General features: G+C 71.7%; 52 protein-coding genes (2 of these 52 cut by a window edge). 13 read left to right on the top strand and 39 right to left on the bottom strand.

The annotated features are described in order from the left end of the window. A protein-coding gene (locus HAV40_RS30630) for a hypothetical protein (protein WP_166387409.1) crosses the window boundary here: on the bottom strand, window positions 1-93 show its beginning. 381 nt of this gene lie to the left of the window's left edge; only the first 93 of its 474 coding nucleotides appear in the window; it begins with the start codon at window positions 91-93; the stop codon falls past the left edge of the window. Between the two features lie 103 nt (window positions 94-196). Between HAV40_RS30630 and HAV40_RS30635 the strand changes: the two genes are divergently transcribed. Together HAV40_RS30635 and HAV40_RS30640 are read left to right on the top strand one after the other, a co-directional pair. After that, the gene (locus HAV40_RS30635; protein WP_239086854.1) at window positions 197-1,351 is read left to right on the top strand and encodes a branched-chain amino acid ABC transporter substrate-binding protein; all 1,155 of its coding nucleotides are present in this window, start codon (window positions 197-199) and stop codon (window positions 1,349-1,351) included. Between the two features lie 22 nt (window positions 1,352-1,373). Beyond that, window positions 1,374-2,009, top strand: coding sequence for a hypothetical protein (locus HAV40_RS30640; protein ID WP_166387413.1), 636 nt, complete (start codon window positions 1,374-1,376; stop codon window positions 2,007-2,009). A gap of 22 nt (window positions 2,010-2,031) precedes the next feature. On the opposite strand, the gene aroQ is transcribed toward HAV40_RS30640, so the two are convergent. From aroQ to HAV40_RS30720, 16 genes are all read right to left on the bottom strand, one after another. Beyond that, window positions 2,032-2,466 carry a type II 3-dehydroquinate dehydratase gene (gene aroQ, locus HAV40_RS30645; RefSeq protein ID WP_166387415.1) on the bottom strand — a complete coding sequence of 145 codons (435 nt, stop codon included), beginning with the start codon at window positions 2,464-2,466 and terminating at the stop codon, window positions 2,032-2,034. Window positions 2,467-2,477: 11 nt separating this feature from the next. Next, window positions 2,478-3,554 carry a 3-dehydroquinate synthase gene (aroB, locus tag HAV40_RS30650; protein WP_166387417.1) on the bottom strand — a complete coding sequence of 359 codons (1,077 nt, stop codon included), beginning with the start codon at window positions 3,552-3,554 and terminating at the stop codon, window positions 2,478-2,480. A 1-nt stretch (window position 3,555) separates the two neighbouring features. After that, window positions 3,556-4,062 carry a shikimate kinase gene (locus HAV40_RS30655; protein ID WP_239086855.1) on the bottom strand — a complete coding sequence of 169 codons (507 nt, stop codon included), beginning with the start codon at window positions 4,060-4,062 and terminating at the stop codon, window positions 3,556-3,558. 43 nt (window positions 4,063-4,105) lie between these two features. Beyond that, window positions 4,106-5,284, bottom strand: a complete 1,179-nt coding sequence (aroC, locus tag HAV40_RS30660) for a chorismate synthase (protein ID WP_166387419.1) — start codon at window positions 5,282-5,284, stop codon at window positions 4,106-4,108. A gap of 109 nt (window positions 5,285-5,393) precedes the next feature. Then, complete coding sequence (locus HAV40_RS30665; RefSeq protein ID WP_166387421.1) at window positions 5,394-7,475, bottom strand: PQQ-dependent sugar dehydrogenase; 2,082 nt, start codon at window positions 7,473-7,475, stop codon at window positions 5,394-5,396. 213 nt (window positions 7,476-7,688) lie between these two features. Further along, entirely contained in the window at window positions 7,689-8,807 is a 1,119-nt protein-coding gene (locus HAV40_RS30670) for a glycerophosphodiester phosphodiesterase (protein WP_166387423.1), read from the bottom strand. 115 nt (window positions 8,808-8,922) lie between these two features. Continuing rightward, complete coding sequence (gene mltG, locus HAV40_RS30675) at window positions 8,923-10,137, bottom strand: endolytic transglycosylase MltG (protein WP_239086856.1); 1,215 nt, start codon at window positions 10,135-10,137, stop codon at window positions 8,923-8,925. Between the two features lie 37 nt (window positions 10,138-10,174). Further along, window positions 10,175-10,981 carry a shikimate dehydrogenase gene (locus tag HAV40_RS30680; protein WP_166387425.1) on the bottom strand — a complete coding sequence of 269 codons (807 nt, stop codon included), beginning with the start codon at window positions 10,979-10,981 and terminating at the stop codon, window positions 10,175-10,177. Then, complete coding sequence (gene mltG / locus HAV40_RS30685; RefSeq protein WP_166387426.1) at window positions 10,981-12,228, bottom strand: endolytic transglycosylase MltG; 1,248 nt, start codon at window positions 12,226-12,228, stop codon at window positions 10,981-10,983. The genes HAV40_RS30680 and mltG (HAV40_RS30685) overlap by 1 nt, the downstream gene beginning before the upstream one ends. Window positions 12,229-12,361: 133 nt before the next feature. Beyond that, the gene (gene mltG / locus HAV40_RS30690) at window positions 12,362-13,585 is read right to left on the bottom strand and encodes an endolytic transglycosylase MltG (protein WP_166387428.1); all 1,224 of its coding nucleotides are present in this window, start codon (window positions 13,583-13,585) and stop codon (window positions 12,362-12,364) included. Further along, on the bottom strand, window positions 13,582-14,040 hold the full coding sequence (ruvX, locus tag HAV40_RS30695) for a Holliday junction resolvase RuvX (RefSeq protein ID WP_155389945.1): 459 nt from the start codon (window positions 14,038-14,040) through the stop codon (window positions 13,582-13,584). Before ruvX ends, mltG (HAV40_RS30690) begins: the two co-directional genes overlap by 4 nt. 81 nt (window positions 14,041-14,121) lie before the next feature. Continuing rightward, window positions 14,122-16,800, bottom strand: coding sequence for an alanine--tRNA ligase (alaS, locus tag HAV40_RS30700; protein WP_166387430.1), 2,679 nt, complete (start codon window positions 16,798-16,800; stop codon window positions 14,122-14,124). Beyond that, complete coding sequence (locus HAV40_RS30705) at window positions 16,797-17,114, bottom strand: hypothetical protein (protein ID WP_203671762.1); 318 nt, start codon at window positions 17,112-17,114, stop codon at window positions 16,797-16,799. Before HAV40_RS30705 ends, alaS begins: the two co-directional genes overlap by 4 nt. Window positions 17,115-17,117: 3 nt before the next feature. Then, window positions 17,118-17,570: a DUF948 domain-containing protein gene (locus tag HAV40_RS30710; RefSeq protein WP_166387432.1), complete on the bottom strand. Its 453-nt coding sequence runs from the start codon at window positions 17,568-17,570 to the stop codon at window positions 17,118-17,120. Window positions 17,571-17,650: 80 nt separating this feature from the next. Next, window positions 17,651-19,834 carry a hypothetical protein gene (locus HAV40_RS30715; RefSeq protein WP_166387434.1) on the bottom strand — a complete coding sequence of 728 codons (2,184 nt, stop codon included), beginning with the start codon at window positions 19,832-19,834 and terminating at the stop codon, window positions 17,651-17,653. Next, window positions 19,831-21,261, bottom strand: coding sequence for a replication-associated recombination protein A (locus HAV40_RS30720; RefSeq protein ID WP_166387436.1), 1,431 nt, complete (start codon window positions 21,259-21,261; stop codon window positions 19,831-19,833). The genes HAV40_RS30715 and HAV40_RS30720 overlap by 4 nt, the downstream gene beginning before the upstream one ends. Before the next feature lie 74 nt (window positions 21,262-21,335). Between HAV40_RS30720 and HAV40_RS30725 the strand changes: the two genes are divergently transcribed. Then, the gene (locus tag HAV40_RS30725; RefSeq protein ID WP_166387438.1) at window positions 21,336-22,070 is read left to right on the top strand and encodes a GNAT family N-acetyltransferase; all 735 of its coding nucleotides are present in this window, start codon (window positions 21,336-21,338) and stop codon (window positions 22,068-22,070) included. A gap of 134 nt (window positions 22,071-22,204) precedes the next feature. Here the strand turns inward: HAV40_RS30725 and HAV40_RS30730 are convergent, their stop codons facing one another. From HAV40_RS30730 to HAV40_RS30745, 4 genes are all read right to left on the bottom strand, one after another. Further along, complete coding sequence (locus HAV40_RS30730; protein WP_166387440.1) at window positions 22,205-22,924, bottom strand: M50 family metallopeptidase; 720 nt, start codon at window positions 22,922-22,924, stop codon at window positions 22,205-22,207. A gap of 48 nt (window positions 22,925-22,972) precedes the next feature. Further along, window positions 22,973-23,779, bottom strand: a complete 807-nt coding sequence (locus HAV40_RS30735; protein ID WP_166387442.1) for a sugar nucleotide-binding protein — start codon at window positions 23,777-23,779, stop codon at window positions 22,973-22,975. Further along, entirely contained in the window at window positions 23,779-25,566 is a 1,788-nt protein-coding gene (gene aspS / locus HAV40_RS30740) for an aspartate--tRNA ligase (protein ID WP_166387444.1), read from the bottom strand. Before aspS ends, HAV40_RS30735 begins: the two co-directional genes overlap by 1 nt. 262 nt (window positions 25,567-25,828) lie before the next feature. Further along, a complete protein-coding gene (locus HAV40_RS30745) occupies window positions 25,829-26,419 on the bottom strand; it encodes a hypothetical protein (protein WP_166387446.1) in 591 nt (196 codons plus the stop codon). Between the two features lie 35 nt (window positions 26,420-26,454). Here HAV40_RS30745 and HAV40_RS30750 point away from each other — a divergent pair, with 35 nt between their 5' ends. Both HAV40_RS30750 and HAV40_RS30755 read left to right on the top strand, forming a co-directional pair. After that, window positions 26,455-27,150, top strand: a complete 696-nt coding sequence (locus HAV40_RS30750; protein WP_166387448.1) for a response regulator transcription factor — start codon at window positions 26,455-26,457, stop codon at window positions 27,148-27,150. Then, entirely contained in the window at window positions 27,147-28,472 is a 1,326-nt protein-coding gene (locus HAV40_RS30755; RefSeq protein ID WP_166387450.1) for a sensor histidine kinase, read from the top strand. The genes HAV40_RS30750 and HAV40_RS30755 overlap by 4 nt, the downstream gene beginning before the upstream one ends. A 265-nt stretch (window positions 28,473-28,737) precedes the next feature. Here HAV40_RS30755 and HAV40_RS30760 read toward each other — a convergent pair whose 3' ends face one another. Genes HAV40_RS30760 through HAV40_RS30770 form a run of 3 tightly spaced genes read right to left on the bottom strand, consistent with a single transcriptional unit; the run spans window position 28,738 to window position 32,415 of the window. Continuing rightward, entirely contained in the window at window positions 28,738-30,300 is a 1,563-nt protein-coding gene (locus HAV40_RS30760) for a glycoside hydrolase family 3 protein (RefSeq protein WP_166387452.1), read from the bottom strand. A 54-nt stretch (window positions 30,301-30,354) separates the two neighbouring features. Next, on the bottom strand, window positions 30,355-31,689 hold the full coding sequence (hisS, locus tag HAV40_RS30765) for a histidine--tRNA ligase (protein WP_166387454.1): 1,335 nt from the start codon (window positions 31,687-31,689) through the stop codon (window positions 30,355-30,357). 30 nt (window positions 31,690-31,719) lie between these two features. Then, window positions 31,720-32,415, bottom strand: a complete 696-nt coding sequence (locus HAV40_RS30770; RefSeq protein ID WP_166387456.1) for an MBL fold metallo-hydrolase — start codon at window positions 32,413-32,415, stop codon at window positions 31,720-31,722. A gap of 280 nt (window positions 32,416-32,695) precedes the next feature. On the opposite strand from HAV40_RS30770, the gene HAV40_RS30775 reads away from it, so the two are divergent. The 3 genes from HAV40_RS30775 to HAV40_RS30785 all read left to right on the top strand — a co-directional run bounded on the left by HAV40_RS30775 (window position 32,696) and on the right by HAV40_RS30785 (window position 35,443). After that, complete coding sequence (locus HAV40_RS30775) at window positions 32,696-33,640, top strand: peptidylprolyl isomerase (protein WP_166387458.1); 945 nt, start codon at window positions 32,696-32,698, stop codon at window positions 33,638-33,640. Window positions 33,641-33,666: 26 nt separating this feature from the next. After that, window positions 33,667-34,464: a peptidylprolyl isomerase gene (locus HAV40_RS30780; protein WP_166387460.1), complete on the top strand. Its 798-nt coding sequence runs from the start codon at window positions 33,667-33,669 to the stop codon at window positions 34,462-34,464. A gap of 154 nt (window positions 34,465-34,618) precedes the next feature. Further along, window positions 34,619-35,443 carry a peptidylprolyl isomerase gene (locus tag HAV40_RS30785; protein ID WP_239086857.1) on the top strand — a complete coding sequence of 275 codons (825 nt, stop codon included), beginning with the start codon at window positions 34,619-34,621 and terminating at the stop codon, window positions 35,441-35,443. 73 nt (window positions 35,444-35,516) lie between these two features. Here HAV40_RS30785 and HAV40_RS30790 read toward each other — a convergent pair whose 3' ends face one another. The 8 genes from HAV40_RS30790 to ruvC form a co-directional block, all read right to left on the bottom strand. Beyond that, window positions 35,517-37,787 (bottom strand): RelA/SpoT family protein, encoded by a 2,271-nt coding sequence (locus HAV40_RS30790; RefSeq protein WP_239086864.1) that lies wholly within the window; start codon window positions 37,785-37,787, stop codon window positions 35,517-35,519. 433 nt (window positions 37,788-38,220) lie between these two features. Continuing rightward, window positions 38,221-38,775, bottom strand: coding sequence for an adenine phosphoribosyltransferase (locus HAV40_RS30795; RefSeq protein WP_409364995.1), 555 nt, complete (start codon window positions 38,773-38,775; stop codon window positions 38,221-38,223). A 200-nt stretch (window positions 38,776-38,975) separates the two neighbouring features. Next, the gene (gene secF, locus HAV40_RS30800; protein ID WP_166387462.1) at window positions 38,976-40,094 is read right to left on the bottom strand and encodes a protein translocase subunit SecF; all 1,119 of its coding nucleotides are present in this window, start codon (window positions 40,092-40,094) and stop codon (window positions 38,976-38,978) included. Next, on the bottom strand, window positions 40,094-41,956 hold the full coding sequence (secD, locus tag HAV40_RS30805; protein WP_203671769.1) for a protein translocase subunit SecD: 1,863 nt from the start codon (window positions 41,954-41,956) through the stop codon (window positions 40,094-40,096). The genes secF and secD overlap by 1 nt, the downstream gene beginning before the upstream one ends. Before the next feature lie 91 nt (window positions 41,957-42,047). Next, the gene (gene yajC, locus HAV40_RS30810; RefSeq protein WP_275413514.1) at window positions 42,048-42,386 is read right to left on the bottom strand and encodes a preprotein translocase subunit YajC; all 339 of its coding nucleotides are present in this window, start codon (window positions 42,384-42,386) and stop codon (window positions 42,048-42,050) included. Between the two features lie 132 nt (window positions 42,387-42,518). Further along, window positions 42,519-43,583, bottom strand: a complete 1,065-nt coding sequence (gene ruvB, locus HAV40_RS30815; protein WP_166387466.1) for a Holliday junction branch migration DNA helicase RuvB — start codon at window positions 43,581-43,583, stop codon at window positions 42,519-42,521. A gap of 94 nt (window positions 43,584-43,677) precedes the next feature. Then, on the bottom strand, window positions 43,678-44,274 hold the full coding sequence (gene ruvA, locus HAV40_RS30820; protein ID WP_166387469.1) for a Holliday junction branch migration protein RuvA: 597 nt from the start codon (window positions 44,272-44,274) through the stop codon (window positions 43,678-43,680). After that, window positions 44,274-44,804 (bottom strand): crossover junction endodeoxyribonuclease RuvC, encoded by a 531-nt coding sequence (gene ruvC / locus HAV40_RS30825; RefSeq protein ID WP_239086865.1) that lies wholly within the window; start codon window positions 44,802-44,804, stop codon window positions 44,274-44,276. Before ruvC ends, ruvA begins: the two co-directional genes overlap by 1 nt. 180 nt (window positions 44,805-44,984) lie before the next feature. Here ruvC and HAV40_RS30830 point away from each other — a divergent pair, with 180 nt between their 5' ends. The 3 genes from HAV40_RS30830 to HAV40_RS30840 all read left to right on the top strand — a co-directional run bounded on the left by HAV40_RS30830 (window position 44,985) and on the right by HAV40_RS30840 (window position 48,578). Further along, the gene (locus HAV40_RS30830) at window positions 44,985-45,758 is read left to right on the top strand and encodes a 3-hydroxybutyrate dehydrogenase (RefSeq protein WP_166387473.1); all 774 of its coding nucleotides are present in this window, start codon (window positions 44,985-44,987) and stop codon (window positions 45,756-45,758) included. A 23-nt stretch (window positions 45,759-45,781) separates the two neighbouring features. Further along, the gene (locus tag HAV40_RS30835) at window positions 45,782-47,752 is read left to right on the top strand and encodes a helix-turn-helix domain-containing protein (RefSeq protein WP_409364996.1); all 1,971 of its coding nucleotides are present in this window, start codon (window positions 45,782-45,784) and stop codon (window positions 47,750-47,752) included. A 67-nt stretch (window positions 47,753-47,819) separates the two neighbouring features. After that, a complete protein-coding gene (locus tag HAV40_RS30840) occupies window positions 47,820-48,578 on the top strand; it encodes an alpha/beta hydrolase (RefSeq protein WP_166387477.1) in 759 nt (252 codons plus the stop codon). A 291-nt stretch (window positions 48,579-48,869) separates the two neighbouring features. On the opposite strand, the gene HAV40_RS30845 is transcribed toward HAV40_RS30840, so the two are convergent. Together HAV40_RS30845 and HAV40_RS30850 are read right to left on the bottom strand one after the other, a co-directional pair. Then, window positions 48,870-49,487 carry a TetR/AcrR family transcriptional regulator gene (locus HAV40_RS30845; RefSeq protein ID WP_166387479.1) on the bottom strand — a complete coding sequence of 206 codons (618 nt, stop codon included), beginning with the start codon at window positions 49,485-49,487 and terminating at the stop codon, window positions 48,870-48,872. 13 nt (window positions 49,488-49,500) lie between these two features. Next, window positions 49,501-51,147 (bottom strand): MFS transporter, encoded by a 1,647-nt coding sequence (locus HAV40_RS30850; RefSeq protein WP_166387481.1) that lies wholly within the window; start codon window positions 51,145-51,147, stop codon window positions 49,501-49,503. 438 nt (window positions 51,148-51,585) lie between these two features. Between HAV40_RS30850 and HAV40_RS30855 the strand changes: the two genes are divergently transcribed. Beyond that, window positions 51,586-52,359: a VOC family protein gene (locus tag HAV40_RS30855; protein ID WP_166387483.1), complete on the top strand. Its 774-nt coding sequence runs from the start codon at window positions 51,586-51,588 to the stop codon at window positions 52,357-52,359. Window positions 52,360-52,563: 204 nt separating this feature from the next. On the opposite strand, the gene HAV40_RS30860 is transcribed toward HAV40_RS30855, so the two are convergent. The 4 genes from HAV40_RS30860 to HAV40_RS30875 form a co-directional block, all read right to left on the bottom strand. Continuing rightward, a complete protein-coding gene (locus tag HAV40_RS30860) occupies window positions 52,564-52,878 on the bottom strand; it encodes a 4a-hydroxytetrahydrobiopterin dehydratase (RefSeq protein WP_166387485.1) in 315 nt (104 codons plus the stop codon). Between the two features lie 148 nt (window positions 52,879-53,026). Next, entirely contained in the window at window positions 53,027-53,779 is a 753-nt protein-coding gene (locus HAV40_RS30865; RefSeq protein WP_166387487.1) for a YebC/PmpR family DNA-binding transcriptional regulator, read from the bottom strand. Window positions 53,780-53,818: 39 nt separating this feature from the next. Beyond that, a complete protein-coding gene (gene pdxT, locus HAV40_RS30870; RefSeq protein WP_166387489.1) occupies window positions 53,819-54,427 on the bottom strand; it encodes a pyridoxal 5'-phosphate synthase glutaminase subunit PdxT in 609 nt (202 codons plus the stop codon). Between the two features lie 36 nt (window positions 54,428-54,463). Continuing rightward, window positions 54,464-55,855, bottom strand: a complete 1,392-nt coding sequence (locus HAV40_RS30875; protein ID WP_239086858.1) for a trans-sulfuration enzyme family protein — start codon at window positions 55,853-55,855, stop codon at window positions 54,464-54,466. A 60-nt stretch (window positions 55,856-55,915) separates the two neighbouring features. On the opposite strand from HAV40_RS30875, the gene HAV40_RS30880 reads away from it, so the two are divergent. After that, window positions 55,916-56,386 (top strand): Lrp/AsnC family transcriptional regulator, encoded by a 471-nt coding sequence (locus tag HAV40_RS30880; protein WP_166387493.1) that lies wholly within the window; start codon window positions 55,916-55,918, stop codon window positions 56,384-56,386. Between the two features lie 100 nt (window positions 56,387-56,486). Here the strand turns inward: HAV40_RS30880 and pdxS are convergent, their stop codons facing one another. Further along, window positions 56,487-57,008: the 3' portion of a pyridoxal 5'-phosphate synthase lyase subunit PdxS gene (gene pdxS / locus HAV40_RS30885; protein WP_166387495.1), read on the bottom strand. Its footprint extends 387 nt past the window's final position; the window shows 522 of its 909 coding nt (coding positions 388-909); its start codon lies off the right edge, out of view — the gene reads right to left on this strand; the stop codon is at window positions 56,487-56,489.

The raw sequence follows: 57,008 nt of genomic DNA on the forward strand, positions 1-57,008 counted from the left end.
GCCCGGGGCGGGCGGCAGGGAGGGCCGCACGGTCGCCTGGCCGTCGCCGCAGCCACCCAGTAGGGTCGCGACCAGCACAAACACGGCCGCCATCCGCCTACGGGCGGCCGACCGCGCCGTTTCCACCGGGTTACTCATGCAATCCTCACGCTCATCCGGGCAGGATAGGCGCACCCTACGTCGAGGAGGTCGGCTGTTGCGAGGGCCGCACGCACGGCTTACGGCGGCGCTGGTGCTGCTCGCACTGGCCGCGCCCGTGTCCGGCTGCGACGCGACACCCGAATCCGCCTCCCCCGCGACGCCGGTCTGCGGCCTGAAGATCGCCGTCATCGGCCCGCTCAGCGGGGCGTCGGCCGACCTGGGCACCAACATCAGGTCCGGCGCGGCGCTGGCCGTCGAGCAGTACAACGTGCGGCATCCCGGCTGCCCGGTGGCGCTGCAGGACTTCGACTCGCAGAGCGATCCCAAGCAGGCCACCGCGCTGGCCCAGCAGATCGTGGCCGACCCCGCGATCCTGGGCGTGGTCGGCCCCGCCTTCTCCGGCGAGTCCGCCGCCGCGCTGCCGCTGTTCGACCAGGGCCGGGTCACCATCATCAGCCCGTCGGCGACCCGCACCAACCTCAGCCAGCGGGGCTGGTCCACGTTCCACCGGCTGCTCGGCAACGACGCGGCGCAGGGACCGGCTGCCGCCCGCTACATCAACACGGTGCTGCGCGCCAGCAAGGCGTTCGTCATCGACGACACCGGGGCGTACGGCCGCGGCCTGGCCGACGAGGTCGCCGAGACCCTGTCGGGCAAGGTGGTGCAGCGCGCCGCCGTGCCGCCGCGGCAGGTCGACTTCTCCTCGGTGGTCAGCCAGATCCGTTCCGCCGGGGCCGACGTCGTCTTCTACGGTGGCTACTACTCCAGCGCCGGGGCCCTGCTCAAGGCGATGCGCGACGCGGGGCTGCGGGCCACGTTCGTGGGTGGCGACGGGGTCAAGGACCCCGGCTTCGTCCGCGCCGCCGGGGTGCGGGCCGCCGAGGGAGCCGTCATCACCTGCGCGTGCCTGCCCCCGGAGCGGGCCTCACGAGACTTCCCGGTGCACTACCGCGCCGGGTTCGGCAAGGACGCCGGAACATACAGCGCCGAGGCGTACGACGCCGCGTCGATCTTCCTGGCCGGTTTCGAAGCCGGTCGCACCACCCGCCGCGACATGGAGGCCTTCGTCGACGCGTACGCCCACGACGGCGTCACGGGCCGGCTGCAGTTCACCCCACAGGGTGAGCTCGTGGACTCCGCCATCGTGGTGTGGGCCTACCGCGTGACCGACGGCGCCGTCGTCGCCGCCGGCGAGATCCCCCGCACCTGACCGCCTGAGAGGAGCCCGTCCCATGTCAGCGACCCTGCTCACGGACCTCCCCCCGCTCGCCGCCGCCGCGACCACGCTCGCGGACGCGTCCCGGGCCGAGATGGCCCCGCTTGACCGCGCCCTGTCACAAGCCCCGCTGGGCGCGTTCCCCCTGCTGGAGGCGGCTTTCGGCTGGCAGGAGCTGCGGCCGTCCGGCTGGCACCGCCCCGCGGCGGCCACCGCCATCGCGCAGACCTCCTCCCCCGCCGCCGCTGCCCGGCTGGCCAGCCTGCTATCCACCCTGACCTGGGCGAACGTCGTCCGTACCGAGCGCGAGGGACTGCGGGTGGAGGTGTCGGCGGGCGCGTACAACCGGATCACCCGCGCGCTGACCGGAGCCTGGCGCAGCCGCACCCAGCTGCTGTCCGCGCCGGAGTCGCGCCAGGCCGCCCTGGGCGTGTGGCGTATGGCGATGCTGACCGGCGGCGTCGACGCCCACGCCGGCCAGCTCACGGTGCGGGCCAGCTCGCCCGCCGCCGCCCAGACCCTGGTCGCCGCGGCGGCCCGCCTGAACATGCCCGCGATCGCCGACCGCCCCCGCGAGGGCGGCCACCCGGTCCGCCTGACCGGCCGCGCCCAGGTCTACCAACTCCTCACCGAAGCCACCGGCCAGCGCTGAGCACAGCCGCGAGGCTGCCCGGTCAGTCGGTGACGCGGTGGAAGAGGTGTTCCAGGGCCAGGCGGTAGCCGTCCACACCCAGCCCGGCGATCACGCCGGTGGCCACGGCGGAGATCACCGAGTGGTGGCGGAACTCCTCGCGGGTGTGGATGTTGGAGATGTGGACCTCGATCAGGGGCCCGTCGAGCATCGCGCACGCGTCGCGTACGGCGTAGGAGTAGTGGCTCCACGCGCCAGGGTTGAGGACCACGGCGGCATGCTCGTCGGCGGCCTGGTGCAGCCAGCCGACCAGCTCGCCTTCGAGGTCGGTCTGGCGGCACTCGACGTCGAGGCCGAGCAGCGCGCCGGTCTTCTCGCACAGCTCGACGAGCGTGGCGTAGCTGGTGACGCCGTACACGTCGACCTGGCGGGTGCCGAGCCGGCCGAGGTTGACGCCGTTGAGCACGTACACCTTCATGACGGTCTCCTTCAGGAGGCGATGTCCCGGTAGGCCTGCGCGAGCAGCGCCTCGTCGTCGATCGGCACCGTGACGGGCCGGGCGATGCCGTCCAGCAGCACGAACCGCAGGGCGCGGCCGCGGGCCTTCTTGTCCACCGACATGGTGGCGCGCAGGTCGTCCCAGGCGTCGGCGGGATAGGACACCGGCAGGTCCAGCGAGCGCAGGATCGCGGCGTGGCGGTCGGCGGCGGCGGCGTCGAGGCGGCCGGTGAGCACGCCCAGGCGGGCCGCGTACACCAGTCCGACGCTGACGGCGTGCCCGTGCGACCAGCGGTAGGCCTCCCGGCGCTCGATCGCGTGGCCGAGCGTGTGGCCGTAGTTGAGGATCTCGCGCAGCCCGGACTCGCGCAGGTCCTCGCCGACGACGTGCGCCTTCACAGCGATCTTGCGTTCGATCAGCTCGCGCAGCACCGGCCCGGCCGGGTCGACGGCCGCCCGGGGGTCGGCCTCGATCAGGTCGAGGATCACCGGGTCGGCGATGAAGCCGCCCTTGACCACCTCGGCCATCCCGGCCAGCAGCTGCGCGGCCGGCAGGGTGGCCAGCGCCTCGGTGGCGCAGAGCACCCCGGCGGGCGGGTAGAACGCGCCGACCAGGTTCTTGCCCGCGGCGGTGTTCACCCCGGTCTTGCCGCCGACGGCCGCGTCGACCATGCCGTTGATGCTGGTCGACACCGGCACCCAGCGCACGCCGCGCAGCCAGCACGCGGCGACGAAACCGGCCAGGTCGGTGACCGCGCCGCCGCCGACGCCGACCACGACGTCGTTGCGCGTGAACGAGGCCTTGCCGAGGGCGTCCCAGCAGCGCTCGGCGACGCCGATCGTCTTACCGGCCTCGGCGTCGGGCACCTCGATCATCACGGGCTGCACACCGCCGTCGACCAGAAACGCGGCGGCCTGCTCGGCGTACGCGCGCACCGGCGGCGCGTACAGCACGGCGGCCCGATCCGCGCCCTTGACCAGGGCGGGCAGCTCGGCGAGCACGCCGGGGCCGACGAACACGTCGTACGGCTGCTCGCCGCCGACCGGGATGCGCGTCAGCTCCGGCATGTCAGTCCTTCAGCAGCTCGGCGAGTTCGGCGGTGATCTCCTCCGGGGTGCGCCCGTCGGTGACCACGGTGTGCACGGCGACCTCCTGGTACAGCGGCCGCCGCTGGTCGAGCAGGAAGCGCAGGGTGGCGCGGGGGTTGAAGTTCAGCAGCGGCCGTCCCTGGCCCAGCCCGACCCGCGACGCCGCGTCGGACAGCTCGACGCTGAGGTAGACCACGGTGTGCCCGGCCAGCAGCGCCCGGTTGGCCTCGGCCAGCACCGCGCCGCCGCCCAGCGCCAGCACACCGGAGTGCTCGGCGAGCGCCGCCGCGACGGCCGCGGTCTCCATGGCCCGGAAGCGTTCCTCGCCCTCGTCGATGAAGATCTCCGAGATGGGTTTGCCCGCGGTCGCCTCCACGTCGGCGTCGGTGTCGCGGAACGACACCCCGTACGCCTGGGCCAGCAACCGCCCGACGGTGGACTTGCCCGCCCCGGGCGCCCCGACCAGGACGCACAACGGCTTGCTCACGGTGTTCCCCTCCCCCGGTCCACGGTGCGGACCCGGCGGTCTCTCAGCGGATCAGCAGGTTGTCCAGGTAACCGGCGACGTTGCGGCGGATCTCGGCGACCGAGTCCCCGCCGAACTTCTCCGTGGCGGCCTCGGCCAGCACCAGGGCCATCATCGCCTCGGCGACGACCGCGGCGGCGGGCACGGCGCACACGTCGGAGCGCTGGTTGATGGCGGTGGCGACCTCGCCGGTGAGCACGTCCACGGTGGACAGCGCCCGGTTGAGCGACGAGATCGGCTTCATCGCGGCACGCACCCGCAGCGGCTCGCCCGAGGTGATGCCGCCCTCCAGGCCACCGGCCCGGTCGGTGATCCGCTTCACGCCGTCGGGCGTCGGCACGATCTCGTCGTGGGCCACCGAGCCGCGTGAGCGGGCCTGGGTGAACGCGTCGCCGATCTCCACGCCCTTGATGGCCTGGATGGACATGAGCGCGGTCGCGATGCGGGCGTCGAGCTTGCGGTCCCACTGGGTGTGCGTGCCCAGGCCCGGCGGCACGCCGTAGACCAGCACCTCGACGATGCCGCCGAGGGTGTCGGCGTCGCGTTTGGCCGCGTCGACCTCGGCGACCATGCGCTCGCTGGCCTGCGGGTCCAGGCAGCGCAGCGGGTCGGCGTCGATGCGCTCGGTGTCGCCGGGCACCGGCACCAGGCCGGACTTGGCGACCACGGAGCCGAGTTCCACCACGTGGGACAACACGTCCATGCCGAGCGCCTGCTTGATCAGGGCCTTGGCGACGGTGCCGACGGCGACGCGGGCCGCGGTCTCGCGGGCGCTGGCGCGCTCCAGGATCGGGCGGGCGTCGTCGTGGCCGTACTTCTGCATGCCTGCCAGGTCGGCGTGGCCGGGGCGGGGGCGGGTCAGCGGGGCGTTGCGGGCCTGGGCGGCCAGCAGGTCGGGGTCGACCGGGTCGGCCGACATCACGGTCTGCCACTTGGGCCACTCGGAGTTGCCGACCTGGATCGCGACCGGGCTGCCCAGGGTGCGCCCGTGGCGTACGCCGCCGAGGATCGTCACCACGTCGCGCTCGAAGGCCATCCGCGCGCCGCGGCCGTAGCCGAGCCGACGCCGGGCCAGCTCGTGGCCGATCTCGTCACTGGTGATCTCGATACCGGCGGGCACGCCGTCGAGCACGGCGACCAGCGCCTGCCCGTGCGACTCCCCTGCGGTCAGCCAACGCAACACGATCACCAGTCTGTCACGGCGCACCGGGCGGACGCCCGGCACGCCCCGCCGGTGTCACCAGACGGGACGCAGCTCACGTGAGCTGCGTCCCGGCCGTCCCACGCTCCGGTCACTTGAGTTTGATCGTGACCGGTTCGCTGCGGTCGCTGCCGACGCGGGCCACGATCTCGTACGGCCCGACCGCGGGCGAGGGCCCGGCGGGCACCCGGCGGCCCTTTTTCACACACGTGTTGCTGGTCTTGCCGTTCCAGGTCACCTGGTACGTGCGCGACTGCCCCGGCCCGAACTTGACCACCTGGTTGCCGTGCAGCGGGCCGCAGTCGTCCGACGACCACACCTTCTCGCCGTCGCGCAGCAGCTGAAGTTCCTGCAGGTCGGCCCCGACGTCACGGGTACACGAGCGCTTGGAGGTGTTCTGCACCTTCAGCGTGATGGTCAGCGGGCTCTTGCGGGCCACGGTCGTCTTGGCGGGCGCGGCGGTGACCTTCAGCTCGCCGTCGGTGCACAGCTTCTTGTCCACGCCGCTGGTCTTGGGCGCGGCCCCGGCCTGCTCGGCGTAGCGCACCCGGTAGATCTTCGACTTGGCCGCGTACGGGCCGTCCTTGACGTCGTCGGGGTACAGCGCGCTGAAGTAGAGCCCGTCCGCGCCCGCGGCCAGCCCGGCGACCGTGGACTTGCCGTTGCCGTTGTACTCGATCAGCGTCTTGGGCCCGGTGGCCTTGCCCTTGTCGTCGAAGGCGAACATGACGATGCGCTTGCCGCGCACCTGCGGGCCGGAGGCGTAGGTGGGGCCGCTCTCGGAGATGTAGGCGTTGCCGTACACCTCCTTCGGGAAGCCCGCGCCCTGCCCGCCCTCCTCCTGCACGAAGGTGATGCCGACCGGGGCGTGCGCGACGGTCCAGTTGTAGAGCGCCTTGTTCTTCATCGCGCTGTCGCCGACGTACCAGCCGAAGTCGGTGCCCCGGGTGACGCGGGCGAACCGGTCCATCGACGGGCCGTTCTCCACCGAGTAGTGCTGCCCGTCGGCGGCCCGCCACGCGCCGCCGAACGGGTTGCGGAAGCCCAGGGCGTAGATGTAGTCCTTGGCCTTGATCCCGTCCTTGGCGTCGTAGAACGGGTTGTCCTCCGGCGCGCTGCCGTCCAGGTTGACCCGCAGCACCTTGCCCCGGAAGGAGTTCTTGTCCTTGGCCGTCTTCGGCTCGAACGCGTCGGCGACGTGCACGTACAGCTTGCCGTCCGGGCCGATGGTGAGGTTGGAGATCTGGTGCGAGGCGACCATGTCCTCGCCCTTCATGTCCAGGACGGTCTTGACCCCGGTGGCGGTCATGCCGTCGTCCGAGCTGGTCAGCCGGACCACCTTCGGGTAGAGCTTGCTGCCCGCCTTGTAGACCATCGAGGCGAACAGGTCGCCGGAGGACGGTTCCACCACGATGCCGCCCAGCCCCAGCTCCCCGTCGCCGGGGAACTTGTCGGTCGGGTCGAAGTTCAGTAGATCCTTGGCGTACGTCGCGACGCTGAAGTCACCGCGGACCACCTTGATCTGACCGTAGAGCTCGTTGACGTAGAAGCGCGGCGCGTCCGGGGCATTGGGGTGCGCGGCCGCCATCGCGATGCCTACGGGCAGCGCGAACCCGGACGCGACCTCCTCCACCACGTACCCGTTCTGCAGGGCGCGCCACTGCGGCGCACCGGGCAGCGGCTCTAACTGCACGTCGGTCTGGAAGGTACGCACGGAGTACGGACTCCACTGGGTGTCCGGGTCCGCCGACGACGAGCGGAAGCGGGACCGCACCTCGAAGGTGCGCCCGGGCGGCAGCTCCGCCTTGCCGTCCAGCGCGCCGGTGAACTTGCCGTTGCCGAGGTGGGTGTGCAGGCGGGCGGCCCCGTGTACGCACGGCGCGGTCCACACCCGCTCGACGGGCTCCGGGGCGGTCGACCAGATCTCCCAGTCGCTGCAGAAGTGCTCGTCGCGTACGTCCGGGTCGGCGAACGGCTGCGCCTCCATGTGCACGTCGGCCCCGTTGAGCAGCTGTCCGTCGACCGAGGGCTCGCTGATCTGCGGGGGCAGCGGCGGGATCGACGCCATCGCGGCCGGACTGGCCGGGCTCACGAACGACACCAGTCCCGCGACCACGGTCACCACGATGGCGAGCGCCACCTCGCCGACCATGGCGACCCTGCGCGCGCTCATCTCGTACTCCCGGCTGCTCGACTACGGAACCGCGCCAGAGTACCGAGCAGATTCGGATATTACGGACGAAACACGCTGATATCGCTAGAATGCGCACGGCGGTGGGGACGGTCTGTGGTCCGGTCGCGGCGGAAGATCGCCGTTTCGGGTCAGAACCTCGGGTGGGAGCCCCGTTCTTGACACGAAACGGCGATCTTCGCAGAGCCGCGCCGCTCAGGACCGGTGCAGCGCGCGGGCGAGCACGCCCAGGTCGGGGTTGTCGGTGAAGAAGCCGTCGACGCCCGCGGACAGGTAGGCGGCGAGCTCGTCGAGGATGCGGCCGTACTCGGTGGGCACCGTGCCGTTGCGCAGGTCGGCGGGCAGGAACTGGTTCTCGGCGCGGAACGTGTACGGGTGCACCTTCAGGCCCTCGCGGTGCGCGTCGGCGATCAATGGCGTCGGCGAGCCCAGCGCGCCCTCGGCCGTACGCGCGATGACCAGGGTCTTCTCCGGACCGATGCCGTTGACCACGTCGGCCAGGCCGGACAGGCCCGCCGGGCTGAGGTAGTCGGCGTAGGAGCGCGGGTCACCGAACGGGTTGCCCGCCCCGGCCAGGAACACCAGCGGAGCCTTGACCCGGTGCGCCGTACGCAGCTCGCGCAGATTGGCCGCCTCGAAGGACTGCACGAACACCGGGGCGTCCCGGCGGTCCAGGCCGAACCGGCGCAGCGCCGCCACCAGCGGGCGCTCCAGCGGCAGGCCCGCGTTCTGGAAGTACGTCGGGTGCTTGGTCTCCGGGTAGACGCCGATCTCGCGGCGCAACTCCTTCGACAGCCGCTCGCGCAGTCGCAGCACCTCGGTGAAGGTCGGCACCTCGAACAGGCCGTTGTAGATCGTGCTGCGCTGGCGGACGGCGGGCAGCCGCTCCACCGCGCGCAGGGTCTTCAGCTCGGCCAGGGTGAAGTCCTCGGTGAACCAGCCGGTGACCGATACGCCGTCGATGGTCTTGGCGACCCGGCGGTCCGCGAACTCGGGCCGCATCGCGACGTCGGTGGTGCCCGAGATCTCGTTCTCGTGCCGGGCCACCAGCACCCCGTCGCGGGTGCTCACCAGGTCGGGCTCGATGAAGTCGGCGCCCATCCGGGCGGCCAGCTCGTACGACGCCAGGGTGTGCTCGGGCCGGTAGCCGCTGGCGCCCCGGTGCCCGACCACCAGCGGCCGGCCACGGTCATGATCACGCACCGGTCCATTGTCACGGTCGTCACCGGACGCCCAGGCAGGCACGCCGATGAGGGCGGGCGTCGCCACGGCGGCGCTCAGCGCCCCCGCGATGAAAAGGTCACGTCGGTCCATCGTCTGCTCCTCCAGGCACGGATGCTTGCCCGAGGAGTCCAGCCGCCGCGAGCGGCCGGTGACCGACGCCGGGGTGGCCTGGCGATGAATTCACCGCGAGGCCACCGCGACGCGCCTAGCGGCAGGAGTTGACCGCCAGCATCTTGTTGCGCACGGCGATGTCGTTGTCCCTGCAGAACTGCGCGTACGTCGCCGAGAAGGCCGAGTTGCCCGCCTTGTCGACCGCGACGAAGAAGTACCAGTTGCCCGCCGCGGGCTTGGCCGCACCCGCCAGCGCCGCGCGCCCCGGATTATTGATCGGCGTGGGCAGGAACAGCACGTTGTGGTTGTACGGATTGGTCTTGTCGTTCTGCTCGGCGCTGGTCATGTCCGGCGACGGTTTGCGAGGCAGCCCCTTGGACAGCCGCCAGTAGTTGATCGTCACGTCGAACTCCAGGCACGTGCAGACGCCCGCCTTCTGCTTGAAGATGCGGTTGTACGCGACCCGGGCCACCTTCGGCAGGTCGGCCGCGGTGCCCGACTCCGACTGCGCGAGCGACGCGATGACCAGCATCTCGTACGGCGCGACCTTCAACCCGCTGCGCACCGTCTGCTCGAACTTCAGCTCGGCGGCCACGGCCAGGAACCGCTTCACCATGACTTCCAGCGCGCCCTGCGCGGTGACGTCCGGCGCGAACTCGTAGGTGTCCGGGAACAGGAACCCCTCGATCGACTTCGTGACCTTCCGGCCGCCCCGGTCGAACCAGGACTCCGGCACGCCCAGCTTGACCGGGTCCTTGGCCGCGGCCTTGAAGTCGGCCTCCGGCAGGCCCAGCTTCCCGGACAGCAGCTTGTAGATCTCGAACGAGGTCAGACGCTCGGCGACGGTGACGCCCTTGACGACGCGCCGGGCCGGGTCGAGCAGCATCGTGATCGCGTCGGCGGCGCTGAGCCGCACCCGCAGCCGGTAGTGGCCCGGCTGGATCTTCGCGGCGTCCGGGTTCGCGCCCCAGGCGTCCAGGAACGCCTGCTCGCTGGCGATCACGTCCTTGGCCTTGAGCACCTTGGCCATCTGCACGCCGGTCGCCCCCACCGGGATCTCCAGCGTGATCTCGGCCGTGCCCGTCGCGGTGGTGTAGTCCGGCGTGGAGAAGAAGCCCTTGACCTTGTCGTAGCCCAGATACAGCCCGGCTCCCACCCCGACGAGCAGGAAGAGGGTCAGCATCACCGCCAGCACGGTCCGGTTGCGGCGGCGCCGGTGGCGCTGGCGCGGTCCGCGCCCCTGGGCCGGGCGGCCCGGCCTGCGCGGTTCGGGCTCGTCACCGAACGCGATGAAGAACTCTTCCGTCACCGGTATGCCTCCCCAGGGTCGCACCGACCCGGACAGGCTAGCCGCGACGGGCGTCCCGTAGTGCCCCGCGCATCGCCACGACGGGCGCACCAACTCCTGTGAACTGCTCAAACTGACCGAGAGCCTGATGGAGCAGCAGGTCCAAACCGGACACGATCGCGCAGCCCGCGCGCTGTGCCGACTCGGCCAGCGGCGTGGGCCACGGGTCGTAGAGGGCGTCGAACAGCACCGTCTTGGCCCGCCACGGCACCTGCAGGTGGTCGGCGACACCCTTGGGCACGGTCGAGATCACCACGTCGGCGTCAGCACACTGCTCCGCCTGTGACCAGCCCGCGCCGGTCAGCGGCACACCGAGCGCCGCGGCCACCGGCCGCAGTTCGTCGATCGCCTCGGCCCGGCGGGCGTACACGATGACCGACTCCGCCCCGAGCTGCGCGGCGGCCGCCACGGCGGCCCGTGCGGTGCCGCCCGCGCCGAGCACGGCGACCCCTGACGCCCCGGTGATGCCCGCCTCGCGCAGCGCGGCGACCATGCCCGGCACGTCGGTGTTGTCCGCCCGCCAGCTGCCGTCGCCCTGGTGGACGAGGGTGTTGGCGGCCCCGACGGCGGCGGCGACCGGGCTGACCGCCGTCGCGACGGTCAGCCCGACCTCCTTGAGCGGCATGGTCAGCGACAACCCCGCCCACTCGGGACCCAGGCCCGCCACGAAGGCGGGCAGGTCGGCCTCGGCGCACTCGATCGCGCTGTACGACCAGCCGGTCAGTCCCGCCGCCGCGTAGCCCGCGTTGTGCAGGACGGGCGACAGCGAGTGGCTGACCGGCTTGCCGAGGACCGCCGCGAGCATCAGCAGGAGCTCCGCTCCAGTGCGCCGTTCTTCACGGCGGTCTGGTTGTCCTTGCAGAACTGGGTGTGGGTCGCCGAGAAGGCCGAGTGGCCCTCCTTGTCGATGGCCACGAAGTAGATCCAGTCCCCCTTCGGCGGGTTCGCCGCCCCCTCCAGGGCCTTCTTGCCCGGATTGTTGATCGGGGTGGGCGGCAGGCCCTTGGCGTTGCGGTTGTACGGGTTCTTGGAGTCGGTCAGCTCCGCCTGCGTCAGGTCGCTGGAGTGCACGGGCGGCTTGCCCGCCATCTCCCGGGAGTAGTTGACGGTCACGTCGAACTGCAGGCAGTGGCAGGTGCCGATCTCGGCCACGGCCTTCTCGCTGAAGACGCGGTTGTAGGACACCCGGGCCACCTTGCCGAGGTCGTCGGCGTTGCCCGCCTCGGCCTGGGCCAGCGAGGCCACGATCAGCGCCTGGTAGGGCGAGATGTTCAGCGCGGCGGCCTTGTCGGCGTAGCCCATGTCCCCGGTGAGCTTCAGGAAACGCTCGACCATCATCGACAGCGCTTCCTTGGCCGTCACGTTCTTCGGGAACTCGTAGGTGTCCGGGAACAGGAAGCCCTCGATCGAGCGACTCTCCTTCTTGCCGTCCTCGCGCTTGAACCACCACGCGGGCACGCCCAGCGCGATCGGGTCCCTGGCGGCGGTCTTGAAGTCGGCCACGGAGATCCCGAGCTTCTCCGACAGCAGCTTGTAGATCTTGAAGGTGCTCAGGCCTTCGGCGATGAGGATGCCGTTGACCAGGCGATTCTTCGTGTCCAGCAGCATCGTGATCGCGTCGGCGGCGCTGATCTGCACGCGCAGCTTGTACAGGCCGGGCTGGATCTTCCTGGCGTCGGCGTTCTTCTCCGACGCCTCGATGAACGCCTGCTCACTCTTGATCACGTCGGCGGCCTTGAGCGCCTTGGCGATGTCCAGGCCCAGCGAGCCCTCCTTGATGGTCACCTCGACCTCGGCGGACTCGGCCGCGCTGGTGTAGTCGGGGGTCACCAGGAAACTCTTGATCTTGTCGTAGCCCAGGTAGGCGCCGCCGGCCAGACCACCCAGCAAGAACAGGGTGAGGAAGAGCGCGAGGAAGGAGCGGCCACGGCCGCGCTTCTTCTTTTTCTTCTTCTTGTTGTTCCGGCCACGGTTGTTGTCCACCCCGTGCCGACGCCGCTGTTGGCCGCGTTCGGGGTGCTCCTCGAACGACAGGAAAAGCTCGTCAGTCATCGGTGCCCTCTCGCGTACGGGTCGCCATCGGCGGCTACGTTACACGTGAAGGGTTTTGCACACCCCCGCCCGGACGGCGGGTTTTCAGTCGCCACCCAGGATCTAACGGATGTATCCGGACAAGACCGGCGGGTCAACAAGAGCTCTGCTGGAGCACCTTGTTCTTCACGGCAGTCTCGTTGTCCTGGCAGAACTCCTCGAACGTCTCCGAGAAGGCCGAGTGGCCCTGCCTGTCGGTCGCCACGAAGTAGTACCAGTCACCCTTCGGGGGCGACATCGCGCCCTCCAGCGCCGCCTTGCCGGGGTTGTTGATCGGCGTGGGGATCATCCCCTCGGCGTTGCGGTTGTACGGGTTCTTGGCGTCGGTCAGCTCGTCGTGGCTGAGCCCGCTCGACGGCTTGGGGTCCTTGCCCGCCAGCTCACGCGAGTAGTTCACGGTCACGTCGAACTGGAAGCAGGCACAGGTCAGGTCGGGGATGCGCTTGTAGACCCGGTTGTAGGCGACCCGGGCCACCTTGCCGAAGTCGTCGGCGTTGCCCGCCTCGGCCTGGGCCAGCGAGGCCACGATCAGCGCCTCGTAGGGCGCGATGCCGCCGAGTTCGGCAGGCACGGTGTCGGCGAAGTTCATGCTGCCGGTGACCGTCAGGAACCGGTTGACCATGACCCGCAGCATGCTCTCCGCGGTGGCGTTGGGCGCGAACTCGTAGGTGTCGGGGAACAGGAAGCCCTCGACCGACGGGGTGACCTTCTTGTCGTCGGTACGGTTGAACCACCAGTCGGGCACCCCGAGCGCGAGCGGGTCCTCGGCGGCGGCCCTGAAGTCGGCCTCGGCGATGCCGGTCTTGGCCGCCAGCAGCTTGAACACCCGGAACGAGCTGAGCCCCTCCGGGATGGTGATCCCGTTGACGATCCGGTTCTTCAGGTCCAGCAGCCGCAGCACGGCGTCCTTGGCGCTCATGTGGGTGCGCATCTTGTAGAAGCCCGGCTGGATGCGCAGCGCGTCCGGGTTGCGCTCACCGGCCTCCACGAAGGCCTTCTCGCTGGCGATGACCCCGGCCGCCTTCAGCGTACGGGCGATGTCGGCCTGGGTGTCACCGCTCTTGATCTCGACCTGCACCTCGGTGCCGTCGGCCGAGGTCGCCCAGTCGGAGGCGCCCAGCGCCCCACTGATCTTCTTGTAGACCACGACGGCGCCGACACCCAGCGCCCCGAGCAGCACCAGCGCCAGGCACATGGCCAGCACGGAGCGCATGCGACCGAACCGTCTGCGCTGACGACTCGCCTCGCCCGGCGGCAACTCCTGCCGGGGATCTCCGTCGTGGTCGTCGTCGAAAGCACGGTCCAGTTCGTCGATCATCCTGCTCGCCTTCGCTGCGCGTCGAGCCAACCCTGCAGGATCTCCACCGCGGCCGCCTGGTCTACGACGGCACGCTGCCGCTTGCCCCGGACACCGCGGTCGGCGAGCCGCCGGGTGGCCGTGACGGTGGACATCCTCTCGTCAGCGAGCACCACCGGCACCGGCGCGATCAAACCGGCCAGGGCGTCGGCGTATGCCCTCACGTGCTTGGCCGCCGGACCCTCGACCCCGGCGAGGTTGATGGGCAGGCCCACCACCACCTCCACCGTGCCATGGTCGGCCACCAGGCGCGCTATCTCGACCATATCAGCTGAAATGTCTGAATCATCCGGTTTTGCTTGGCGAGCCACCGTGACCAGCGGCGTTGCCAAGATCCCGTCCGGATCGCACACCGCCACCCCGATCCGCACCGTGCCCACGTCGACACCCAGCCGCACCCCACGGGTCCACGTCATGACTTCGCCTCCACACGAAAGGCCGGAGCCCCGCCCCGTGCCGAACACGGCGGGGGCGGGGCTCCGGATGGATTACTCGGATCAGCGGCTCTGGACCGCGTTCTGCACCGCGCCCAGCAGGTGCGGGGCCTGGTCGGCAGGCACGCCGCCACCCTGCGCCAGGTCGGCGTTGCCACCGCCCCGGCCCGACAGCGCACCCTTGACCAGGTCCTGCGCGGACAGGCCGCGCGACTTGGCCGCGTCGTTGATCGCCACGATCAGCGACGCCTTGCCGTTGGCCCGCGAGGCCACCGCGACGACCGCGGGACGGTCCGCCGGGAAGCGGCCGCGCACCTCCTGCGCCAGCGTGCGCACGTCGTTGACCGCCGCGCCCTCCGGCGCCTCGGTGCCCACGTACGCCACACCGCCCAGGTCCAGCGCGCCCTCGGCCAGCGCCGCGGCCCCGCCGAGCACCAGCTGCGCGCGCATCTTCTCCAGCTCGCGCTCCGCGTCGCGCAACTGCGCCACGGTCTGCTCGACCCGGTCGCCGACCTCCTCGCGCGGCACCCGGTACATCTCCGCCAGGCGCGACACCAGCACGTGCTCCTTGGCCAGGTGCCGGAACGCGTCCATGCCGACCAGCGCGTCGACCCGGCGCACCCCGGAGCCGATGGACGCCTCCGACAGGATCTTCACCAGGCCCAGCTGGCCCGAGCGGGCCGCGTGGGTGCCACCGCACAGCTCGCGGGCGTACTCGCCGACCTCGACGACGCGCACGTACTCGCCGTACTTCTCGCCGAACAGCGCCATCGCGCCAAGCCGCTTGGCCTCGGCCTGCGAGGTGACGAACGCGCGCACCTCCAGGTCGCTCATCAGCACCTCGTTGACCTGCTGCTCGACGTCGTGCAGCACGCTGGCCGACACCGCGCCGGGGGTGTTGAAGTCGAACCGCAGGCGGCCCGGCGCGTTCAGCGAACCCGCCTGGGTCGCCGACTCGCCGAGGAAGTTGCGCATGGTCTGGTGCACCAGGTGCGTCGCGGTGTGCGCCCGCGAGATCGCCCGGCGGCGCTCCACGTCGATCTGGGCGTACCCGGCCTCGCCGGAGCGGACCTCGCCCTCCACGACCCGCGCCTTGTGCACGATCAGGCCCGGCAGCGGCTGCTGCACGTCGAGCACCTCGACCTTGCCGCCGCCGACCGTGATGACACCGAGGTCGGGCAGCTGGCCGCCGCCCTCGGCGTAGAACGGCGTGACGTCGAGCACGACCTCGACCAGCTCGCCCTCACCCGCCGACGTGATCAGGCCCGCGCCGCCGATCAGCGCGCGCACCTTCGACTCCCGCGACACCTCGGCGTAACCGGTGAACTCCACCGCCCCGCCCGCGTCGAGCGCGCCCCGGTACGCCGACAGGTCCGCGTGGCCCGTCTTGCGCGCCTGCGCGTCGGCCTTGGCCCGCTTGCGCTGCTCGGCCATCAGCCGCTTGAACCCGTCGGTGTCCACCGACAGGCCCTGCTCGGCCGCGATCTCCAGGGTCAGGTCGATCGGGAAGCCGTACGTGTCGTGCAGCTGGAACGCCTTGTCACCGGCGAGGGACTTGCCGCCCGCCTTCTTGGTGTCGGCGACCGCCACGTCCAGGATCGTGGTGCCCGCGCGCAGCGTCGTGCGGAACGCCTCCTCCTCGGCGTACGCGTACTGCGAGATGCGGCCGAAGTCCGTCGCGATCTCCGGGTACGACGGCGACATCGAGTCGCGCGCCACCGGCAGCAGCTCCGGCAGCGCCGGGTCCTCGTAGCCGAGCAGGCGCATCGCCCGGATCGCCCGGCGCATGATGCGGCGCAGCACGTAGCCGCGGCCCTCGTTCGACGGGGTCACGCCGTCGCCGATCAGCATCAGCGAGGTGCGCACGTGGTCGGCGATGACGCGCAGCCGCACGTCGTCGGGGTGCGACTCGGCCGCCGTGGTGGTGTGCCCGACGTTGTAGCGCTTGCCGGTCAGCTCACACGCCTTGTCGATCAGCGGGCGGACCTCGTCGATCTCGTAGAGGTTGTCGACGCCCTGCATGATCGAGGCCATCCGCTCCAGGCCCATGCCGGTGTCGATGTTCTTCGCCGGCAGCTCGCCCAGGATCGGGTAGTTCTCCTTGTCGGTGCCCGGACCCCGCTCGTACTGCATGAAGACGTTGTTCCAGACCTCCATGTAGCGGTCCTCGTCGACCTCCGGACCACCCTCGCGCCCGTACGCCGGACCGCGGTCGATGTAGATCTCCGAACACGGGCCGCACGGCCCCGGGATGCCCATGGACCAGAAGTTGTCCGCCTTGCCGCGGCGCACGATGCGCTCCGCGGGCAGGCCGACGGCACGCCAGTAGCCGATCGACTCGTCGTCGTCGAGATACACCGTCGCCCAGATCTTGTCCTGGTCGATGCCGTAACCGCCCGCGTCCAGCGGCTTGGTCATCAGGTCCCAGGAGAGGCGGATCGCCTCCTCCTTGAAGTAGTCGCCGAAGGAGAAGTTGCCGTTCATCTGGAAGAACGTGCCGTGCCGCGAGGTCTTGCCGACCTCGTCGATGTCCGGGGTACGGATGCACTTCTGCACGCTGACCGCGCGCCGGAACGGCGGGGTCTGCTGGCCCAGGAAGTAGGGCACGAACTGCACCATGCCGGCGTTGACGAACAGCAGGTTCGGATCGTCGATGGCCGGCAGCGGAGCGCTCGGGACCACGGCGTGCCCGTTGGCCTCGAAATGCGCCAGGAAACGTCGTTTGACTTCCGCGGTCCTCATCGCTGCTGCTCGCCTTCCTGCTGCTGCTTGAACTGATAGAACTTGCTGCCGACGCCGTGTGCCCACGGCAGGTCGACGGGCTCGATGGAGACGCCGTCGGAGAAGGCTGCGAACAGTTGCTCCTCGCGATCGGCCATGCCGTCGCGGACGTCATCCATAAAGCTACGCACCGAGCCCGCGGCGTGACCAATGGATTCCTGAGCGGTCCCGGCCAGCCCCGCCGGGGTGAACTTACGCGCCTGGCGGGTCACCAACCGCACCACCACGACGCCGACGCCGATGCCCACACCGAGCCAGAGCAGTCTGCGGATCACGGCTCAGCCCCGCCGGGTGCGCTTGCGCGCCTTGAGCTCGTCACGCACCGACTTCGCCTCGTCGGCCTCCTTGCGGGCCGACGTCGCGCGCCGTACGCCGTAGGTGAACGCGGCCGCCTTGACCAGCGGGCTGGCCGCGGTCGCCGAGACCACACTCACCAGGTTCGAGATGTTGGCCGTGGTCGACGCCAGGTGCTGGGTCATCACGTCGACCTTCGCCAGCTGCACGTTCACCCCGTCCAGCGTGACCTGGGTCTGCCCGAGCGCCGTGTTGACGTTGTCCACGGTCAGGTTCACGTTGTCCAGGATGGGCCCCGTACGCTGACTGACCTGCCGCAACGTCACCGTGGCGGCGTCGACGGTGTGCCGCAGCCGCAGGATCGGCACGGCAAGCACCAGCACCAGCATCGCGAACGCACCCGCCGCGATCAGCGCCGCGATCTCGCCTCCAGACATGCCACATCCTCCGCACGTCGCACTTTGTCCTGACGTGCAGACCCTACCGTCCGCCGCGACGGCGCTCGCAGCAGCCGGGCTCAGCTCGCCGAGGGTGTCGGGGCAGGACTCTCCTCACCGGTCTCCTCGTCCCCCTCGGTGCCGGGGCCGCCGTCAGGATCCCCGGTGTAGCGCAGGCGGTCGTCCGCGACCGTGTTCTGCACCTTGATCGTCACCGCGGAGCCCGTGCAGGCGTCGGCGTTGCCCGCGGGCGGGGCCGAGGCCGCGGCCGGCGGATCCGCGCTGGGCTCCGTCGACGGCGCCGCGCTCGGCCCGATGGTCGGCCGGTTACGCAGCAGGTCGGTGCACTCGGGCGTGGTGATCGGACGAACCCACAGGTCGAGGGTGAACTCGTCCCGGCGCCAGCAGGAGTACTTGCCCTCGCCGCCCTCGTCCAGCACGCAGCTCGGCACGTCCCAGCGGGCCCACCCGGCATCGGTGAGCGCCTTCTGGTACGCCGTCGTGGTGTCGTCGATGCCCCGCGCGGACTCCAGCGAGCGCTCGCGGTAGCGGCAGTCGATCAGGCACCAGCGGCTGCCGTAGATGTTGTCCACGGTCTTGCCCGAGGTGACCGCCCACGTCGGCACGTCCAGCGCGTCCAGGGTGGTCAGCACCGGGTCACGGGTCGCCGCGCGCAGCACGAAGTAGAACGGCAGCGCGCCGACGACGACGGCCACCAGCGCGATCAGCGTCCACATGCGCAGCCGCTGCTGCTCACGCAGCTGCTTGCGTACCTCCGACCGGGCCCCGCGGATGACCTCGACACCCGCGGCCAGCCCGGGGCGGCGATCCCCCGCGGGCGGCACCACGGCGTTGGGGTCCGGCGGGCGCACCGCGATCGGCTCGGGACGGCCCGGCGGGCGTCCACCGGCCGGACCGGGACCCGCCGGGGGACCACCGGCCATACCGGGACCCATCGGCGCGCCGCCCAGCACAGGGCCACCGGCCAGACCGGGACCACCCATCGGGCCGGGACCCGCGACGGGACCGCCCTGCTTCGGGCCGGGTCCGGCGTGCGGCGCGGCCATCGGGCCGGGTACGGCCTGCGGCGGCATACCGCCCATCGGGGCCGGTCCGCCGTGGGCCGGACCGGGCGGCGGGATCGGCACGCCACCCCGGTTCGGGCGGCCCTGGGCGGGCGGCGGGGAGACCGGGGCGACCGCCGGGAACCCGGCGCGCTGCGGCTCGGGGCGCACCGGCGGGCGGGCCACCGGTGATCCCGGCATACCGGCCGGGGCGGGCGGCATCGCCGGGCGGCCGCGCGTGGCGTCCGGAGCCGGAGTGCCGGTGATGCGCGAGATCTCGCCGGTACGGGTGGGGTCCATCTCACGGCGGCGGACCACCGGCGGCTCACCACCGGGTTTGCGCAGCGGCGGCTCCGGACGGGTCCGGCCCGGCGGCGGCTCCATCGGCGCGGGCTCGGGACGGCCCCGGCGCGGCTCCTCGGCCTCCGGACGGCCGGTCCGGCGTCCCGTGGGCTCGTCCACGCCGTGGCGACGGCTGCCGGTGTCGTCAGCGGCGGCACGGCGGCCCGACGGCTCCTCGGCGGCCCGGCGGCCGGTGGGCTCATCGACCGCTCTGCGCCCCGACGGCTCCTCCGCGGCGCGGCGGCCGGTCGGCTCCTCGGCGGCGCGGCGGTGGCCGCCGGTCGGCTCCTCGTCGACCCGGCGGCGGCCGCCGGAGGTGTCCTCGGGGCGGCGGCGAGCGCCGGAGGTGTCGTCGTCGGCGCGGCGGCGGCCCGAGGGCTCCTCCTCCGCCCGTCGGCGGCCGGTCGGGATGTCCTCGCCGCGCTGCGCTACCCCGGTGTCCTCACCGGCACGACGGCGGCCGGACGGCTCCTCCTCGGACCTGCGGCGGCCCGCGGGCGGCTCGTCCGGGGTACGCCTGCGGCCACCCTGGGTGTCCTCCGGCGCACGGCGCTCGCCGGCGGAGGCGTCCTCGTCGCGGCGGCGGGCGGCCGGAGCGTCACCGCCGCGCGGGCGGCGGCCCGCGTCCGCCGGAGCACCCGGGGCACCGGCCGGGGCGGCGTCGTCGCTCAGCGCGCTCAACTTGTCCCAGCGGCTGCTGCCGCCGTCGGTGAAGTCGGTGTCGTCGAACTGGTCCTTGGCCTGCTTCGCACCGCGCAGGTCGTCGAGCCAGCCGGTCTCCTCCTGCGGGACGTCCTCGGCCTCACCGCCGCGGCCCTTCTTGCGGCCCCGTCCGTCGGTCGCGTCGGCCCTGCTCATCGCTTCTCCTCGCTGCGCTCGCTCGCGGACTTGTCCTCGCCGCGGCCGGTGTTGCCGGTTCCCCGGACCACGGCGCGCAACTTCGGCAGGCGTTCGGCGATCTGCCGTTCGCCGCCGTGTCCGGTGGGACGGTAGTAGTCGACGTCGACGAGATCGTCGGGCGGGTACTGCTGACCCACCACACCTCGGGCGTCGTCGTGCGGGTAGCGGTAGCCGACACCGTGGCCCAGGCCCTTGGAGCCCGCGTAGTGGGCGTCGCGCAGGTGCGGGGGGACCGCACCGGCCTTGCCGGCGCGTACGTCGGCGATCGCCGCGAAGATGGCCGTGGTGACCGCGTTGGACTTGGGCGCGGTCGCCAGGTGCGCGACCGCCTGGGCCAGGTTCAGCTGCGCTTCGGGCAGCCCCACGTGCTGCACCGCGTACGAGGCGTTCACCGCGGCGGTCAGCGCCGTCGGGTCGGCCAGGCCGACGTCCTCGCTGGCGAAGATGATCAGGCGGCGGGCGATGAAGCGCGGGTCCTCCCCGGCGGTCAGCATCCGGGCCAGGTAGTGCAGTGCCGCGTCCACGTCCGAACCGCGCATGCTCTTGATGAACGCGCTGATCACGTCGTAGTGGGCGTCGCCCGCGCGGTCGTAGCGCAGCGCGGCCACGTCGACCGCGCGCTCGGCGGTGGCCACGTCGATCTCGGGCACGCCGTCGCCGTCGTGGATCGCGAGCGCCGAACCGGCCGCCGCCTCCAGCGCGGTGAGCGCCTTGCGTACGTCGCCACCGGCCAGGCGTACCAGATGGTCCTCGGCCTCGGGGGCGATGGTGACCGTCCCGGCCAGCCCGCGCGGGTCGGTCAGCGCGCGGCGCACCAGGCCGCGCACCGCGTCGTCGTCCAGCGGCTTGAGGGTCAGCAGCACGCAGCGCGACAGCAGCGGCGAGATGATCGAGAAGTACGGGTTCTCCGTGGTCGCCGCGAGCAGCGTCACCGTACGGTCCTCGACCGCCGCCAGCAGCGAGTCCTGCTGGGTCTTGGTGAACCGGTGCACCTCGTCGATGAACAGCACGGTGGGCGCGCCACCAGCCCTGCGGCGCCGTCGCGCGGTGTCGATGACCTCGCGCACCTCCTTGACCCCGGCGGTCAGCGCCGACATCGCCACGAAGTGCCGGTCGTCGGCCTCGGCGACCAGGTGCGCGATCGTGGTCTTGCCGCAGCCGGGCGGCCCCCACAGGATCACCGACATCGGCGCACCGCCCGCGACCAGGCGGCGCAGCGGCGCACCCGGCGCGAGCAGGTGGTCCTGCCCGACGAGCTCGTCGATGCCGGACGGGCGCAACCGGACCGCCAGCGGGGCGTCCGCCGACGGCGCCTCGAACCCCGGCGAGCCGACCCGGCGATCGGCTGCCGCAGGCTCCAGCGAGAAGAGGCCGTCGGTCTGCATCACGCAGACGATACCCGGCACCGCGACAGGCCGCTTCAGCCGATCTTCACCCTCGCGACCGGTAAGGTGGCCGCGTGGCTCTCACCCCTGACTTCTACGGACGTGACGACCTGCTCGCGAAGCTGGACGACCACCCCTACGCGCGCCTCACGGCGGGCGGCGACGACGTACGCGGGTACGTCCTGCCCGGCGCGCTGGCCTGGACCTCGCTCGGCCCCTGGGGCCCGATCGCCGCCTCGCTCGGCGACGCGGCCGCGACCGCCGCGCTGTTCTCGCGGCTCGCCGCCGACCGCGCGCTGACCACGGGAACCTGGGTCCACCTCCCCCGGATCGGCCGTGCCGAGGCTGCCGCGGCGCTGACCGCCGACGCGCACGACGACTGGGAGTACCTGTGGACCGCCGACGCCCCCGCCCCGCATCCGGGTGAGGCGGCCGTGGTCGCCCTCGACCCCGGCGAGCACGACGCCGTCGCCGCCGTGCTCGATGACGCGCTGCCCGACAGCACCAGCCGACCCAGCGACCCCCGCATCCGGCAGTGGCACGGCATCCGCGAGCACGGCCGCCTGGTCGCCGTCGCGGGCGACCGCAGCCTGAACGGCGTCGGCTTCCTGGCCGGCATCGCCGTCGCGTCGACCGCCCAGGGCCGCGGCCACGGCGCCGCGATCACCACCGCCCTGACCCGCCGCCTGATCGCCGAGTTCGGCGTCAGCTCCCTGGGCGTCATGTCCGACAACACCCGCGCCCTGACCCTCTACCACCGCCTCGGCTACACCGCCGCGATCCCCCGCACCTCGCTCCGCCTGTCCTGACCCACCGCCTCCGCATAGACGTTGGCCTATCTGGATGAGTATTTTTGGATCGAACCCATCCAGATAGGCCAACGTCTATCACAGGGGAGGTGCGGCCGAGTGTCGCTGGCCCTGGGGGTGGTCGGGGGCGGGGGTCACCAGGGCAGGGCGGTGTCGGGCAGCAGGTCGAGCAGGTAGGCCCCGGCGAGTACGGAGCCGACGGTCCAGAGCAGGAAGACGAACACCCAGAACCCGCCCGGCAGCCGCGTGATCCCCGCGAGCTGGTCTGGGTCGGAGCGCATGCCGCTGCCCCGCCGCCGGTGCAGCTGCACCTCCACCACCGGCCGCACCCCACCGACGAGCAGGAACCACACCCCGGTGTACGCGAACAGCGCCTGCCACGGCGCACTCGCGTACCAGGACACGGCGAACACCGCCGCACCCGTGGCCAGGATCAGCAGCAGCCCGTAGAAGTTGCGGATCATGACGAGGATCGGGACCAGCAGCAGGATCGTCAGCCACAGCAGCAGCCGGATGTGCCCCCGGTCGAGCAGCGCCGCACCGCCGATGCCGAGCAGCGACGGGGTCGCGTACCCGGCGAGCAGGGTGACGGCCATGCCGAGCCCGGTCGGCTTGCCCTTCATGATGGTCAGCCCCGACGTGTCCGAGTGCAGCCGGATGCCGCGCAGCCGCCGCCCGGTCAGCACCGCCGCGGCCGCGTGCCCGCCCTCGTGCGCGATCGTGATGGCGTTGCGCACCACCCGCCAGGACGTGTTCACGCCGACCAGCGCCAGCGCGATCAGCGCCGCCCCGGCCACGACCCCGAACGGGGGCTGCGCCTGCGCACCGAGAATGTCACCGAGGGGGATCGACATCAGCGCACCCTACCCGCGCTCCCCCACCCATCCCACCCCACCCAGGCGTCAGGCCAGGATCTCGGTGGCGCCGCGGAGGCGGGTACGGAGGACGGACTCGGCGAGGGTGGTGTCGAGGCGTACCTCGGCCGGGGAGATGATGCCGCGGTCGATGGCGCTGCCGGACGCGACCCGGTCGGCGGGGATGCCGTGGCGGGACGCGATCAGCACGCCGAGCGCGTGGCGGGTGATGGCCTCCGGGCCGGCGACGTGGATGACGCCACGATGGTCGCCCTCGGCTAGTTCGAGCAGGGCGGCGGCGAGGTCGTCGACGGCGACCGGGTGGCGGATGTGGTCGGTGAACAGCACGCCGTCCACGCGCCCGGCCGCCATGTCGAGCGCGAGCTGGTGCTGCTTGGCGTTGTCGTCGCCGATGATCAGCGAGGTGCGCACGACGGCCGCGTCGGGGTGCACCGCGAGCACCGCCGTCTCCGCCGCCGCCTTGGCCGCACCGTACGGGTAGACAGGCTCGGGCAGGTCGGCCTCGGTGTAGGGCGCGGGGCGGCCGGTGAAGACCGCGTCGGAGGAGACGTGGACCAGCCGCGCTCCGGTGCGCGCCGCGGCGGCGGCGACCCAGGCGGCCCCCAGCGCGGTGACCGCCCAATCCGACTGCGCGTAGCTGGTGTGCACCACCGTGTCGGGTCGCAGCTCGTCGAGCAGCCGGTCGACGGCCGCCCGGTCCCGGACGTCGAGCGGCACCAGCCCCTCCACGCGGGTGGAGTGGCTGGTGCCGGTCACGTCGTGCCCCGCCGCACGGGCGAGGCCCACCAGACGGCCACCGGTGTATCCCGAACCGCCGGTGACCAGGAGACGCACTACTTCGCGGCGACCTTGGCCTTGGCCGCGTCCTCGCCCGGCGCCTTCGGCTTGCCGTCGACGCCCGCCTCCAGGCGCTGCTGCGCCGTGATCGGGGTCGGCGCGCCGGTCAGCGGGTCGAAGCCGCCGCCCGACTTCGGGAACGCGATGACGTCGCGGATCGAGTCCACCCCGGCCAGCAGCATGCAGACCCGGTCCCAGCCCAGCGCGATGCCGCCGTGCGGCGGCGGGCCGTACGCGAACGCGTCGAGCAGGAAGCCGAACTTGTCCTTGGCCTCCTCGTCGGTGATGCCGAGCAGAGTGAACACGCGCTTCTGCACGTCGCCGCGGTGGATACGGATCGAGCCGCCGCCGATCTCGTTGCCGTTGCAGACGATGTCGTACGCGTACGCCAGCGCCTTGTCCGGGGCGGTCTCGAAGTTGTCGATCCAGTCCTCGTTCGGCGAGGTGAACGGGTGGTGCACCGCGGTCCACGCGTTCTCGGCGACACCGTCGACCTCGACCGGCTCGAACATCGGCGCGTCGACGACCCAGCAGAACGCCCAGGCCGACTCGTCGACCAGGCCCGCCCGCTTGGCGATCTCGATCCGGGCCGCGCCGAGCAGCTCCTGCGCGTGGCGGCGGGTCCCTGCGGCGAAGAACACGGCGTCGCCGGGCTTCGCGCCGACGGCGTCGGCGAGCCCGGCCAGGTGCGCCTCGGACAGGTTCTTGGCGACGGGGCCGCGGGCCTCGCCGGTCTCCGCGTCGAGCACCACGTAGGCCAGGCCGCGGGCGCCGCGCGCCTTGGCCCAGTCCTGCCAGCCGTCGAGCTCCTTGCGGGTCTGCGACGCGCCGCCGGGCATGACCACCGCGCCGGTGTACTCGGCCTGGAACACCCGGAACTCGGTGCCCTCGAAGTAGCCGGTCAGCTCGGTCAGCTCGACCTGGTAGCGCAGGTCGGGCTTGTCGGAGCCGTAGCGGTTCATCGCGTCGTGGTAGGTGATGCGCGGGATCGGCGTCGGGATCTCGTAACCGGCCAGCTCGCGCCACAGCGAGCCGACGATCTCCTCGCCGAGCTCGATGACGTCGTCCTGGGTCACGAACGACATCTCGATGTCGAGCTGGGTGAACTCGGGCTGCCGGTCGGCCCGGAAGTCCTCGTCGCGGTAGCAGCGCGCGATCTGGTAGTAGCGCTCCATGCCGGCCACCATCAGCAGCTGCTTGAACAGCTGCGGGGACTGCGGCAGCGCGTACCACGCGCCGGGCTGCAGCCGGACCGGGACCAGGAAGTCACGCGCGCCCTCGGGCGTGGACCGGGTCAGCGTCGGGGTCTCGATCTCCAGGAAGTCACGCGCGCCCAGCACCTCGCGGGCGATCGCGTTGGCCCGCGAGCGCAGCCGGATCGCCTTGGCCTGGTTGGCCCGGCGCAGGTCCAGGTAGCGGTGGCGCAGGCGCGCCTCCTCGCCGACGGTGACGTGCTCGTCGATCGGGAACGGCAGCGGCGCGGCCTCCGACAGCACGGTCAGGTCGGTGACGGTGACCTCGATCGCGCCGGTCGGCAGTTCGGGGTTCTCGTTGCCCTCGGGCCGCGTGCCCACGGTGCCGGTGACCTTGACGCAGTACTCGTTGCGCAGCGCGTGCGCCTGCGCCTCGTCGCGGAACACGATCTGCACGATGCCGGAGGCGTCGCGCAGGTCGATGAAGGTCACTCCGCCGTGATCACGTCGCCGGGCCACCCAGCCGGCGAGGGTGACGCTCTGGCCGGCGTGCTCGGCACGCAGACTGCCAGCGGTGTGGGTACGGATCACGATGCTCTCCTCGGACTGCGGAAACACGCCGCGGAACGCGGTGCGGCGCCAGAGGTCATTCTCGCATGTGCCCCGGTGCGCCCCGCCGTGAGCGCGGCCTACCTGAAATCCGCCTCAAACTCCGCCCAAGAAGCCCTTAGCGAGCTTTGTCCGGGACCCGGGTGATCCGAGGCTCGTTCACATGACGTCCGCGCTGCGCGCCCCCTGCCCGCGTGCCGGCTCTCACCCGGCACGGCGCGGGGGCCGCGGTGTGGCGCCCGCCTCATTCGACGTTGGTCACCTGGGAGAACGGACGGCCCTCCCACCAGATCGCGTCCACGACGATCTGGTCGGAGGCGCGGTGGAACTGCACCACCACCCGCTCCGGGTCCGGCTGGGAGGTCGCGAGCTGGTAGTCGCCGCGCGGGGTGGCCGAGACCAGGTACACCCGCTCGTGGGCCATCCGGATGACCGCCGTCCCGCCCGCGGTCGGGAAGCTGCGCAGGTAGGACCGCGAACCGTCGGACTCGGTGAACACCTGCCAGCCGTCGACCGTCATGGCCGGTGACGGCTGCGGCCGGGCTGCCGGCGACGGCGACGTCCTCGGCCTGGTGGGCGAGGTGAGCGGGTCCGGAGCCACCGGTGACGCCGACGGCACGGGCGCGGGCCCCACCGTCGGCACCGGACGCGAGGGGGTCGCCACCGGCGCGGGCGGCGGCAGGGCCTCCACGCGCAGCGGCACCGGCTCGGGCACGGCGGTGGCCAGCACCGGGCCCAGGCCCACCCAGACCACGGCCGCCGCCGCGGCGGTGACCGCGGCCCAGCCGCCGACATACGCCGCAGTCCTTGCCGCAAACGGCCACCCCGAACCCATCCCGCTATCTAACAGCTTCCGATACGGTGCCAGCCATGCCCCTCGTACTCGTCGTGGAGGACGACCCCGCCATTCGCGACGCGCTCGGCAACGCCCTGACCGTCGCCGGATACGCCGTGCAGACGGTCGGCACCGCGTTGCAAGGACTGAAGTCCCTCACCAGCGAACGCAGCGAGCGGCCCGACCTGGTCATCCTCGACCTCGGACTGCCCGATCTGGACGGTGCCGACGCGCTGCGCATGATGCGCGCCGTCAGTGACGTGCCGGTGATCGTCGCGACCGCGCGCCGCGGCGAGCACGACGCGATCCGGCTGCTCAACTCCGGCGCCGACGACTACATGACCAAACCGTTCTCCGCCGCGCACGTGACCGCCCGGGTCGCCGCGGTGCTGCGCCGGGCCCAGCCACGCGGCGAGTCCGCCGACACGGTCGTCGAGATCGGGCCCCTGCGCATGGACGAGAGCACGCGCGCCGTCACCCTCGACGGCACCCCGCTGACCCTGACCCGCAAGGAGTACGACGTGCTGGCCTACCTCGCCGCCCGGGTCGGCCGCGTGGTGACCCGGCGTGAGCTGTTCACCGAGGTGTGGCAGCAGCCGTTCGTCGGCGCCGACCAGACACTCGACGTGCACCTGTCCTGGCTGCGGCGCAAGCTCGGCGAGACCGCGGCGCAGCCGCGCATGCTGCGTACCATCCGGGGGGTCGGTGTGATGCTGGTGCCGCCGTCATGAGGGCGACCCTGGCCCGTGGCGCGCTCGCCGTGACCTCGATGGTGGCGCTGGCCTTCCTGGTGCCGCTCGCGCTGGTCACCAAGCAGATCGCCGAGGACCGGGCGCTGCTCGACGCGCGCCAGCAGGCCGCCGCGGTCGTCACCGCGCTGGCCGCGTCGACCGATCCGGCGGTGCTCAGCCGGGCCATGGCGACCACCGCCGACGGGCCGCGCCAGCGACTGGCCGTACACCTGCCGACCGGGGTGTCGCTGGGCGCGAGCCGGGCCGAGACGGCCGACATCACACTGGCCGCCGACCGGGGCGGCTCGCTGACCGCGCCGGTCGAGGACGGCCTGGTGTACCTGCAGCCCGCCGCGCTCGACGGCGGCCGCAACGCGGTCGTCGAGGTGTTCGTGCCCGAGGCCGACCTGTCCCGGGGCGTGGCCACCGCCTGGTGGTCCATGGGCGCGCTGGCGGCCCTGCTGGTCGCCGTGTCGGTGGCGCTGGCCGACCGGCTCGGCTGGCGGGTGGTCGGCGCGACCCGGCAACTGGCCCGCGCCTCCCGCGCCGTCGGCTCCGGCGACCTGACCGTACGCGTCGATCCCGCCGGACCGCCCGACCTCGTCGAGGTCGGCGAAGCCTTCAACGCGATGGCCGACCGGCTCAACGCGGTCATCGACGCCGAACGCGAGCGCGCCGCCGACCTGTCGCATCGCCTGCGTACCCCGCTGACCGCGCTGCGCCTGGACACCGACGCGCTGCCACCCGGCCCCGAGAGCGACCGCATGCGCCAGGCCGTCGAAGCCCTCGACGCCGAGATCGACGCGATCATCGCGGGCGCGCGCCGCACCGCCGCCGAACGCGCCGCCGAGGAGACCGACCTGGTGGACGTGGTGGCAGACCGGCTGGCGTTCTGGGCGGTGCTCGCCGAGGACCACGGCCGCCCCTGGCAGGTCGACGGCACCGATACCCCCGTCTGGCTGCCGGTGCCCCGCTCCGACGCCATCGGCGCGATCGACGCGCTGATCGGCAACATCTTCCGGCACACCCCGCACGGCACCGCGTTCCGCGTCAGCGTCACCCCCGAAGCCCTCGTCGTCGAGGACGGCGGCCCCGGCATCGCCGACGCCGACGCGGCCCTGCAACGCGGCGTCAGCGGCGGCGGCTCCACCGGCCTGGGCCTGGACATCGTCTGCCAGCTGGCCCGCCAGGCGGGCGGCAGCATCGCCGTCGATCGCGGCGACCTCGGCGGCGCCCGCGTGACCGTCACCCTGACCCCGCTGGCCCCCGCCGCCCCCGCCCACGCCGCCGCCATCCGCTTCCGCCGAGGCCAACAAGCCTGACCCGGCCCCGCCGCGCCACGCGCCCGTGCCCGTGCCCGTGCCAAGATCACTGTTTCCGGTCAAAAAGTGCGGTTGGACCCCACCTTTTGGACCCGAAACGGCGATCTTTCTTCGCACCGACCACCGGAGTCCGACTCCGACCCCGCCAGCGATAGACGCTGGCCTATCTCGTCGAAAAAAGAGAGATCGAACTCGACGAGATAGGCCAGCGTCTATTCAAATCGGCGTCCCCGCGCACGCGTCCCCCGCACGCGCCCCCGATGCCTCAGTGTGTCGCGCCCGCCAGGGCTTCCGCGGCGGCCTGGCCGCAGACGGCGGCGGCGCCGTACGTCGTCAGGTGCAGCGCCCCCACGGGCTCCCCCGCGGCCACGCCCATCTCGACTACAACCGTCTCCGGCCGCGCCGCGACGACGGCCGCGATCAGGTGCGCCAGCCACGGGTGCCGGTGCGGGTCGCGGCACACCAGCACCGGCACCCGCCCCTGCGCCCCGCCGAGCACGTCGGCGACTGTCGCCCGCTCGTCCAGCCGCACCACGGTCGTATCGGGCCGCAGCGCCTTCAACGGCGCACCCACACCCCACGGCGTACGCGCCTCGATGGCCAGGTTCATCGCGACCCCGAACTCGACCACGTGCGCGGGTCCGGCCAGCGGCAGCGTCCCCGCGCCGGTGACGCGCAGCGCCCGGCGGGCCGCGGCCAGCCCGATCTCGGGCCGGTCGGCGGCGTGCCAGCGGGCGGCGGCCGCGGCGCGCGAGCCTCGCTCGGCGGCGCTCTCGGCGGCGAACGCGGCGACCCGCGAGGCCGCCTCGGCCAGGCGCTCCTCGGGCAGTTCGCCGCTGACGACGGCGTCGACGATGCTGGTGCGCAGCAGTTCGACGACGGCCTCGTCGGCGCTCTCGCCGCCGACGCAGATGGCGTCCGCGCCGCCCGCGATGGCCAGCGCGGCCGCGCCGCCGAGGCCGTAGCGCTGGGCGACCGAGGCCATCTCGATGCCGTCGGTGACCACGAGGCCCTTGAAGCCGAGCTGTTCGCGCAGCAGGTCGATGAGCACCGACCGGCTCATGGTGGCGGGGCGCTCCGGGTCCAGCGCGGGCACCAGCAGGTGCGCGGTCATGATGGAGCGGACCCCGGCGTCGATCGCGGCGGTGAACGGCGGCAGTTCGACCTGGCCGAGCCGGGCGGCGTCGACCTCGATGACGGGCAGGCCGTGGTGGGAGTCGACGCCGGTGTCGCCGTGGCCGGGGAAGTGCTTGGCGCAGGCGGCCACGCCGGTGGACTGCAGGCCCCGGATCCAGGCGGCGGTGTGCCGGGCGACCAGGTCGGGGGTGCCGCCGAAGGAGCGTACGCCGATGACCGGGTTGGCGGGGTTGTTGTTGACGTCCGCGGCGGGCGCGTAGTCCAGGGTGATCCCGGCCGCGGCGAGCTGCGCGCCGATGTCGGCGGCGACGGCCTCGGTGAGCGCGGGGTCGTCGACCGCGCCGAGGGCGTGGTTGCCGGGGCGGCGGCTGCCGTGCTCCACGTCGAGGCGGGTGACGTCGCCGGACTCCTCGTCGACGGCGATGATCACGTCGGGGTTCTCCGCGACCAGGGCCGCGGACAGCGCCGCGACCTGGTCGAGGTCGATGATGTTGCGGGCGAACAGGACTACGCCGCCGAGCCCGTCGTTGAGGCGGCGGCGTAGCCAGTCCGGCGGGGCCGTGCCGACGAAGCCGGGTTGCAGCACCGTGTCGGCCAGCCGGAGCAGACCACGATCGTGCAGGTGGGGCCGCTGTCCCGGCGCTGTGGTGGTGCCCAGCGCCGGGGACGTGCGGTGGTCTGTCGTGGTCATGCGCGTACGGCCCCCGTTTCAGAGTCGAGGACCACACACTATTACTTAAGTTTCCTAATTAAAAGTCCCCTCCACCACCGGGATGAGATCCACCGCCGGAGGTGTCCAGTTTCCGGCCGACGCCTCGACCTGTTCGCCCGAACGGATGTCCTTCACGGTGTCCGCCGCGCCCTCGGCGCCGGGGAACCAGACGTACGGGATACCGCGCCGGTCGGCGAACTTGATCTGCTTGCCGAACTTGGCCGCGCTCGGCGACACCTCGGTCGCGATGCCGCGCGCCCGCAGCTGCGCCGCGATCCGGTCGCACGAGCGCCGGTCCTCCTCAGCCGACACCGCGACCAGCACCGCGGTCGGCACCGAGCGGCTGGCCGACAGCGCGTTCTCGCCGAACAGCACGCCCAGCAGGCGGCTGACGCCGATGGACAGCCCGACGCCCGGGAAGCGGTCGTTGCCGGAGCTGGCCAGGTTGTCGTAGCGCCCGCCGGAGCAGACCGAGCCGTAGCGCTCCAGCCCGGCCAGCTGCGTCTCGTAGACGGTGCCGGTGTAGTAGTCCAGCCCCCGCGCGATCTTCAGCTCGGCCCGGCACAGGCCCGGCGAGTGCGCCCCGGCCGCCTCCACGACGGCGGCCAGCTCGGCCAGTCCCTCGTCGAGCAGCGGGTCGCTGACGCCGAGCTTGCGTACGTCGTCGACGAACGAGCCGTCGTCGGCCGAGATCTCGGCCAGCCCCAGCACGAGCCGAGCCTGCGAGTCGGTCACGCCGAGCGGGCTCAGTTCGGCCGTCACTCCCGCGGGGCCGATCTTGTCGAGCTTGTCCACGACCCGCATGACAGCCTCCGGGTCCACCAGGTCCAGGCCCTGGTAGAAGCCCTGCAGCACCTTGCGGTTGTTGACCAGGACGGTCGGCTTCGGGATCGGCAGCCCGGCGAGCGCGTCGCCGATGACCAGCGGCAGCTCGGCCTCGTAGTGCGCCGGCAGCGTGTCGCGGTCCACGATGTCGATGTCGGCCTGCGTGAACTCGCGGTAGCGGCCGACCTGCGGCCGCTCGCCCCGCCACGCCTTCTGGATCTGGTAGCGCCGGAACGGGAAGTGCAGCTTGCCGGCGTTCTCCAGCACGAAGCGGGCGAACGGCACGGTCAGGTCGAAGTGCAGGCCGAGGCTCGCGTCGGAGGAGTCGGTGCTGTCGGCCTGCAACCGCCGCAGCACGTACACCTCCTTGGAGGTCTCGCCCTTGCGCAGCAGCTGGTCGAGCGGCTCGACGGCGCGCGTCTCCAGTGACGCGAAGCCGTACAGCTCGAAGGTGCGCCGGATGTGGTCGAGGAAGCGCTGCTCGATGATGCGCTGCGCGGGCAGCCATTCGGGGAAGCCGGACAGCGGCGTGGGCTTGCTCATGGGGTCACTCCAGGAAGGAAGAAGTCTGAATCAGAAGCCCCGGCGGGGCGCGTCGACGACGCCGGGCAGCTCGCGCAGGAACGGGTTGCGCGCGCGCTCGCGGCCGATGGTCGTCGACGGCCCGTGGCCGGGGAGCACCACGGTCTCGTCGGCCAGGGTCAGCACCTTGTCGCGCAGGCTCTCGGTCATGCGCGCCATGCTGCCGCCCGGCAGGTCGGTGCGGCCGATGCTGTCGCGGAAGAGCACGTCGCCGGTGAAGCAGAGCGGCTCGCCTTCCTGACCGGGCATCCGGAACATCACCGACCCGCCGGTATGGCCCGGCGCATGGTCGACGGTGATCTCCAGCCCGGCGAGGTCGAGCACGGCCCCGTCGGTCAGCTCGGCGACGTCGTCGGGTTCGGCGTAGGGCAGCCGCCCGCCGAACATGGCGCTCAGGTCGACCGACAGCGCCTTGGCGGGGTCGGCCAGCAGTTCCCGGTCGGCCGGGTGGATCCAGGCGGTGATGCCCCGCGCGCCGCAGACCGGCGTGACGGAGAAGGTGTGGTCCAGGTGCCCGTGGGTGAGCACGACGGCGGCCGGGCGCAGCCGGTGTTCGGCCAGCACCGCGTCGAGGTGGTCCATGACCCCGATGCCCGGGTCGATCACCACGCACTGCTCGCCGGGAGCGCTGGCGACCACATAACAGTTGGTCCCGAACGCCTGCGCCGGAAAGCCCACCACAAGCACGACAAAACCCCTCTCCGCAGACTTCAGCGCCCAGCCTAGTGCTTGTGCGGGCATCGACCGCCCACGGCACGGAGGCCACGGAACGCGATCATCCATCACAGAACGAGGACAGGCATACGTGTTTCTCAGCGTTTACCCGTACACTCGCTCGGACGTGTGGCGCGGCCCACGCCCGGCGGAGGCCGGCGCGGCGCGTGATGCGACACCAACCCCCTAACGTGATAAAGGTGACACAGCGGACATGCTCCGCTGCGGTCAAATGGTGACAGGAGGAGCTCGGGTGGCTTCCAGCAATACCCGACAGCGCAAGCTGGCCCGCGCCAAGGTCGACCGGCAGATGGTGCGCCGGGCCGATCAGGAGCGCCGCTCGCGCCAGCTCAAGGCGGTGTTCGGCGGACTGTTCGCGCTCGTGCTCGTCGGCGTGCTCGGGGCCTGGGGCCTCGGCGCGTTCGACGCCAAGCCGGTGGACACGGTCGCCGAGACCTGCGCCTGGAACCCGCTGGACGTGGCGGGCAACGCGAACCTCAAGGACGCGGGCAAGCCGGCGACCAGCGGCATGCCGACCTCGGGCACGGCGGCGATGACGATCGCCCTCAACAGCGGCAACGTCGTCGCCGAACTCGACCGCACCGCCGCCCCGTGCGGTGCCGCCAGCCTGAAGTACCTGGCCGACAGCGGGTTCTACAACGACACCAAGTGCCACAAGCTGACCCACGCCGAGGGTGACTTCGCCCTGGCCTGCGGTGACCCGTCCGGCACCGGCAGCGGTGGCGCGGCGTACTCGTGGTGGGTGGAGAACCCGCCCGCCGCCGAGGCGCCCAGCGCGGCCCCGTCGACCGACGCCAGCGCGTCCGCCGCGGCGACCCCGAGCCCGGCTGCCGCCACCGCCAAGTACCCGGCGGGCACCATCGCCATGACGCCGAACCTCAACGGCAGCCAGTTCGTGATCTTCTACAAGGCCTCGACCACCGACACCCCGTACTCGATCGTCGGCAAGGTCACCTCGGGACTCGACGTCGTAGAGAAGATCGCCCAGGCCGGCACCACCGCGAACGAGGCGGGCGAGGACACCAAGCCCAAGCAGGACGTCGTCGTCAAGACGCTGACGGTGGTCGACACCACCCCGGCTTCGCCGTCCGCGCCGGCCGCCCCGGCCAGCCCGTCCGCGCCGGCCGCGTCCGGTGCGGCCACCACCCCGAAGCCGTCGGCCTCGACCGCCAGTTGATCAGTAGTTAGCAGGAGGACAGACCCGTGAGTTCCACGATCCAGCGCCAGCGCGCGGCGGCCCGCGCGCGGCTCGAGCGCCAGATGGGTGAGCGGCTCGAAGGTGCCCGCAAGCGCAAGCAGCGCAATGCCGTGATCGGCGCGGCGGTGGCCCTGCTGCTCGTCATCGGCGGTGCCGTCTGGCTGACCCAGTCCCTCGGCGGCGACGACGACACGCCCGCCACCGCCCCGCTGCCGGACGGCCAGGTCTGCACCTGGACGCCCGACGACGCGAAGGCGAACCCGAACCTCAAGGACGTCGGCACGCCGCCGACCGAGGTGACGAACAAGGGCACCCAGACCATGACGATCACCACCAACCACGGTGTGATCGAGGCGAAGGTCAACACGGCCAAGGCGCCCTGCACCGCGGCCAGCATGACCTACCTGGCGAGCAAGAAGTTCTTCGACGGCAGCAAGTGCCACCGCCTGGTGACCGAGGGCATCAAGGTGCTGCAGTGCGGCGACCCCAGCGCCACCGGCAACGGCGGCCCGGCCTACAAGATGGCCGAGGAGAACCTGCCCAACGTCACCGACCCGACCAAGGCCTACCCGGCCGGCACCCTCGCCATGGCGAAGACCCAGCAGCCCAACAGCACGGGCAGCCAGTTCTTCATCGTGTACGGCGAGAGCCAGCTCGGCCCCGACTACACCATCCTGGGCACCATCACCAAGGGCCTGGACCTCGTGGAGAAGGTGGCCAAGGACGGCATCGCCGCCGACGGCACCGCGCCGAAGACGCCGGTCAACATCACGTCGCTGACGATGACCCCGGCCGCGAGCTGACCGCCGGTACGACAGCAGTGAACGAGGGCGGGGCCGTGACGGCCCCGCCCTCGTCGTATCCGGCGTCCGTCGGTTGTGGACGTTTCGCCACCACGGCCGATGCACCGGCCACCGGAAGGCGCTACGCTGCGGTTCCACCTGTGACAGGAGACCCGTGGCCACTCCCCCTTGGACGCCCGACGCCAGCTCGCACCAGGCTCCGACCGCGCAGCGCCGCGGCACCAGCGGCTGGTTGATCGCGGGTGTCGTCACCGCCATCGTGGTCGTGCTGATCTGCGCGGTCGTCGCCGCCGTCGTGCTGGTGCTGCGGCTGCGCGACGGGGCCGACCCGGGCACCGGCCTCACCCCCGACACCGGTGGCCGCCCCGCCGCCACCAGCGCCCCCGCGGCCGGCGGGTGCCAGTGGCTGCCGACCGACGAGGCGTCGAACCCGAACATCAAGAACGTCGGCACCCCGCCGCGGACCGTGCCGACGAGCGGCGTCCAGCAGCTCACCATGACCACCGCCCAGGGCGTCATCACGGTGCAGGTCGACACGGCCAAGGCCCCCTGCGCGGCGGCCAGCATCACCTACCTGGCGAGCAGGAAGTTCTTCGACAACACCCGATGCCACCGCCTGACCACCGAGGGCATCAGCGTGCTGCAGTGCGGCGACCCGTCGAGCACCGGCACCGGCGGCCCGGCCTACCGGTTCGCCGAGGAGAACCTGCCCACGGGCAGCACTCCCTACCCGGTGGGCACCCTGGCGATGGCAAAGACGCAGGAGCCCGCCAGCACCGGCAGCCAGTTCTTCATCGTGTACGGCCCGACCCCGATCGATCCGCTCTACACCGTGCTCGGCAAGGTCACCGCGGGCATGGACGTCGTCCAGGCGATCGGCAAAGCCGGCGCGGTCGACGAGGCGGGCAATCCGGCTACCGACGGCGCCCCCAAATCACCGGTCACCATCACCACCCTCACCGTCACCCCCGCCTCCTGACCCCGTGTTCATTTCTTGACGAGTCGCGCCCTCGTCATGCCGACGAGGGCGCGAGTCTTCAAGAGTGGGGCGGTCAGGCTCCGGAGGTGACGCGGTAGGCGTCCATGACGCCTTCCACGCCGCGTACGGCGTTGAGGAGGTGGCCCAGGTGCTTCGGGTCGGCCATCTCGAAACTGAAGCGGCTGACGGCGATCCGGTCGCGGGTCGTGGTGACCGTCGCGGACAGGATGTTCACCCGCTCCTCGCTCAGCGCCCGGGTGATGTCGGCCAGCAGCTTGTGCCGGTCGAGCGCCTCGACCTGGATGGCGACCAGGAACATCGAGCCCGCGGTCGGCTTCCAGGTGACCTCGACGAGCCGCTCCGGCTGCGCCTTGAGGTCGCCGGTGTTGACGCAGTCCTCGCGGTGCACGCTGATCCCGCCGGAACGGGTCATGAAGCCGTACACCTGGTCGCCGGGCACCGGCGTGCAGCAGCGCGCCAGCTTGATCCAGACGTTGGACACGCCCTTGACCGCGACACCCGGATCGTGGCCGGGGGCCCTGGTCCGGCTGGGCCGGGTCGGGATGGTGGACTCGGCGATGTCCTCGACCGCGCCCTCCTCGCCGCCGTATCCGGCGACCAGGCGCTGCACCACCGACTGCGCCGAGACCTGGCCCTCGCCGACCGCCGCGTAGAGCGAGGTGATGTCGCTCAGGTGCAGCTCACGGGCGATGGCCAGCAGGCCGCCCGCGGTCAGCAGGCGCTGCAGCGGCAGCCCCTGCCGGCGCATGGCCCGCGCGAGCGAGTCCTTGCCCGCGTCGATGGCCTCGTCGCGGCGCTCCTTGTTGAAGTACTGCCGGATCTTCGTGCGCGCCCGTGAGGACTTGACGAAGCCCAGCCAGTCCTGCGTGGGACCAGCGCTCTCCGACTTGGACGTGAAGATCTCGATCACGTCGCCGTTGGACAGCACCGACTCCAGCGGCACCAGCTTGCTGTTGACCCGCGCGCCGATGCAGCGGTGGCCCACCTCGGTGTGCACCGCGTACGCGAAGTCGACCGGCGTGGAGCCGTTGGGCAGCGCGATGACCTCGCCCTTGGGCGTGAAGACGAACACTTCCTGGCTGGACAGGTCGTGGCGCAGCGCGTCGAGGAACTCGCCCGGGTCGGACGTCTCGCGCTGCCAGTCCAGCAGCTGGCGCAGCCAGGTCATGCCGTCGATGTGGCTCGACGGGCCGACCACCGTGGAGTTGGCCTTCGGGCCCTCCTTGTACTTCCAGTGCGCGGCGATGCCGTACTCCGCGGTGCCGTGCATCGCGTGGGTGCGGATCTGCATCTCGACCGGCTTGCCGTTGGGGCCGATCACGGTCGTGTGCAGCGACTGGTAGAAGTTCATCTTCGGCATGGCGATGTAGTCCTTGAACCGGCCGGGGACCGGTTGCCAGGCCGCGTGGATCACGCCGAGCGCCGCGTAGCAGTCGCGCACGGTGTCCACCAGGATGCGCACGCCGACGAGGTCGTAGATCTCGTTGAAGTCGCGGCCACGCACGATCATCTTCTGGTAGATCGAGTAGAGGTGCTTCGGGCGGCCGGTGACCTTCGCGTTGATCTTCGAGCCGCGCAGGTCGGCCTGCACCCGGTCGGTGACCTGCTTGAGCAGGTTGTCCCGCTGCGGGGTGTGGTCGCTGACCAGGCGCTGGATCTCCTTGAAGCGCTTGGGGAACAGCGTCGCGAAGGACAGGTCCTCCAGCTCCCACTTCACCGTGTTCATACCGAGCCGGTGCGCCAGCGGGGCCAGGATCTCCAGCGTCTCGCGCGCCTTCTGCTCCCGCTTGGCCACCGGCAGGAACGTCAGCGTACGCATGTTGTGCAGGCGGTCGGCGAGCTTCACGACCAGCACCCGCGGGTCCTTGGCGGTGGACACGACCATCTTGCGGATCGTCTCGGCCTTGGCCGAGTCGCCCAGCTTCACCTTGTCGAGCTTGGTGACACCGTCCACCAGCAGCGCGACCTCGTCGCCGAAGTCGGCGCGGGCCTGCTCCAGGGTGTAGGGCGTGTCCTCGATGGTGTCGTGCAGCAGCGCGGCCACCAGCGTCGTGGTGTCCATGCCGAGGTCGGCCAGGATGCTCGCGACGGCCAGCGGGTGCGTGATGTACGGGTCGCCGGACTTGCGGAACTGGCCCTCGTGCCACTGCCGCGCCGTCTCGTACGCCTTCTGCAGCACCCGGATGTCGGCCTTGGGGTGCGCGGCCCGGTGGGCGGCGATCAGCGGCTCCAGCTCCTCGCTGACGCTGGCCGACTGCCAGGGCGCGTTGAAGCGGGACAGCCGGGCGCGCACGCGGCGACCCGAGGGCACCCCGGCGAACATGCCGAGCTGGTTGGTGCCGGGGGCGGCCCGCACCTCGGGTGCGGTGGCGCGCTCCTCCGGACCCCGGTCGGCCTCGGCTGGGGACTGCTCGTTCGTGCCCGGGAAGGGCAGCACGGCTGCTGCCTCGCGCTTGGCGGCATCAGCCGCCTTGGCGCCCTTCGCCGCCTGGACCTTGTCAGGCCCGTTCCCGGCCGGTGACGTCTGCGCCACGGCGACGTTGGGGGCGACTTCCTGAGACAACGGCCGCTCCTTCGAGTGAGGTTCGGATAGCCCATGCTACCTGTGTTCGGGCTCGCCGGCCGATTTGCCGACAGGTGGGCACCGCCCCCGCCGCAGCCGGGGAGGGCAGTCGTGGCCTCCGTCACCCGGGTGGGTGGCGGACGCGGTGCGGCCGGACGCCCCGTACGCGCCCCGGACGGTGGTGTGTGGGGCGCTAGATGCGCAGGAGGGCGTGCACCGGGCGCTCGCCCAGGCGCTCGCGGCCACCGAGGAAACCCAGCTCGATCAGCACCACGAAGCCGGCCAGCTCGCCCCCGGCGCGCTTGACCAGGTCCAGCGTGGCATCGGCGGTGCCGCCGGTGGCCAGCACGTCGTCGACGACCAGCACCCGCTGGCCGGGCGTGAACGCGGCCTCGCTGATCTCCAGGGTCGCCGTGCCGTACTCCAGGGAGTAGGTCGCCGAGTGGGCCACCCGGGGCAGCTTGCCGGCCTTGCGCACGGCCACCACGCCGGTGCCCGCGGCGTACGCGACGGCGGCGGCGAGCACGAAGCCGCGCGCCTCCACGCCGACGACCACGTCGAACTGACCGGCGTAGCGCGCCACGATCGCGTCGATGACGCCCCGGAACGCCTTACCGTCGGCGAACAGCGGGGTCAGGTCCTTGAACAGGACGCCCGTCTTGGGGAAGTCGGCCACGTCGACGACCATGTCGGCGACGAGCGCCGCGGTGGCGGGCCCGCTGTCACCCTGGATCAGATCGTTGGTCACGGCCACACCCTAGTACGCCAGACCCTGCCGCCACACGGTCACCGCCGGTCACACCGCCGAACTGTGTCCACGCGCACGTCACCAGCCAGAGCTGATCATGATGTGGCGCGCCCGGCCGTGCCGCAGGTTCAGGTTCGGCAGAAACGAGCCGAGGCCCGCTCCCCTCGCGGGGACCGGGCCTCGGAACGTGTATCAGGCGGTCAGCGACGCTTGCCCGCGGGACGGCCAGCCGGGCGCCCGGCCTTGGCGCCGACGGTGGGCTTGGCGCCCGCCTTCGGAGCCGCGCTGCCCGCACCCGCACCCGCGCCGACCTGAGCCGGCAGCTCGCCCGAGGACGACTTGGCCGGAGCGGCGCGGCGTGCCAGCACCCGCGCGGTGTGGTTGGCGATCTTCGGGTCCTTCTCCTTCAGCCACACCAGGACCGGCGTGGCGAAGAACAGCGACGAGTAGACCGCGGTGCCCATACCGATGAACAGCACCAGACCGAGGTCCTTCAGCGTGCCCGCGCCGAGCAGGCCCGCGCCGATGAACAGCAGGCCGCCGACCGGCAGCAGCGCCACCAGCGCGGTGTTGATGGACCGCATGAAGGTCTGGTTCAGCGCCAGGTTGGCCGCCTCGGCGTACGTCTGGGTGCTGCTGCCCGTGATGCCACGGGTGTTCTCCTGCACCTTGTCGAACACCACGACGACGTCGTAGAGCGCGAAGCCGAGGATCGTCAGGAAGCCGATCACCGTCGACGGGGTGACCTCGAAGCCGACCAGGGAGTACACGGCCGCCGTGGCGACCAGGTCGAACACGAGCGAGGCGACCGCGGCCGCGGCCATCTGCCACTCGAAGCGGATGATCAGGTAGATGGTGACGACCAGGACGAACAGCGCCAGGCCGATCAGCGCCTGCTCGGTCACCTGCGCACCCCAGGCCTGGCTGACCCGGTTCTCGCTGACCGTCCCGGCGTCGATCTTGAGCGCCGTGACGATCTTCTGCTTGACCTCCTGGGTCTGGTCAGCGGTCAGCGACGAGCTGCGCACGACGTACGCCGCATTGCCGACCTGCTGCGCGGGCACCAGCGAGGCGTCGGGGTCCACCGACAGGATCGCGTCGTCGATCGCCTTCTCGACGTCGGCCAGCGAACCGGCCGCGACCGGCACGGTGAACTCGTTGCCGCCCTTGAACTCGATGCCCGGCTTGAAGCCGATGATGGACATCGCCAGGATCGCGATCAGCAGCATGCCGCCGGCGACGCCGAACCACAGCTTGCGCTTGCCGACGATCTGGAAACCGGCGTCACCGCTGTAGAGCCGGGATGCGAGACCACTCATCACTTAGCCTCCTTGGCTTCGTGCAGCACGCGGCCCAGGCCGCTGACGCGCGGGGAGAGGAACGCGTCGGTACGCGCGAACATCGTCATGATCGGGTGACGGAACAGGAACACCACGATCAGGTCGATCAGGGTCGCCAGACCCAGCGCGAAGGCGAAGCCCGCCACCGCGCCGGAGGAGACGATGTAGAGCACCAGCGCGGCCATCAGCGAGATCGCGTTGGCGGTCAGGATCGTCTTGCGGGCGCGCACCCAGGCGCGGGGCACCGCGCTGCGCGGGCTGCGGCCCTCGCGGATCTCGTCCTTCAGACGTTCGAAGTAGATGACGAAGGAGTCCGCGGCGACACCGAGCGAGACGATGAATCCGGCGATACCGGCCAGCGTCAGGGTGAAGCCCATCTCCCGGCCCAGGAACACCAGGGCCAGGAAGGTCAGCGCCGCCGACAGGATCAGCGACAGCACGATGACCGTGCCCAGCAGGCGGTAGTAGAAGAACGAGTAGATGACCACGAGCAGCATGCCGATGCCGGCCGCGAGCAGACCGGCCTGCAGGTGCTCACCACCCAGGGTCGGCGTGATCGTCGTCTGCTCCTGCTGCATGAACGTCATCGACAGCGAGCCGTAGTTCAGGTTGTTGGCGAGGTCGGCCGCCGACTTGGCGTCGAAGTCGCCGCTGATGACGGAGTCGTCACCGAGCACGCCCTGGATCTCCGGGGAGGAGATGACCGTGTTGTCGAGCACCACGGCGACGCGGCAGTGGCTCTGCGGGCCCACTGCGGTCTGGTCGCACTTCTGTCCCTCGTTGTTGAAGGACTCCTTGGTCAGCGCGGTCCACTTGTCCAGGCCGTCGCTGGAGAAGTCCAGCGAGACCACGCGGCGGTTGGTGTTCTGCTCGATCTGCGGCGACGCCTTGTCGACATCGGTGCCCGCGACCTTCGAGACGTCGAGCAGGTACTTCATGCCGTTCTCGCAGGCGACCGCTTCCTGGTCGGCCTTGTTGATCGAGCCAGGGGGGCGCTTGTCGAGCTGCTCGCAGGTCACCTGCGGCACATAGAACTGCACCTTCGCGGGCAGCAGCGCGGCACCGAACCCGTCGAGCTCGGAGAACGGCTTGAGCACCTCGATCTGGGCCGGGTCGGCCGCGACCGCGGTGAGCTTGGTGGCGGCGTCCCAGGCGGGCTTGCCCACCTTGGCCTGCACCTGCTCCAGGGTGATCTTCGGGTTGGCCGGGGTCGACGGCTTCGGCGCGGCGGCGGCCGGGCTCGCCGAGGCGACCGGGCTCTTGCTGGCGGCCGGGGTCGGCGTCGGGGTCGGGGCCATCGCGACGCCGCCGCCGGTGCCGCCGGAGGAGCTGGCCGACGGCTTCGGCGTCGCCGCCGGGCTGGCCGCGGTGCTCGGCTTCGGGGAGGGGGCGGTGCTCGGGCTCGCGCTCGGCTGAGGCTGCGGCGCGGCGGCCAGGCCGCTGCCGTCGGTCTGGCTCAGCACCTTGCGGAAGAACAGCTGCGAGGCCTGGCCGACGTCGGCGATCGCGTCGTCGCCCTTCTTGGCCACCGAGATCACGATGTTCTGGGTGCCCTCGATGACGACCTGCGCCTCGGACACGCCGCGGGCGTCGACCCGGTCGGCGATGATGCGGCGGGCCTGCTCGAGATCCTGCGCGGACGGCGGCTGGCCGTCGGCGCCGGTCTGCGCCTGGAGGGTGACCCGCGAGCCGCCGACGAGGTCAAGGCCGAGGTTGGGGGCGAGGCGATTTTCCCAGCCGCCCTTGCCGCCGAACCAGACCGCGCTGGCGAGGATGACGAAGATGGCGCCGAGAAGGGCAAGTTGCCTCCCGGGGCGCATCTGTCCCTGAGGTGGTGCCACGGCTGTCGAGTCTCCCTGGGTGAATGACGGATGGGGATACGCCACGGCCTGACGCAGGGGAGCGGTCAGCCGTGGCGTGGGGTCAGCGGATTTACTTGTCTTCCTTCACGGGGCTGTCCACCACGTGCTCGGTCGGCACGGTGACCTGCTCGGTCACCCGGCCCACGGCCTGACGCGCGTAGCGGGCGGTCACACCGGGCGAGATCTCGAGGGTGATGCTCTCGTCGTCGGTCGAGACCACCGTGCCGTACAGGCCGCCGATGGTGATCACCTTGTCGCCGGCACCGAGCGACTTCTGCATCGACTCGGCTTCCTTGCGGCGCTTGGCCTGCGGCCGGATGAACATGAAGTACATCAGGCCGAAGAGCAGAGCGAACATGATGATCGTCGGCAAGCTGCCGGAATTACCCACTTTGTGACCTTTCCACACGGCCTCGCCGCGCTAAGGTGCGCGCTGGCGTGGCATCTGTCGTCCGTTCGGACCGCGCGAAGTCTAGTCGGTACGCGAGCGATCGCACACTTGCGGTGTAGGTCACGTTAAGGTCTCGAACGCGAGGTCCGCTTACGTGTCCGGCTGACCGTCGACGGTGAACAAGTCGGGTGCCGTGGTGGCACCAGCACCAAAACTACCATTTGGGGGTTTTTTGCCCAGATGACGCCACGCGGCAGCGGTCGCCACCCGGCCCCGGGGCGTACGCGCCAGCAGGCCCTCCCGCACCAGGAACGGCTCCACGACCTCCTCGACCGTGTCCGGCTGCTCCCCCACGGCCACGGCCAGCGTGGACAACCCCACCGGCCCGCCCCCGAACAGCTCGACCAGTGACCTCAGCACCGCCTTGTCGAGCCGGTCCAGGCCCAGGTCGTCCACGTCGTACACCTTCAGCGCCGCGCGCGCCGAGGACACGTTGACCACCCCGTCGGTACGCAGCTCCGCGTAGTCGCGGACCCGGCGCAGCAGGCGGTTGGCGATGCGCGGGGTGCCCCGGGACCGCCCGGCGATCTCTCCGATGCCCTCCTTGGTCGCCGCGACCCCGAGGATGCGCGCCGAGCGCTCCAGCAGCGCCGCCAGCTCGGGCGCGGTGTAGAACTCCAGGTGCCCGACGAAACCGAACCGGTCGCGCATCGGGCCGGTCAGCAGACCCGCCCGGGTGGTCGCGCCGACCAGCGTGAACGGCTCCACGTCCAGCGGGATCGCGGTCGCGCCGGGCCCCTTGCCGACCATCACGTCGACCCGGAAGTCCTCCATCGCGCTGTAGAGCAGCTCCTCGGCGGGCTTGGCGATACGGTGGATCTCGTCGATGAACAGCACGTCGCCCTGCTGCAGGCTGGTCAGCACCGCGGCCAGGTCGCCCGAGCGCTCGATGGCCGGGCCTGAGGTCATCCGCAGCGCCCCGCCCAGCTCCGCCGCGACGATCATGGCCAGGGTGGTCTTGCCCAGCCCCGGCGAGCCGGAGAACAGGATGTGGTCCGGCGGCGAGCCGCGCCGCAGCGCGCTGTGCAGCAGCACCTCCAGCTGCTCGCGCACCCGCTCCTGGGCGACGAACTCCGACAGCCGCTTCGGGCGCACCGACGCCTCGGCGTCGCGCTCCTCCGGCGTGGCCAGCGGGCTGACCAGTGAATCGGTCATCGCCACTCCTCGCTGCGCTCGTCGTCACGATGAGTGGAACGTGCCGGTCTCGGGGATGCCGGGCAGCATTGCCGGATTCGCTCGCGGTGCTCGCTCATCGGGTCTTGCCCAGCATTCGGATCGCCTGCTTGAGCAGCGCGGGCACCGGCGGGGTCGGGCCGTCGATGGTCTCGGCGACCGCGGTGACCGCCTGGTCGGCCTGGGCCTGGCTCCAGCCGAGCCCGACCAGGCCCTGGCGCACCTGTTCGGTCCACGCCTGCACGCGGCCGCCCTGGGCGGGCACCGCCGACACCGGGCCGACCTTGTCGCGCAGCTCCAGGACCATCCGCTCGGCGCCCTTCTTGCCGATGCCCGGCACCTGGGTCAGCGTCGAGACGTCCCCGTGCGACAGCGCGGCGCGCAACGCGTCGGGGGTGTGCACCGACAGCGCGGCCTGGGCCAGCTTCGGGCCCACTCCACTGGCCGTGAGCAGCAGTTCGAACAGTTGCTTCTCGTCGTCGTCGACGAAGCCGAACAGGGTCAGCGAGTCCTCGCGCACGATCAGGGTGGCCGACAGCCGGGCCTGCTGGCCGACCCGCAGCGACGCCAGCGTGCCGGGCGCGCAGAGCAGGCGCAGGCCCACCCCGCCGACCTCGACCACGGTCGCGTCCGCGCCGATGGAGGCGACGATCCCCGCCACACTCGCGATCATCACTGCCTGCCCTTCGCGGTACGGATGGCCTCGCTCAGCCGGTCGCGTGTGCCACCGCGCCAGATGTGGCAGATGGCCAGCGCCAGCGCGTCGGCGGCGTCCGCCGGGCGGGGCGGGGCGTCCAGCCGCAGCAGCCGGGTGACCATCGTGGTGACCTGCTTCTTGTCCGCCTGACCGGAGCCGGTCACGGCGGCCTTGACCTCGCTGGGAGTGTAGGTGCGCACCGGCAGCCCGGCGCGCGCGGCCGCCAGCACGGCGACGGCGGCCGCCTGTGCGGTGCCCATCACGGTGCGCACGTTGTGCTGGCTGAACACCCGCTCCACGGCGACGCTCTCGGGCTGGTGCTTCGCGATCAGCTCGGCCAGGTTGCGGTCGAGGTGCAGCAGCCGGTCCGCCAGGTCGGCGTCGGGATCGGAGCCGATCACGGTGTAGTCGACCATGGTGCAGGGCCGGCCCGGCACGCCCTCCACCACGCCGACGCCGCACCGGGTCAGCCCCGGATCGACGCCCAGCACCCGCCGCTGCCGCAACTGCACCCGCTGCTCCGTCCACTTCGCCGTACGTGTGTACGACACCCTAGCGGACCCCACCGTCACCGGGCCGACGCCAGGCCCGCGCCAGGGCGCGGGCGGTCGCCACATCCGATCCCGGCACACTGTGTGGGCGCGACCCATGTGCGCGCTCCCGCCCGGCTCGTAGGTTCACGCACCATGACGACCGCGACGCCGCCACTCGTTCGACTCGACCTCACCGGCCGCACCGCACTGGTGACCGGCGCAGGCAGCGGCATCGGGCGGGCCTGCGCGGCCCGGCTGGCGCAGGCCGGGGCCAAGGTGCTCGTGGTCGACCGGGACGCGGCGTCGGCCCACCTGGTGGCCGGCGAGATCGGCGGGACCGCGGTGGTCGCCGACCTGGCCGAGCCCGCAGCCCTCGACGACCTCGACCTGGCCGTCGACGTGATCGTCAACAACGCGGGCCTGCAGCACGTCGCGCCCCTGCAGGACTTCGACCCCGACCGCTTCACCTACCTGCACCAGGTCATGCTCGTCGCCCCGTTCCGGCTGGTGCGCCGGTCCCTGCCGCACATGTACGCGCAGGGCTGGGGCCGGATCGTGAACATCTCCTCGGTGCACGGGCTGCGCGCGTCGGCGTTCAAGTCCGCGTACGTGTCGGCCAAGCACGGGCTGGAAGGCCTGTCGAAGGTCATCGCCGTCGAGGCCGCCCCGTACGGCGTCACCGCCAACTGCATCAACCCCGCCTACGTGCGCACCCCGCTGGTCGAGGGGCAGATCGCCGACCAGGCGCGCTCGCACGGCATCGACGAGGCCGAGGTCATCGAGCGGATCATGCTGGCCAAGGCGGCGATCAAGCGCCTGATCGAGCCCGCGGAGGTCGCCGAGCTGGCCGCGTACCTGTGCACCGACGCCGCCTCGTTCATCACCGGCACGTCCATCGCCATGGACGGCGGCTGGACAGCCCAGTGATCGGCGAGGTAGGAATGCGAGCCATGCCCTCCGCGACCATCCGGTTCCTTGAACTGCTCGAACGTGAGGCGGCCCCGGTCGAGTTCGAGGGGCCGCTGGTGCAGGCGCGCTCGCGGGGCGCGAGCCCGGACGAGATCGCCGAGCTGGAGGAGGCGAAGCTCGCCGCGCTGCGGGTGCGGGCGCTGCTGGAGCGCCGCCGCCGCCGCGAGGCGGAGCTGTCCGGCCTGTACGACACCGCCGGTGACCTGGCCGGCCTGCGCGACCTCGACGCGGTGCTGCACGCGATCGTGCACCGGGCCCGCAACCTGCTCGGCACCGACATCGCCTACCTGACCATGAGCGACGACGCCGCGGGCGACGTGTACATGCGCGTCACCGACGGCTCGGTCTCGGCGAAGTTCCAGCGCCTGCGGCTGCCCCTGGGCGCGGGCCTGGGCGGCCTGGTCGCGCAGACCGGCACGCCGTACGCCACCGCCAACTACCCCGCGGACCGCCGCTTCCACCACACCGGCGAGATCGACGCGGGTGTCGGCGAGGAGGGCCTGGTCGCCATCCTGGGCGTGCCGCTGCGGCTGGGCTCGCGCGTCATCGGCGTGCTGTACGCGGCGAACCGCTCCGAGCGCCCGTTCGCCCGCGAGGAGGTGTCGCTGCTGGTGTCGCTGGCCGCGCACGCCGCGGTCGCCATCGACACCGCCCGGCTGCTCGGCGAGACCCAGGCGGCGCTGACCGAGCTGTCCTCGGCGCATACCAAGATCTCTGCGCACAGCGCGTCGGTGGAGCGCGCCGCGGCCGCCCACGACCGGATGACGGCGCTGGTGCTGCGCGGTGGCGGCGTCGAGGAGGTGGCCGCCGCGGTCACCGAGGTGCTCGGCGGGCGGCTGATGGTGCTCGACGCCGAAGGGCGCACCCTGGCCGCCGTCGGCGCGGACGCGCCCTCCGGCGGACCGGCGCGCGACGTCGGCCCCGGCGGCACGGTGCCGCTGCCCGACCCCGCGATCGTGGCCGAGGCGCTGGCCGCCTCCCGGGCCGACGGCCGGGCCGTACGCCGGGGCGGCCTGTGGTTCGCCGCCGTGGTCGCCGGGGCGGAGAACCTCGGCGCGCTGGTCTGGCGGCCGCAGCACGACACCGGCCACGCCGACCAGCAGATCCTGGAGCGCGCCGCGCTGGTCACCGCGCTGCTGCTGCTGTTTCGGCGCACCGTCGCCGACGCCGAGGGCCGGGTGCGTGGCGAGCTGCTCGACGACCTCATCTCCCGGCCGGTGCGCGACCCCGAGTCACTGCGGGCACGGGCCCGCCGGCTGCAGGTGGACCTGTCCCGCCCGCACGTGCTGATCTGCGTCGACGACGCCGCGGCGACCTCCGGGCCGGCCCGCGAGCGGGCGGTGTCGTGGGCGCACACCTTCGCCGGTACGCATGCCGGGCTGGCCGCCACCCGTGACGGCCGGGTGGTGCTGATGGTGCCCGGCACCGACGCGGGCGCGCTGGCCCGCTCGGTCGCCCGGGAACTGGGCCGGGTGCTGGGCCGCCCGGTCACCGCGGGCGCGGCCGGACCCGCCGCCGAACCGGCCGGGCTGGCCGCGGCGTTCAAGGAGGCCGACCACTGCGCCACCGCCCTGGCCGCGCTGGGCCGCGTCGGCGACGGCGCGTCAACGGCCGAGCTGGGCTTCGTCGGGCTGCTGCTGGGCGCGGTACGCGAGGGCGGCGACCCGGACGTGACCCGCTTCCTGCGCGAGACCATCGGCTCGGTCGTCGACTACGACACCCGCCGCGGCACGAACCTGGTCAAGACGCTGGAATGCTACTTCGGCACCGGCGGCAGCCTGGCCCGCGCCGCCGAGCAGCTGCACGTACACGTCAACACGGTCACCCAGCGGCTGGACCGGGTCGCCCAGCTGCTCGGCGCGGACTGGCAGCGCCCCGACCGGGCCCTGGAGGTGCAGCTGGCGCTGCGCCTGCACCGGCTGGGCAGCGGCGGCGAACAACTTTCCGGCTGAGACCCCACCCCCGGCCGCTCCTCGGCGGTACTGACAGGCGAAGGCGTCCGTCCACTGAGGAGTACACATGCGAAGACTGGCCCTGCTCGCCGCCGCGGCCGTCGCCCTGGCCGGGTGCTCGGGCGGCGGCGACCCGGTGGCGGCCCCGAGCCCGAGCCCGACCGGCCTCAACGCCGGGGCGACCTGCGACCTGCCGAAGGGCACGCGGCAGATCCGGTTCGGCGACCACGGCGCGGACCTGGGCGGGGTGATCCTCGGCAGCGGCAAGACCGGCGTCGTGCTGGCTCACCAGAACGGCGGCGACGTCTGCCAGTGGATCTCGTACGCGTTCGAGCTGGCCGGCAAGGGCTACCGGGTGCTCGCGTTCGACTTCGGCGGGTTCGGCGTCTCCACGCGGGGCGAGCTGGACAACCCGCAGCAGGTCGCCGCGGCGGCGGCGGCGCTGCGCGCGGACGGCGCGACCGGCATCGTGCTGATCGGCGCGTCGATGGGCGGCACCGCCGTGCTGGTCGCCGCGCCGACGGTGACTCCCCCGCCGGTCGCCGTCGTGTCGCTGTCGGCCCCGGTGCTGTTCGGCGCGGACGCGTCGCAGGCCGTACCGAAGCTGACCATGCCGGTGTTCTACGCCGCGGGCGAGTTCGAGAGCAGCTTCGCCGACGCCGCGCGCGAGCTGCACGGGCTGACCCCGAAGACGACCGCCAAGGAGCTGCTGATCGTGCCGACCGACTGGCACGGGGTGTTGCTGCTGAGCCTGGGCGGCCCGCCCGCCACGGACACCGTGCGCACGAAGCTGGCCGCGTTCCTCGCGGCGCACGCGCCGGCCTGACGGCGGCGCGGCCAGGGCGCGAACGGGGGTTCGGCGTCGTTGCGGATCAGGGCGCCGCAACGCCGCAGAGGGGGATGCCCGTGCCGCGCCGCAACCACCCGAGGCAAGGAAGGGCACCTTGCACACTGCACGACGATGTGAAGGTGCCCTTCCTTGCTTCAGGGTCTGCTTGCCGCGCGGCTTCAGGGTCTGCTTGCCGCGCGCCTTACTGCGGGTGTGTTTGTCAGGCGCGGGAAACTGTCACCTCGGATCTGTCGCCGGGCACGGAACCCGTCTGCTCCCGGCGGGCCCTCAGGCGGCGACGCCTCGCAGCACCACGTCCACGACCTGCGCGACCAGGTCGTCGACCTCGTCGAGGCGCGGGTTCCAGCGCACCATGCGGTGCAGCAGCAGCGGGCTGATCAGCATCGACACCGTGACCTCCAGGTCGAGGTCGGCGCGCAGCTCGCCGGAGGCGACACCGCGGCGCAGCACCTCGCGCATCACCTCGCGGCGCGGCTCGGTGATCGCCTCCTGCCAGATCCGGTACGCCTCCGGGCTGCGGGACACCTCCGGCATCAGGCAGGGCATCACCCGCACGGCCCGCTGGTCCTTCTTGCCGACCACCGACAGCAACTCGATCAGGTCGGCGCGCAGCGACTCACCCGACGGCTGCGGAGCCGGTCCCTTGAGCTTGACCAGCGTCTCCAGCAGCAGCTCGTCCTTGCCCGCCCAGCGCCGGTAGATGGTCGCCTTGCCCACACCCGCACGGGCCGCGATGGCCTCCATGCTCAGCGCCTCGACGGTGGTGCCCTCCTCGATGAGGTCGAGGACCGCCTCCAGGATCGCCTCATGCGCGCGGGAGCTGCGCGGACGCCCCTGCGTCCGCGCAGCTCCGGGCACCGCCGGCAGTTCAGCGAGCTCAGTCATGGTGAACGGAACCTTACCCGACCGTGGACAACCGGGACGGCCGCTGCCGGTCGCTGTCGTCACCCTCACCGGCCGGAACCGAGCGGTTCACCGGTGCCCCGGCCGGAGCCGAGGGGCCACCCGCGCCCAGTGCCCCGCCCGCGCCCTGCGCCAGCTTCTTGGGCATCCAGCGCAGCACCACCGCGACCGCGATCAGCGCCACCAGCGTGGAGCCGAGCGCCGCCCAGTGCATGGCGTGCACGAAGGCGTCGTTGGCGGCGGTCACCAGCGGTGCGCCCTGCGGGCCGAGGTTGGCGGCCACGCCGTACGCCCCGGCGACCGACTCGTTGGCGACGTCGCGCAGCGGACCGGGCAGCGCGGCCGTCGCGGGCTCGATCTCGCCCCGGTAGACCCCGGCCACGACCGAGCCGAGCACGGCCACACCCATCGCCACGGCGACCTGCCGGATCGTGTTCGACACCGCCGAGCCGACGCCGGCCTTCTCCCGCGGCAGCACCGACATGATGGTGTTCGTCGCGGGCGGCATCACGTTGGCCATACCGGCGCCCATGAAGAAGAAGTTCACCACCACGATCCAGATCGGGGTGTCCACCTGCAGCGTGGCCAGCACCGCGAAGGTGATCCCGGCGACCAGGATGCCCGTCGCCGCCACGGTGCGCACGCCGAAGCGCTTGACCAGGTTCGTGCTCAGCGGCGCGAACACCATCTGGCCGACCGCGAACGGCACCAGCAGCGCCCCGCTCTGCATCGGTGAGTAGTCCCGCACCAGCTGCAGGTAGAAGCCGACGAAGAAGAACGAGCCCATGGACGCGAAGAACAGCAGGCCGATGCTGGCCACCGAGGCCGAGAAGCGGGCGTCGCGGAACAGCTTCACGTCCAGCGAGGGGTGCGTGGTGCGCGACTCCCACCAGACGAACGCCGCCAGCACCAGTGCGCCGCCGATGAGCGAGGCCCACACCTCGGGCCGGCCGAAGCCGTGCTCGCCGCCGTCGACGATGCCGTAGACCAGCGCCACCAGGCCGACCACGGACAGCAGCACGCCGACCAGGTCGATGCGGCCCGGCTGCGGGTCACGCGACTCGGGCACCAGGAACGCCACGGCGACCAGGCCGAACAGGATGATCGGCACGTTGATGATGAAGACCGAGCCCCACCAGAAGTGCTCCAGCAGGAAGCCGCCGAGCAGCGGGCCGATGGCGACGGCGAGGCCGACCGAACCGGCCCAGATGCCGATCGCCTTGCCGCGCTCGCGCGGGTCGAAGACGTTCGAGATGATCGACAGCGTCACCGGCATGATCGCCGCGCCGCCGACGCCCATGAAGGCCCGCGCCGCGATGAGCTGACCGGGGTCCTTCGCGTACGCCGAGAGCACCGACGCGATGCCGAACAGCACCAGGCCGATGAGCAGGAACCGCTTGCGCCCCCAGCGGTCGCCGAGCACGCCGAAGCTGAACAGCAGGCCCGCGAAGACCAGGGTGTACGAGTTGATCGCCCATTCCAGCTCGCTCTGGGTCGCACCCAGGCCGTGGACAGGGTCGGCGAGCGTACGCATCGCCACGTTGAGCACGGTGTTGTCGAGCACGACCACGAGCAGGCTGATCACCAGCACGCCGAGAATCGCCCAGCGCCTCGGGTGCCCGGTGTTCACAGCAGAGTCCACGTGTTTCCATCCCCCAGGATTCCGATACGGTTCCGTTCCGTATCGCAAGCCGACGCTACGCCCGTCTCCCCAAATACGAAACCACCCCGTCTCGAAAGTGACCCTCCCCACTCCCCGGAATAACACCCTCCACCCCCACCCCCATCCCCCACCTCGGCCGCAACTCTTAAAGACTTGCGGCCTCCGGGCAGGTCGGAGGCCGCAACTCTTTAAGAGTTGTCGATGGGTCAGGGGGTGGCGGGGGTCGGCGGCGGAGGCGGGAGTGGGGGTGATCTAGAGCGTGGAAAGCCTGTGTCATCAGGCGGCTAGAGCCATGTCACGCGTCGGCACAATCGACACGTCGGCGATGTGCGATTCGCGCGGTTCCGCCCCCCTCGTCTGCCACCATCGGATGAAGCGGACAAACCCGTCCGTGTCACGAAACAGAGGGGTATCGGCATGGCCAACGCACCCGGCGTTCCCACCTGGGTCGATCTGAGCACCACCGATCTGAAGAGCGCCACGGAGTTCTACACGCAGCTGTTCGGCTGGGACACCGAGGTCACCCCTGAACCCGAGGCAGGCGGCTACACGACATACCTGATCGACGGCAAGCAGGTCGCCGGCGCGGGCCCCATCCAGGGCGAGAGCCAGCCACCGATGTGGACGACGTACGTCGAGACCTCCGACGCGGCGGCCACCGCCGCCAAGGTCGTCGATTTCGGCGGCAGCGTCCTGCTGGAACCGTTCGACGTGCTGGGATACGGCCAGATGGCGGTGTTCCTGGACCAGGCCGGGGCGATGTTCGCGGTGTGGCAGCCCGGCACCCACGGCGGCGGGGAGATCTTCCGCAGGCCCGGCACGCTGGCCTGGAACGAGCTGACCACCCGCGACCCGGAGGGCTCGAAGATCTTCTACGGCGGCGTGTTCGGCTGGAAGGCCCAGGACATGCCGCTCGGGCCGGTCATCTACAGCGAGTTCCAGCTCGACGGGGCCCGCATCGGCGGCATGATGCCGATGGAGGGCGACACCTGGCCCGAGGACCTGCCACCGCACTGGATGGTGTACTTCCACGTCGACGACTGCGACGCCGCCGCCGGCCGCGCCCAGGAGCTCGGCGGCACCGTCTCCGTCCCGCCCACCGACATCCCGCCCGGCCGCTTCGCCGTCCTGTCCGACCCCCAGGGCGCCTTCTTCTCCATCATCAAAGTCACCCCCGACCGCCTCATGTGACCAGCGGTCGATAGGAAGGGCACCTTCTTAACGCTCGGCGTTAAGAAGGTGCCCTTCCTATCGCCCCACCCGCCCAAGCGAGCGCGAGGCGCGAGTCGCGACTGCAGTTTCGGGGAAAGTGCAGCTTCAGCCTCTCGGTGATTCGTGCAGTTTCCCCGAAAGCGCACGACGGCTTCCCCGAAAGTGCACGGCGAGGAGGGGCGGTCAGTGGTTGGCGGGGTGGTCGGCGGTGGCGTCGGCGACGATGTCGTCGATGAGGCGGGCCAGGCGCAGGTCCAGGTCGGTGAGGCCGCCGGCGGCGTGGGTGCAGCAGGTGAAGGTCAGGTGGCGGTAGCGGATGTCCATGTCGGGATGGTGATCCATGCTCTCCGCCGCCTCCCCTACCCGGGCCACCACGGCCAGTGCGTCGGGGAAGCTGGGCAGCTTCACGGTGCGGGTGATGCCGTGCACGTCGCCGGTCCAGCCGCGCAGGGCGGACAGGCCCTGCTCCAGCTCCCCGGGGTTGAGGACTTCGACCATAGAGACCATGATGCCCAGAATTCGCCCTCCGTCACCCGAATAGCGGAAACAAGACCCGACCTGAGCAATCTCGGCGGCACCGCGTGGGCGGGAACGGCGCAGGGCCCCGGTCGCCGGTGGCGGTCGGGGCCCTGCGTGCCGTACGGGATCAGGCTTCGATCTTCTCGAGGATCTCGTCGGAGATGTCGAAGTTCGCGAAGACGTCCTGGACATCGTCGCAGTCGTCGAGCACGTCGATCAGCTTGAGCACCTTGCGGGCCCCGTCCTCGTCCAGCGCCACCTGCACGCTGGGCACGAACGTCGACTCGGCCGACTCGTACTCGATGCCCGCGGCCTGCAGCGCGTTGCGGACCCCGATCAGGTCGCCCGCCTCGCTGATGACCTCGAACGCCTCACCGAGGTCATTGCACTCCTCGGCACCGGCGTCGAGCACCGCGCCGAGCACGTCGTCCTCGCTCAGGCCGTTCTTGGGCACGATGACCTGGCCCTTGCGGGAGAACATGTACGACACCGAGCCGGCGTCGGCCAGGTTGCCGCCGTTGCGGGTCAGCGCGGTGCGCACCTCGGTCGCGGCGCGGTTGCGGTTGTCGGTGAGGCACTCGATCAGGATCGCCACGCCGTTGGGGCCGTAGCCCTCGTACATGATGGTCTGCCAGTCGGCGCCGCCGGCCTCCAGGCCGGAGCCCCGCTTGAGGGCCCGGTCGATGTTGTCATTGGGGACCGAGTTCTTCTTGGCCTTCTGGACCGCGTCGTACAGGGTCGGGTTACCAGCCGGATCGGCCCCACCGGTGCGCGCCGCCACCTCGATGTTCTTGATGAGGCGGGCGAACAGCTTGCCCCGCTTGGCGTCGATCGCCGCCTTCTTGTGCTTGGTCGTCGCCCACTTTGAGTGGCCGGACATCAGATCCTCCGTCAGCGCGCTGGTGAAGACTCCCCCGGGTCAGGAGGCCTGGTCACGCACCATGTCGACGAAGAGACGGTGCACCCGCAGATCCCCGGTGAGCTCCGGGTGGAACGAGGTGGCCAGCAGGTTGCCCTGCCGGACCGCGACCATCCTACCGGTGGCGGGGCCTGCGGTGACCCGGCCCAGCACCTCGACGTCACCGGTCACCGACTCGACCCACGGCGCGCGGATGAAGATCGCGTGTACGGGCTCGCCCTCGACGCCCGCGATGTCGACCGGGGCCTCGAAGGAGTCGACCTGCCGGCCGAAGGCGTTGCGGCGCACCGTCATGCCGATGCCGCCGAACGTCTTCTGGTCGGGCCTCCCGTCGAGCACCTCGTCGGCGAGCATGATCATGCCGGCGCACGAGCCGTACGCCGGCATGCCTTCGGCGAGTCGCCGGCGTACGGGCTCGTACACCTCGAACGCGAGCGCCAGCTTGCTCATGGTGGTGGATTCGCCACCCGGGATGACCAGGGCGTCGATCTCGGCGATCTCCTCGGGGCGGCGCACCGGCCGGCCGATCACGTCGCACTCGGCCAGCGCGGCCAGGTGCTCGCGCACGTCACCCTGCAGCGCCAGAACGCCGACGACGAGGTCTCGCACAGGTCCTCCAAGAAGATCATCCACTGTAGGTCGAGTCTATGCCGGTACTGGCGCGCTCCCGTTGACGGCCTGCGCCGATGTGGCGGACGCCGCGCCGCTGCCCGTCAGCGCCGCGAACTCGTCGTCGAACGCGGCGGGAACTGCCGAAGCCGCGTCCGGCGCGGCCGGGACCGCCGAGGGCAGAACCGGCGCGGGCAGAACCGGCGCGGGCGGAACCTGCTCGGGCGAGGCGACCGTAGCGGCGACGGCGAGCGTGGCGCGGGTCGCGGCGGTCAGGGCCTGGTCGAGGTCGGCCCACAGGTCGTCGACGTCTTCGAGGCCGACGGACATGCGCAGCAGGTTCGGGGTGATGCCGCCGGTCTGCTTGCCCTCGGCGTCGACGAGCCGGTGGGTGAGCAGGGCCGGGTGCTCGATCAGCGTGTCGACCGAGCCGAGGCTGACAGCCGGGGTGATCAGGCGCAGCGCGGCGACCACGGCCGCAGCGTCGCCGGTGGTCTCGAACGCGATCATCGCGCCGGGGCCACGCATCTGGCGGCCGACCAGCCCGCGCGGGTCGTTGCCGGGCAGGCCCGGGTAGTGGACCTTGCCGATGCCGCGGTGCACGGCCAGGCGTACGGCCAGCGTGGCGGCGGTGGCCTGCGCGGCGCGTACCCGCAGCGGCAGCGTGGCCAGGCCGCGGTGCAGCAGGTACCCGGCCAGCGGGTGCAGCACCGCGCCGGTGAGGATACGCACCTGGCGCAGCGCCCCGGCCCGCTGCTCGGCGCAGGCGACGACGCCGCCGAGCACGTCGCCGTGCCCGCCGAGGTACTTGGTGCCCGAGTGGACCACGTACGCCGCGCCCAGCCGGGCCGGGTTCTGCAGCACCGGGGTCGCGAACGTGTTGTCGACCAGCACCGGCACGTCTCCGGCCTGGATGCACACGGTGGCGATGTCGACCAGGCCCAGGGTCGGGTTGCCCGGGGTCTCCACGACGACCAGGCCGGTGTCCGGGCGGATCGCACGCGCGACCTCGTCCTGGTCGACCCAGGTGACGGTCAGGCCGAGCAGGCCGATCGACAGCAGGTGGTCGGTGCCGCCGTAGAGCGGGCGTACGGCCACCACGTGCCGCCGGTCGCTCATCAGGCAGGCGGCCTGGAGCACCGCGGTGATCGCGGCCATGCCGGAGGCGAACGAGACGGCGGCCTCGGTGCCCTCGAGCTCGGCGAGCGCCTGCTCGAAGCGGGCCGTGGTCGGGTTGTACAGCCGCTGGTAGACCGGGGTCGCGGCGGTGGCCGCGCCGTCGGCGAACGCGCCCAGCGCCGCACCGGCGGCGACCTGGTCGTGCATCGGGTACGTGGTGGAGAAGTCCAGCGGGAGCGCGTGCACACCGAGCTCGGCCAGGTCAGCGCGGCCCGCGTGCACCGCGCGGGTGTCGACGGCGTAGGTCATGGGCGTGATCTTCGGGCGTTCTTCGGTGCGGGTAAACAGGGTCCGCATAGTCTTCGGGACATGACCGGAAACACCGTGCTTGATGCGACCGACGCGGCGATCCTGCGCGAGTTGCAGAACGATGCGCGGATCTCGAACAAGGATCTGGCGGCCCGCGTCAACGTCGCGGCCTCGACGTGCCTGGAGCGGGTGCGCGCCCTGCAGCGCCGGGGGATCCTGGCGGGTTTCCACGCCGACGCCGACCCGGCCGCGCTGGGCCGCCCGCTGCAGGCCTACATCGCGGTACGGGTCCGCCCGCACAACCGCGACGTGGTCGAGCCCTTCATCCGCTTCGTGCTGGACCTGCCCGAGACCCTGGCCCTGAGTCACATCGCCGGAGCCGACGACTTCCTGGTCCACGTCGCCGTCCGCGACGCAGCCCACCTGCAGCGCCTGCTCCTGGACGGCTTCACCTCCCGCCGCGAGGTGGCCCACCTGGAAACCCAGCTGATCTTCTCCCACATCCGCAAGTGGGACGTCGGGCCCATCTGAACGCAGAAGATCGCCGTCCCGTGTCGAAACCCCAGGCCTGACCCGAGGTGGTGACACGAAACGGCGATCCTGAATTACGCAGCGACCACGGCCGCGGTGATCACCAGCCGCGCTCGGCCAGGCGGTGCGGCTGCGGGATCTCGTCGACGTTGATGCCGACCATGGCCTCGCCCAGGCCGCGGGAGACCTTGGCGAGCACGTCCGGGTCGTCGTAGAAGGTGGTGGCCTTCACGATCGCCTCGGCGCGCTGGGCCGGGTTGCCCGACTTGAAGATGCCCGAGCCGACGAAGACGCCCTCGGCGCCGAGCTGCATCATCATCGCGGCGTCGGCCGGGGTGGCGATGCCGCCCGCGGTGAACAGCACGACGGGCAGCTTGCCGGTCTCGGCGATCTCCTTGACCAGCTCGTACGGGGCCTGCAGCTCCTTGGCCGCGACGTAGAGCTCGTCGGAGGGCAGGGTGGTGAGCTTCATGATCTCGCCACGGATCTTGCGCATGTGGGTGGTGGCGTTGGACACGTCACCGGTGCCCGCCTCGCCCTTGGAGCGGATCATGGCCGCGCCCTCGGTGATCCGGCGCAGCGCCTCGCCCAGGTTGGTCGCGCCGCACACGAACGGCACGGT

It is taken from the genome of Catellatospora methionotrophica (genome assembly GCF_011297335.1).
Taxonomy (GTDB): Bacteria; Actinomycetota; Actinomycetes; order Mycobacteriales; family Micromonosporaceae; genus Catellatospora; species Catellatospora methionotrophica.

Bases quoted from the DNA above. Each gene is read 5' to 3' on its own strand.
- ruvX (WP_155389945.1), bottom strand. From the start codon at position 14,040: ATGACGTGGACCCGTGGGGTGCGGCTGGGTGTCGACGTGGGCACGGTG.
- secF (WP_166387462.1), bottom strand. From the start codon at position 40,094: ATGAGTGGTCTCGCATCCCGGCTCTACAGCGGTGACGCCGGTTTCCAG.
- HAV40_RS30835 (WP_409364996.1), top strand. From the start codon at position 45,782: ATGCCCTCCGCGACCATCCGGTTCCTTGAACTGCTCGAACGTGAGGCG.
- HAV40_RS30665 (WP_166387421.1), bottom strand. From the start codon at position 7,475: ATGAGCGCGCGCAGGGTCGCCATGGTCGGCGAGGTGGCGCTCGCCATC.
- HAV40_RS30670 (WP_166387423.1), bottom strand. From the start codon at position 8,807: ATGGACCGACGTGACCTTTTCATCGCGGGGGCGCTGAGCGCCGCCGTG.
- HAV40_RS30830 (WP_166387473.1), top strand. From the start codon at position 44,985: ATGACGACCGCGACGCCGCCACTCGTTCGACTCGACCTCACCGGCCGC.
- aroB (WP_166387417.1), bottom strand. From the start codon at position 3,554: ATGCCGGAGCTGACGCGCATCCCGGTCGGCGGCGAGCAGCCGTACGAC.
- ruvA (WP_166387469.1), bottom strand. From the start codon at position 44,274: ATGATCGCGAGTGTGGCGGGGATCGTCGCCTCCATCGGCGCGGACGCG.
- HAV40_RS30640 (WP_166387413.1), top strand. From the start codon at position 1,374: ATGTCAGCGACCCTGCTCACGGACCTCCCCCCGCTCGCCGCCGCCGCG.
- HAV40_RS30720 (WP_166387436.1), bottom strand. From the start codon at position 21,261: ATGCAGACCGACGGCCTCTTCTCGCTGGAGCCTGCGGCAGCCGATCGC.
- HAV40_RS30865 (WP_166387487.1), bottom strand. From the start codon at position 53,779: ATGTCCGGCCACTCAAAGTGGGCGACGACCAAGCACAAGAAGGCGGCG.
- HAV40_RS30875 (WP_239086858.1), bottom strand. From the start codon at position 55,855: ATGACCTACGCCGTCGACACCCGCGCGGTGCACGCGGGCCGCGCTGAC.
- HAV40_RS30760 (WP_166387452.1), bottom strand. From the start codon at position 30,300: ATGACCACGACAGACCACCGCACGTCCCCGGCGCTGGGCACCACCACA.
- HAV40_RS30845 (WP_166387479.1), bottom strand. From the start codon at position 49,487: ATGACTGAGCTCGCTGAACTGCCGGCGGTGCCCGGAGCTGCGCGGACG.
- HAV40_RS30840 (WP_166387477.1), top strand. From the start codon at position 47,820: ATGCGAAGACTGGCCCTGCTCGCCGCCGCGGCCGTCGCCCTGGCCGGG.
- aroQ (WP_166387415.1), bottom strand. From the start codon at position 2,466: ATGAAGGTGTACGTGCTCAACGGCGTCAACCTCGGCCGGCTCGGCACC.
- mltG (WP_166387428.1), bottom strand. From the start codon at position 13,585: ATGATCGACGAACTGGACCGTGCTTTCGACGACGACCACGACGGAGAT.
- ruvB (WP_166387466.1), bottom strand. From the start codon at position 43,583: ATGACCGATTCACTGGTCAGCCCGCTGGCCACGCCGGAGGAGCGCGAC.
- HAV40_RS30710 (WP_166387432.1), bottom strand. From the start codon at position 17,570: ATGTCTGGAGGCGAGATCGCGGCGCTGATCGCGGCGGGTGCGTTCGCG.
- hisS (WP_166387454.1), bottom strand. From the start codon at position 31,689: ATGAGCAAGCCCACGCCGCTGTCCGGCTTCCCCGAATGGCTGCCCGCG.
- HAV40_RS30715 (WP_166387434.1), bottom strand. From the start codon at position 19,834: ATGAGCAGGGCCGACGCGACCGACGGACGGGGCCGCAAGAAGGGCCGC.
- mltG (WP_166387426.1), bottom strand. From the start codon at position 12,228: ATGACTGACGAGCTTTTCCTGTCGTTCGAGGAGCACCCCGAACGCGGC.
- HAV40_RS30680 (WP_166387425.1), bottom strand. From the start codon at position 10,981: ATGCTCGCGGCGGTCCTCGGCAAGCCGGTCAGCCACTCGCTGTCGCCC.
- HAV40_RS30880 (WP_166387493.1), top strand. From the start codon at position 55,916: ATGACCGGAAACACCGTGCTTGATGCGACCGACGCGGCGATCCTGCGC.
- HAV40_RS30750 (WP_166387448.1), top strand. From the start codon at position 26,455: ATGCCCCTCGTACTCGTCGTGGAGGACGACCCCGCCATTCGCGACGCG.
- HAV40_RS30860 (WP_166387485.1), bottom strand. From the start codon at position 52,878: ATGGTCGAAGTCCTCAACCCCGGGGAGCTGGAGCAGGGCCTGTCCGCC.
- HAV40_RS30745 (WP_166387446.1), bottom strand. From the start codon at position 26,419: ATGGGTTCGGGGTGGCCGTTTGCGGCAAGGACTGCGGCGTATGTCGGC.
- alaS (WP_166387430.1), bottom strand. From the start codon at position 16,800: ATGAGGACCGCGGAAGTCAAACGACGTTTCCTGGCGCATTTCGAGGCC.
- HAV40_RS30755 (WP_166387450.1), top strand. From the start codon at position 27,147: ATGAGGGCGACCCTGGCCCGTGGCGCGCTCGCCGTGACCTCGATGGTG.
- HAV40_RS30855 (WP_166387483.1), top strand. From the start codon at position 51,586: ATGGCCAACGCACCCGGCGTTCCCACCTGGGTCGATCTGAGCACCACC.
- HAV40_RS30730 (WP_166387440.1), bottom strand. From the start codon at position 22,924: ATGTCGATCCCCCTCGGTGACATTCTCGGTGCGCAGGCGCAGCCCCCG.
- HAV40_RS30790 (WP_239086864.1), bottom strand. From the start codon at position 37,787: ATGTTCGCCGGGGTGCCCTCGGGTCGCCGCGTGCGCGCCCGGCTGTCC.